The organism is Streptomyces sp. NPDC050528, assembly GCF_044457795.1.
In the GTDB taxonomy this organism is placed as follows: domain Bacteria; phylum Actinomycetota; class Actinomycetes; order Streptomycetales; family Streptomycetaceae; genus Streptomyces.
This window is the reverse complement of record NZ_JBITHH010000001.1, coordinates 1,272,794-1,328,601: the sequence shown is the minus strand read 5'-3', so window position 1 is coordinate 1,328,601 and position 55,808 is coordinate 1,272,794. Positions and strand designations below refer to the sequence as shown.

At 70.9% G+C, this 55,808-nt stretch carries 55 protein-coding genes, 2 pseudogenes and 1 riboswitch (2 of these 58 running past the window's edge); of the genes and pseudogenes, 31 read left to right on the top strand and 26 right to left on the bottom strand.

Annotation, left to right across the window (positions count from 1 at the left end; translation table 11 throughout):
* The 6 genes from ACIBK4_RS06175 to sucD all read left to right on the top strand — a co-directional run.
* Positions 1-1,042, top strand: the end of a protein-coding gene (locus ACIBK4_RS06175) for a DUF5682 family protein (protein WP_398992553.1). It extends 1,364 nt beyond the left edge of the window; the window shows 1,042 of its 2,406 coding nt (coding positions 1,365-2,406); its start codon lies beyond the left edge, outside the window; it ends in the stop codon at positions 1,040-1,042.
* A gap of 139 nt (positions 1,043-1,181) precedes the next feature.
* A complete protein-coding gene (locus ACIBK4_RS06170) occupies positions 1,182-2,399 on the top strand; it encodes a vWA domain-containing protein (protein ID WP_398992552.1) in 1,218 nt (405 codons plus the stop codon).
* Between the two features lie 65 nt (positions 2,400-2,464).
* Positions 2,465-3,310, top strand: coding sequence for a hypothetical protein (locus tag ACIBK4_RS06165; protein WP_398992550.1), 846 nt, complete (start codon positions 2,465-2,467; stop codon positions 3,308-3,310).
* A gap of 89 nt (positions 3,311-3,399) precedes the next feature.
* Positions 3,400-3,573, top strand: a complete 174-nt coding sequence (locus tag ACIBK4_RS06160; protein WP_398992548.1) for a hypothetical protein — start codon at positions 3,400-3,402, stop codon at positions 3,571-3,573.
* A gap of 451 nt (positions 3,574-4,024) precedes the next feature.
* Entirely contained in the window at positions 4,025-5,203 is a 1,179-nt protein-coding gene (gene sucC, locus ACIBK4_RS06155; protein WP_398992546.1) for an ADP-forming succinate--CoA ligase subunit beta, read from the top strand.
* A gap of 21 nt (positions 5,204-5,224) precedes the next feature.
* Positions 5,225-6,109 (top strand): succinate--CoA ligase subunit alpha, encoded by an 885-nt coding sequence (gene sucD / locus ACIBK4_RS06150; RefSeq protein ID WP_019066811.1) that lies wholly within the window; start codon positions 5,225-5,227, stop codon positions 6,107-6,109.
* Positions 6,110-6,381: 272 nt separating this feature from the next.
* Here the strand turns inward: sucD and ACIBK4_RS06145 are convergent, their stop codons facing one another.
* The gene (locus tag ACIBK4_RS06145) at positions 6,382-7,599 is read right to left on the bottom strand and encodes a sigma factor-like helix-turn-helix DNA-binding protein (protein ID WP_398992543.1); all 1,218 of its coding nucleotides are present in this window, start codon (positions 7,597-7,599) and stop codon (positions 6,382-6,384) included.
* A 96-nt stretch (positions 7,600-7,695) separates the two neighbouring features.
* Here ACIBK4_RS06145 and ACIBK4_RS06140 point away from each other — a divergent pair, with 96 nt between their 5' ends.
* Positions 7,696-9,600, top strand: a complete 1,905-nt coding sequence (locus tag ACIBK4_RS06140; protein ID WP_398992541.1) for a DUF6350 family protein — start codon at positions 7,696-7,698, stop codon at positions 9,598-9,600.
* A gap of 22 nt (positions 9,601-9,622) precedes the next feature.
* On the opposite strand, the gene ACIBK4_RS06135 is transcribed toward ACIBK4_RS06140, so the two are convergent.
* Positions 9,623-10,411: a hypothetical protein gene (locus tag ACIBK4_RS06135; RefSeq protein ID WP_398992539.1), complete on the bottom strand. Its 789-nt coding sequence runs from the start codon at positions 10,409-10,411 to the stop codon at positions 9,623-9,625.
* A 332-nt stretch (positions 10,412-10,743) separates the two neighbouring features.
* On the opposite strand from ACIBK4_RS06135, the gene purN reads away from it, so the two are divergent.
* On the top strand, positions 10,744-11,373 hold the full coding sequence (gene purN / locus ACIBK4_RS06130; protein ID WP_398992537.1) for a phosphoribosylglycinamide formyltransferase: 630 nt from the start codon (positions 10,744-10,746) through the stop codon (positions 11,371-11,373).
* A complete protein-coding gene (gene purH / locus ACIBK4_RS06125) occupies positions 11,370-12,944 on the top strand; it encodes a bifunctional phosphoribosylaminoimidazolecarboxamide formyltransferase/IMP cyclohydrolase (RefSeq protein ID WP_398992535.1) in 1,575 nt (524 codons plus the stop codon). Before purN ends, purH begins: the two co-directional genes overlap by 4 nt.
* A 78-nt stretch (positions 12,945-13,022) precedes the next feature.
* On the opposite strand, the gene ACIBK4_RS06120 is transcribed toward purH, so the two are convergent.
* From ACIBK4_RS06120 to ACIBK4_RS06095, 6 genes are all read right to left on the bottom strand, one after another.
* Positions 13,023-13,493, bottom strand: coding sequence for a hypothetical protein (locus tag ACIBK4_RS06120; RefSeq protein WP_318018310.1), 471 nt, complete (start codon positions 13,491-13,493; stop codon positions 13,023-13,025).
* A 46-nt stretch (positions 13,494-13,539) separates the two neighbouring features.
* Entirely contained in the window at positions 13,540-14,484 is a 945-nt protein-coding gene (locus ACIBK4_RS06115; RefSeq protein ID WP_398992533.1) for a hypothetical protein, read from the bottom strand.
* A gap of 95 nt (positions 14,485-14,579) precedes the next feature.
* The gene (locus ACIBK4_RS06110; RefSeq protein ID WP_398992531.1) at positions 14,580-16,133 is read right to left on the bottom strand and encodes a protein kinase; all 1,554 of its coding nucleotides are present in this window, start codon (positions 16,131-16,133) and stop codon (positions 14,580-14,582) included.
* On the bottom strand, positions 16,130-16,897 hold the full coding sequence (locus ACIBK4_RS06105) for an FHA domain-containing protein (RefSeq protein ID WP_398992529.1): 768 nt from the start codon (positions 16,895-16,897) through the stop codon (positions 16,130-16,132). The genes ACIBK4_RS06110 and ACIBK4_RS06105 overlap by 4 nt, the downstream gene beginning before the upstream one ends.
* 97 nt (positions 16,898-16,994) lie before the next feature.
* Positions 16,995-17,438, bottom strand: coding sequence for an ATP-binding protein (locus ACIBK4_RS06100; RefSeq protein ID WP_398992527.1), 444 nt, complete (start codon positions 17,436-17,438; stop codon positions 16,995-16,997).
* Positions 17,435-17,644 carry a hypothetical protein gene (locus tag ACIBK4_RS06095; RefSeq protein WP_398992525.1) on the bottom strand — a complete coding sequence of 70 codons (210 nt, stop codon included), beginning with the start codon at positions 17,642-17,644 and terminating at the stop codon, positions 17,435-17,437. The genes ACIBK4_RS06100 and ACIBK4_RS06095 overlap by 4 nt, the downstream gene beginning before the upstream one ends.
* Before the next feature lie 109 nt (positions 17,645-17,753).
* On the opposite strand from ACIBK4_RS06095, the gene ACIBK4_RS06090 reads away from it, so the two are divergent.
* Both ACIBK4_RS06090 and ACIBK4_RS06085 read left to right on the top strand, forming a co-directional pair.
* A complete protein-coding gene (locus ACIBK4_RS06090) occupies positions 17,754-18,605 on the top strand; it encodes a helix-turn-helix domain-containing protein (RefSeq protein ID WP_398992523.1) in 852 nt (283 codons plus the stop codon).
* Complete coding sequence (locus ACIBK4_RS06085; protein WP_398992521.1) at positions 18,586-18,789, top strand: DUF397 domain-containing protein; 204 nt, start codon at positions 18,586-18,588, stop codon at positions 18,787-18,789. The genes ACIBK4_RS06090 and ACIBK4_RS06085 overlap by 20 nt, the downstream gene beginning before the upstream one ends.
* Before the next feature lie 231 nt (positions 18,790-19,020).
* Here ACIBK4_RS06085 and ACIBK4_RS06080 read toward each other — a convergent pair.
* Positions 19,021-19,110 (bottom strand): annotated as a pseudogene (locus ACIBK4_RS06080) (ALF repeat-containing protein); the annotation flags it as partial.
* Between ACIBK4_RS06080 and ACIBK4_RS06075 the strand changes: the two are divergent.
* Positions 19,109-19,543, top strand: a pseudogene (locus tag ACIBK4_RS06075) (transposase); the annotation flags it as partial. The pseudogenes ACIBK4_RS06080 and ACIBK4_RS06075 overlap by 2 nt on opposite strands.
* Here the strand turns inward: ACIBK4_RS06075 and ACIBK4_RS06070 are convergent.
* The 3 genes from ACIBK4_RS06070 to ACIBK4_RS06060 form a co-directional block, all read right to left on the bottom strand.
* The gene (locus ACIBK4_RS06070) at positions 19,540-21,096 is read right to left on the bottom strand and encodes an oxidoreductase (protein ID WP_398992983.1); all 1,557 of its coding nucleotides are present in this window, start codon (positions 21,094-21,096) and stop codon (positions 19,540-19,542) included. The pseudogene ACIBK4_RS06075 and the gene ACIBK4_RS06070 overlap by 4 nt on opposite strands.
* A gap of 340 nt (positions 21,097-21,436) precedes the next feature.
* The gene (locus ACIBK4_RS06065) at positions 21,437-21,901 is read right to left on the bottom strand and encodes an ALF repeat-containing protein (RefSeq protein ID WP_398992519.1); all 465 of its coding nucleotides are present in this window, start codon (positions 21,899-21,901) and stop codon (positions 21,437-21,439) included.
* A gap of 242 nt (positions 21,902-22,143) precedes the next feature.
* Complete coding sequence (locus ACIBK4_RS06060) at positions 22,144-22,758, bottom strand: RDD family protein (protein WP_366431156.1); 615 nt, start codon at positions 22,756-22,758, stop codon at positions 22,144-22,146.
* 244 nt (positions 22,759-23,002) lie between these two features.
* Here ACIBK4_RS06060 and ACIBK4_RS06055 point away from each other — a divergent pair, with 244 nt between their 5' ends.
* The 6 genes from ACIBK4_RS06055 to ACIBK4_RS06030 all read left to right on the top strand — a co-directional run bounded on the left by ACIBK4_RS06055 (position 23,003) and on the right by ACIBK4_RS06030 (position 28,635).
* Positions 23,003-23,857 (top strand): bifunctional methylenetetrahydrofolate dehydrogenase/methenyltetrahydrofolate cyclohydrolase, encoded by an 855-nt coding sequence (locus tag ACIBK4_RS06055; RefSeq protein ID WP_398992517.1) that lies wholly within the window; start codon positions 23,003-23,005, stop codon positions 23,855-23,857.
* A 34-nt stretch (positions 23,858-23,891) separates the two neighbouring features.
* A complete protein-coding gene (locus tag ACIBK4_RS06050; protein ID WP_398992981.1) occupies positions 23,892-24,380 on the top strand; it encodes a DUF3017 domain-containing protein in 489 nt (162 codons plus the stop codon).
* A 291-nt stretch (positions 24,381-24,671) separates the two neighbouring features.
* Positions 24,672-25,133, top strand: a complete 462-nt coding sequence (locus tag ACIBK4_RS06045; protein ID WP_398992516.1) for a helix-turn-helix domain-containing protein — start codon at positions 24,672-24,674, stop codon at positions 25,131-25,133.
* Between the two features lie 76 nt (positions 25,134-25,209).
* Entirely contained in the window at positions 25,210-26,403 is a 1,194-nt protein-coding gene (locus ACIBK4_RS06040) for a helix-turn-helix domain-containing protein (protein WP_398992514.1), read from the top strand.
* A gap of 319 nt (positions 26,404-26,722) precedes the next feature.
* Positions 26,723-27,712, top strand: a complete 990-nt coding sequence (locus ACIBK4_RS06035; RefSeq protein ID WP_398992512.1) for a malate dehydrogenase — start codon at positions 26,723-26,725, stop codon at positions 27,710-27,712.
* 143 nt (positions 27,713-27,855) lie between these two features.
* On the top strand, positions 27,856-28,635 hold the full coding sequence (locus tag ACIBK4_RS06030) for a hypothetical protein (RefSeq protein ID WP_398992510.1): 780 nt from the start codon (positions 27,856-27,858) through the stop codon (positions 28,633-28,635).
* Positions 28,636-28,664: 29 nt separating this feature from the next.
* Here ACIBK4_RS06030 and ACIBK4_RS06025 read toward each other — a convergent pair whose 3' ends face one another.
* Positions 28,665-29,354: a siderophore-interacting protein gene (locus ACIBK4_RS06025; protein WP_398992508.1), complete on the bottom strand. Its 690-nt coding sequence runs from the start codon at positions 29,352-29,354 to the stop codon at positions 28,665-28,667.
* Between the two features lie 41 nt (positions 29,355-29,395).
* The gene (locus ACIBK4_RS06020; protein ID WP_398992506.1) at positions 29,396-30,841 is read right to left on the bottom strand and encodes an MFS transporter; all 1,446 of its coding nucleotides are present in this window, start codon (positions 30,839-30,841) and stop codon (positions 29,396-29,398) included.
* A gap of 106 nt (positions 30,842-30,947) precedes the next feature.
* On the opposite strand from ACIBK4_RS06020, the gene ACIBK4_RS06015 reads away from it, so the two are divergent.
* The gene (locus ACIBK4_RS06015) at positions 30,948-31,886 is read left to right on the top strand and encodes a LysR family transcriptional regulator (protein WP_398992504.1); all 939 of its coding nucleotides are present in this window, start codon (positions 30,948-30,950) and stop codon (positions 31,884-31,886) included.
* A 56-nt stretch (positions 31,887-31,942) separates the two neighbouring features.
* Here ACIBK4_RS06015 and ACIBK4_RS06010 read toward each other — a convergent pair whose 3' ends face one another.
* The gene (locus ACIBK4_RS06010; RefSeq protein WP_398992502.1) at positions 31,943-32,860 is read right to left on the bottom strand and encodes a GNAT family N-acetyltransferase; all 918 of its coding nucleotides are present in this window, start codon (positions 32,858-32,860) and stop codon (positions 31,943-31,945) included.
* A gap of 12 nt (positions 32,861-32,872) precedes the next feature.
* A complete protein-coding gene (locus ACIBK4_RS06005) occupies positions 32,873-33,019 on the bottom strand; it encodes a hypothetical protein (RefSeq protein WP_398992500.1) in 147 nt (48 codons plus the stop codon).
* A gap of 333 nt (positions 33,020-33,352) precedes the next feature.
* Here ACIBK4_RS06005 and ACIBK4_RS06000 point away from each other — a divergent pair, with 333 nt between their 5' ends.
* From ACIBK4_RS06000 to ACIBK4_RS05980, 5 genes are all read left to right on the top strand, one after another.
* Positions 33,353-34,879, top strand: coding sequence for an aldehyde dehydrogenase family protein (locus tag ACIBK4_RS06000; protein ID WP_398992498.1), 1,527 nt, complete (start codon positions 33,353-33,355; stop codon positions 34,877-34,879).
* A 129-nt stretch (positions 34,880-35,008) separates the two neighbouring features.
* Positions 35,009-36,541 (top strand): GMC family oxidoreductase, encoded by a 1,533-nt coding sequence (locus ACIBK4_RS05995; protein ID WP_398992495.1) that lies wholly within the window; start codon positions 35,009-35,011, stop codon positions 36,539-36,541.
* Positions 36,542-36,597: 56 nt separating this feature from the next.
* Positions 36,598-37,683 (top strand): glycine betaine/L-proline ABC transporter ATP-binding protein, encoded by a 1,086-nt coding sequence (locus ACIBK4_RS05990; RefSeq protein WP_398992979.1) that lies wholly within the window; start codon positions 36,598-36,600, stop codon positions 37,681-37,683.
* Positions 37,683-39,638, top strand: coding sequence for an ABC transporter permease (locus tag ACIBK4_RS05985; RefSeq protein WP_398992493.1), 1,956 nt, complete (start codon positions 37,683-37,685; stop codon positions 39,636-39,638). The genes ACIBK4_RS05990 and ACIBK4_RS05985 overlap by 1 nt, the downstream gene beginning before the upstream one ends.
* Before the next feature lies 1 nt (position 39,639).
* Positions 39,640-40,596, top strand: coding sequence for an ABC transporter substrate-binding protein (locus ACIBK4_RS05980; protein ID WP_398992491.1), 957 nt, complete (start codon positions 39,640-39,642; stop codon positions 40,594-40,596).
* Between the two features lie 6 nt (positions 40,597-40,602).
* Here the strand turns inward: ACIBK4_RS05980 and ACIBK4_RS05975 are convergent, their stop codons facing one another.
* Complete coding sequence (locus tag ACIBK4_RS05975) at positions 40,603-41,325, bottom strand: isocitrate lyase/phosphoenolpyruvate mutase family protein (RefSeq protein WP_398992489.1); 723 nt, start codon at positions 41,323-41,325, stop codon at positions 40,603-40,605.
* Positions 41,326-41,371: 46 nt separating this feature from the next.
* Positions 41,372-41,869 (bottom strand): carboxymuconolactone decarboxylase family protein, encoded by a 498-nt coding sequence (locus ACIBK4_RS05970; protein ID WP_398992487.1) that lies wholly within the window; start codon positions 41,867-41,869, stop codon positions 41,372-41,374.
* A 47-nt stretch (positions 41,870-41,916) separates the two neighbouring features.
* Here ACIBK4_RS05970 and ACIBK4_RS05965 point away from each other — a divergent pair, with 47 nt between their 5' ends.
* Positions 41,917-43,308: a PLP-dependent aminotransferase family protein gene (locus ACIBK4_RS05965; protein ID WP_398992485.1), complete on the top strand. Its 1,392-nt coding sequence runs from the start codon at positions 41,917-41,919 to the stop codon at positions 43,306-43,308.
* Positions 43,309-43,508: 200 nt separating this feature from the next.
* Here ACIBK4_RS05965 and ACIBK4_RS05960 read toward each other — a convergent pair whose 3' ends face one another.
* The gene (locus tag ACIBK4_RS05960) at positions 43,509-44,360 is read right to left on the bottom strand and encodes a hypothetical protein (RefSeq protein WP_398992977.1); all 852 of its coding nucleotides are present in this window, start codon (positions 44,358-44,360) and stop codon (positions 43,509-43,511) included.
* Positions 44,361-44,513: 153 nt separating this feature from the next.
* Complete coding sequence (locus tag ACIBK4_RS05955; RefSeq protein WP_398992998.1) at positions 44,514-44,651, bottom strand: hypothetical protein; 138 nt, start codon at positions 44,649-44,651, stop codon at positions 44,514-44,516.
* Positions 44,652-44,742: 91 nt separating this feature from the next.
* A riboswitch (ZMP/ZTP riboswitch) is annotated at positions 44,743-44,832 on the top strand.
* A gap of 31 nt (positions 44,833-44,863) precedes the next feature.
* Between ACIBK4_RS05955 and ACIBK4_RS05950 the strand changes: the two genes are divergently transcribed.
* Positions 44,864-46,327: a glycine hydroxymethyltransferase gene (locus ACIBK4_RS05950; protein ID WP_366095417.1), complete on the top strand. Its 1,464-nt coding sequence runs from the start codon at positions 44,864-44,866 to the stop codon at positions 46,325-46,327.
* Between the two features lie 45 nt (positions 46,328-46,372).
* Here the strand turns inward: ACIBK4_RS05950 and ACIBK4_RS05945 are convergent, their stop codons facing one another.
* The 4 genes from ACIBK4_RS05945 to ACIBK4_RS05930 form a co-directional block, all read right to left on the bottom strand.
* Positions 46,373-47,062: a hypothetical protein gene (locus ACIBK4_RS05945; protein ID WP_398992483.1), complete on the bottom strand. Its 690-nt coding sequence runs from the start codon at positions 47,060-47,062 to the stop codon at positions 46,373-46,375.
* Positions 47,063-47,111: 49 nt separating this feature from the next.
* Complete coding sequence (locus ACIBK4_RS05940) at positions 47,112-47,816, bottom strand: hypothetical protein (RefSeq protein ID WP_398992481.1); 705 nt, start codon at positions 47,814-47,816, stop codon at positions 47,112-47,114.
* 279 nt (positions 47,817-48,095) lie between these two features.
* Entirely contained in the window at positions 48,096-49,052 is a 957-nt protein-coding gene (locus ACIBK4_RS05935; protein ID WP_398992479.1) for a hypothetical protein, read from the bottom strand.
* Complete coding sequence (locus ACIBK4_RS05930) at positions 49,045-49,605, bottom strand: RNA polymerase sigma factor (RefSeq protein ID WP_398992477.1); 561 nt, start codon at positions 49,603-49,605, stop codon at positions 49,045-49,047. Before ACIBK4_RS05930 ends, ACIBK4_RS05935 begins: the two co-directional genes overlap by 8 nt.
* A gap of 153 nt (positions 49,606-49,758) precedes the next feature.
* Here ACIBK4_RS05930 and trpS point away from each other — a divergent pair, with 153 nt between their 5' ends.
* Positions 49,759-50,772, top strand: coding sequence for a tryptophan--tRNA ligase (gene trpS / locus ACIBK4_RS05925; RefSeq protein ID WP_398992475.1), 1,014 nt, complete (start codon positions 49,759-49,761; stop codon positions 50,770-50,772).
* A gap of 174 nt (positions 50,773-50,946) precedes the next feature.
* On the top strand, positions 50,947-51,528 hold the full coding sequence (locus tag ACIBK4_RS05920) for a 2'-5' RNA ligase family protein (protein WP_398992473.1): 582 nt from the start codon (positions 50,947-50,949) through the stop codon (positions 51,526-51,528).
* A gap of 32 nt (positions 51,529-51,560) precedes the next feature.
* Here the strand turns inward: ACIBK4_RS05920 and ACIBK4_RS05915 are convergent, their stop codons facing one another.
* Positions 51,561-52,304 (bottom strand): decaprenylphospho-beta-D-erythro-pentofuranosid-2-ulose 2-reductase, encoded by a 744-nt coding sequence (locus tag ACIBK4_RS05915; RefSeq protein WP_398992471.1) that lies wholly within the window; start codon positions 52,302-52,304, stop codon positions 51,561-51,563.
* Between the two features lie 160 nt (positions 52,305-52,464).
* Between ACIBK4_RS05915 and ACIBK4_RS05910 the strand changes: the two genes are divergently transcribed.
* Positions 52,465-53,418 (top strand): YihY/virulence factor BrkB family protein, encoded by a 954-nt coding sequence (locus ACIBK4_RS05910; RefSeq protein ID WP_398992469.1) that lies wholly within the window; start codon positions 52,465-52,467, stop codon positions 53,416-53,418.
* Here ACIBK4_RS05910 and ACIBK4_RS05905 read toward each other — a convergent pair.
* Entirely contained in the window at positions 53,366-54,712 is a 1,347-nt protein-coding gene (locus tag ACIBK4_RS05905; protein WP_398992467.1) for a D-alanyl-D-alanine carboxypeptidase family protein, read from the bottom strand. The genes ACIBK4_RS05910 and ACIBK4_RS05905 overlap by 53 nt on opposite strands.
* Before the next feature lie 91 nt (positions 54,713-54,803).
* Between ACIBK4_RS05905 and ACIBK4_RS05900 the strand changes: the two genes are divergently transcribed.
* Positions 54,804-55,043 carry an SCO4848 family membrane protein gene (locus tag ACIBK4_RS05900; RefSeq protein WP_398992465.1) on the top strand — a complete coding sequence of 80 codons (240 nt, stop codon included), beginning with the start codon at positions 54,804-54,806 and terminating at the stop codon, positions 55,041-55,043.
* A gap of 4 nt (positions 55,044-55,047) precedes the next feature.
* Positions 55,048-55,808 carry the 5' portion of a metallophosphoesterase gene (locus ACIBK4_RS05895; RefSeq protein ID WP_398992463.1) on the top strand. It continues 475 nt past the right edge of the window, so the window shows 761 of its 1,236 coding nt (coding positions 1-761); it begins with the start codon at positions 55,048-55,050; its stop codon lies off the right edge, out of view.

The window sequence follows — 55,808 nt, the reverse complement described above, 5'->3', positions numbered from 1 at the left end:
GCGGGGGAGCACGGGGACGTTCCGGGAGACCTGGCGGCTGCGCTGGGAACCGGAGTTGGCGGTACGGGTCGCCGAGGCGGGGGTCTGGGGCACCGCCGTGCTCGCGGCGACGACCGCCAAGGCGGAGGCGGACGCCGTCGGGGCGCAGAGCCTCGCCGACGTCACCGCACTCGCCGAGCAGTGCCTGCTGGCCGAACTGCCGGACGCGCTCCCGGTGGTGATGAAGGTCCTCGCCGACCGTGCCGCCCTCGACACGGACGTCGGCCATCTCGCCCAGGCGCTGCCCGCGTTGGTCCGTTCACTGCGCTACGGCGACGTACGCGGCACGGACACCCGCGCGCTGACGGAGGTCGCGGCGGGCCTCGCCGAGCGGGTCTTCGTCGGCCTGCCCCCGGCCTGCGCGGCCCTCGACACGGATGCCGCCGAGGAGATGCGGCGGCATGTGGACGCGGTGCACGGGGCGGTGGCGCTGTTGGGCGACGCCTCGGGACCCGGGTCGGGATCCGGGCACGGTGACCTGCGCGGCCGTTGGCGTGCGGTCCTTCGCACGCTCTCCGCGCGGGACACCGTTCCCGGCATCATCCGGGGGCGTGCCGTACGACTCCTGCTGGACGAAGGGGAGTTGGGGCCGGACGAGGCGGCCCGGCTGATGGGGCTGGTGCTCTCGCCGGGGACACCGCCGGCGGACGCGGCCGCGTGGATCGAGGGGTTCGTCGGTGGTGGGGGCGGGCTGCTGCTCGTGCACGACGAACGCTTGCTCGGGCTGGTGGACGCGTGGCTGACCGGGGTGCCGGCGGAGGCGTTCACGGACGTACTGCCGTTGCTGAGGCGAACGTTCTCGTCGTACGAGCCCGGAGTGCGCCGGACGCTCGGGGAGTTGGTGCGGCGCGGGCCGGGGAAGCAGGTGGGTACGGCGGCGACGGCGGCCGGGATACCCGGATTCGGGGCGGAGTTGGACGCGGGGCGCGCGGACGCGGTCGTGCCGGTGCTGCGGCTGCTGTTGGGGCTGGACGACAACGAGCTTGTGGGGGTGGCGGGATGACGAACGGCAACGGCAGGCAGAGCACGAGAAGGCCGGGCGAGAGGGTTCAACTGGCGCGTGCCGGTGGGGGCGTTGACCGGCCGGTGACCGCCGTGCGGGTCGTACCGCTGTGGGAAGGGCTGCGTACGGGGGTGCGCGGATGAGTACGGGGACCACCGGGGAGACCGAGACGGTCGCGGACAGCGGCGTCGCGGATGCCGGCCGGCTCGGCCGGCCCGGTCAGGAGCGGTTGCGGCGGTGGCGGCTGGTGCTCGGGGGTGATGCCGCCGACGGCACCGGGTGTGAGCTGTCCGGGCAGGACGCCGCGATGGACGGGGCGCTCGCCGCGCTGTACGGCAGGCAGGACAAGGGGCGGGCGGCGAAGGACCGTTCGGCGGGGCTCGGGGCGTCGGCGCCGTCGGTCGCGCGCTGGCTCGGGGACATCCGGACGTACTTCCCGTCCTCCGTCGTCCAGGTCATGCAGCGTGACGCCATCGACCGGCTCGGGCTGTCCGCGCTGCTTCTCGAACCGGAGATGCTGGAGGCGGTCGAGGCCGACGTGCATCTCGTCGGCACGCTGCTCTCCCTCAACAAGGCGATGCCGGAGACCACGAAGGAGACGGCGCGGGCGGTCGTCCGCAAGGTCGTCCAGGACCTGGAGAAGCGGCTCGCCACCCGCACCCGGGCCACCCTCACCGGCGCGCTCGACCGCAGCGCCCGTATCAACCGGCCGCGCCACCAGGACATCGACTGGAACCGCACGATCGCGGCCAACCTCAAGCACTACCTGCCCGAGTACCGGACGATCGTGCCGGAGCGGCTGATCGGGTACGGGCACGCGTCCCAGTCCGTGAAGAAGGAGGTCATCCTCTGCATCGACCAGTCCGGTTCGATGGCGGCCTCCGTCGTCTACGCCTCCGTGTTCGGCGCGGTGCTGGCGTCGATGCGGTCGATCAACACCCGGCTCGTCGTCTTCGACACGGCGGTCGTCGACCTCACCGACCAGCTCGACGACCCGGTGGACGTGCTCTTCGGGACCCAGCTCGGCGGCGGCACGGACATCAACAGGGCGCTCGCGTACTGCCAGTCGCAGATCACCCGGCCCGCCGAGACGGTCGTCGTGCTGATCAGTGACCTCTACGAAGGGGGCATACGGAACGAGATGCTCAAGCGGGTCGCGGCGATGAAGGCGTCGGGGGTGCAGTTCGTGACGCTGCTCGCGCTGTCCGACGAGGGCGCGCCCGCCTACGACCGCGAACACGCCTCCGCGCTGGCCGCGTTGGGGGCGCCGGCCTTCGCCTGTACGCCCGATCTGTTCCCGGAGGTGATGGCGGCGGCGATCGAGAAACGGCCGTTGCCGATACCGGACACCGCGTGACGAACTGGCGTGTGCAGTAGGGGGGTTGTGCGTCCACAGGACACCCGTGCGAGGATCGTCGCCTCATGAACTGGCCCGCCGCACTGCCCGGTGCCGCCCTGCGCGTGATGCGTACGGCGGTTGGGCGGCGTGTGCGTGAACGTGTGCTTCAAGTCGCCCTGCTGGTCGGCGGGTTGTTCGTGCTCGGCGTTGTCTTCGGGGGACAGGCGCAGGCGGCGGACGGGGTTCCGGGCAAGCCGCAGATTCCGGTGGTGGCCTCGGTGGTCAAGCCGGTTCCGGTTCCGGCCCCGGTTCGGGTTCGGCTTCCTGTTCTCGCTCCGGTGTTGACCCCGGTCTCGGACACGGTGGAGCGGGTCGTGCGGCCCGTGAGCGACGTGGTGACGAAGACGGTGACCGAGGTGTTGACCGAGGCACCTTCGTTGCCCGCCTTGCCTACGTTGCCCTCGGTTCCCGCAGTGCCGAGTCAGCCGGTGGTTCCGGTGCCGGTGCCTCCGGCGCACACCGTGCCGGTGCCGACGCCCGTCCGGTCCGCCCCGCGGCCTTCGAGCGGTGGGCATCGTTCGGATGTCTCGGCTGCGAGGCCTGCCGAGGTGACGGTAGGCGCAGGCGTCACGTACGGGCCGCGCTTCGTCGCGGACACCGCCGATGCGTTCGGCGCCGTAGGACATGCGGTCGTACGGCATGACGCGTCTGCGGGGTCCGCCCCCACGCACCAGGCGCCCACCGATGACCCCGACGGCGCGCAGCGCAATCAGCCGGGTGTGGACAACGGCGGCTCGCGGCACTGTGACGCGTGCGCCGTGACCCTGGACTTCCGGGTGCCCGTGCGGTTCGTGCCTGGTGTCGCCGCGCGTGCGGAGGTCGCGGAGGCCCGGGACAGGTACCGGGACGTTCCCGTTTTCCCAGGCTAGGCAGGCCCTTTCCGGCAGTTGAGCTGAGTTCAGCTGCCCGGAATGTCGCCATGTCTCCCTTTCGGAACGCCTGAGGAACCGACGTACGCATGAGCAGCGACACGAGCACGAACATCGACATCACCCCGGCCGAACTCCGACGACGCCTCGTCGACGCCGTGGTCTCCGTCCCGAGCGGGTCCCGGGTCAGGGCCGCCGCGGCCATCCAGGGTGCACGGGCCGCACGCAATGTCTGCGCCCGGACCGTTCGGCACTGGGAGTAACCGACTCCGTGAGGCAGTGACCCCGGACGGCCGAATGCCGTCGGTCTGTCCGGAGCGCGTCTCGCGGTATGGGGCCTCGCCGGGCCAACCCCAACCCGGTGAGGCCCCGCCCGAACCACCCACCCGAGTCACCCGCCCGAACGACCCACCCGAGTCACCCACCCGAACCACCCACCCGAGCCGACCTCGCGAACCACCCACCGGAACGACCTGCCCGTACGTCCCGTCCGCGGCACTCCGTGTCACGGAATCCGGCATCATGTGACAGGTATCACCGCTCAGGTGTGACCCTCGATTTAGGGGCCCCCTGCAAGCAGCGATAACCTGCGAGACGGACATGCCGCGCGCTCGGTCACCGTGTGCGCCTCCCTTGTGACAGCGGACGTCACGTTGCCCTTCGCGGCACGCCCACGCATCCAACGAACCGCGATATCACTGAGGACGGAAGCGCGTGGACCTGTTCGAGTATCAGGCGAGGGACCTCTTCGCCAAGCACGATGTACCGGTGCTGGCCGGTGAAGTCATCGACACGCCTGAGGCGGCCCGCGCAGCCACCGAGCGTCTTGGTGGCAAGTCCGTCGTCAAGGCCCAGGTGAAGGTCGGCGGCCGCGGCAAGGCCGGTGGCGTGAAGCTCGCCGCCACCCCGGACGAGGCAGTCGCCCGGGCGACGGACATCCTCGGCATGGACATCAAGGGCCACACGGTCCACAAGGTGATGATCGCCGAGACCGCGCCCGAGATCGTCGAGGAGTACTACGTCTCGTACCTCCTCGACCGCACCAACCGCACCTTCCTCGCCATGGCGTCCGTCCAGGGCGGCGTGGAGATCGAGGTCGTCGCGGAGGAGAACCCCGAGGCCCTCGCGAAGGTCCCGGTCAACGCCAACGAGGGCGTGAGCATCGAGAAGGCCCGCGAGATCGTGGCGCAGGCCAAGTTCCCGGCCGACGTCGCGGAGCAGGTCGCCGAGATCCTGGTGACCCTGTGGGACACCTTCGTCAAGGAGGACGCCCTCCTGGTCGAGGTCAACCCGCTCGCGAAGGTTGCCGACGGCCGCGTCATCGCGCTCGACGGCAAGGTCTCGCTGGACGAGAACGCCGAGTTCCGCCAGCCGGAGCACGAGGCGCTGATCGACCACGACTCCGCCAACCCGCTCGAGGCCGCCGCCAAGGCCAAGAACCTCAACTACGTCAAGCTCGACGGCGAGGTCGGCATCATCGGCAACGGCGCGGGTCTCGTCATGAGCACCCTGGACGTCGTCGCGTACGCCGGTGAGAACCACGGTGGCGTGAAGCCGGCCAACTTCCTCGACATCGGCGGCGGCGCGTCCGCGGCCGTGATGGCGAACGGCCTGGAGATCATCCTGGGCGACCCCGACGTCAAGTCGGTCTTCGTCAACGTCTTCGGCGGCATCACCGCGTGCGACGAGGTCGCCAACGGCATCGTCCAGGCGCTGCAGCTGCTCGCGGACAAGGGCGAGGACGTCACCAAGCCCCTCGTCGTCCGTCTCGACGGCAACAACGCCGAGCTGGGTCGCAAGATCCTCTCCGACGCCAACCACCCGCTGGTCCAGCGCGTGGACACCATGGACGGCGCGGCCGACAAGGCCGCCGAGCTCGCGGCTGCGAAGTAAGGGACGAGGGACAAAACAGCCATGGCTATCTTCCTCACCAAGGACAGCAAGGTCATCGTCCAGGGCATGACCGGCTCCACGGGCATGAAGCACACCAAGCTCATGCTGGCGGACGGCACCAACATCGTCGGTGGCGTCAACCCCCGTAAGGCCGGCACGTCCGTCGACGTCGACGGCACCGAGATCCCGGTCTTCGGCACGGTCGCCGAGGCGATCGAGAAGACGGGCGCGAACGTATCCGTCCTCTTCGTACCGCCGGCCTTCTCCAAGGCCGCGGTCGTCGAGGCGATCGACGCCGAGATCCCGCTCGCGGTCGTCATCACCGAGGGCATCGCCGTCCACGACTCGGCCGCGTTCTACGCGTACGCGGTCGCGAAGGGCAACAAGACCCGGATCATCGGCCCGAACTGCCCCGGTCTCATCACCCCGGGTCAGTCGAACGCCGGCATCATCCCGGGCGACATCACCAAGCCGGGCCGTATCGGCCTGGTCTCGAAGTCCGGCACGCTGACGTACCAGATGATGTACGAGCTGCGTGACATCGGCTTCTCGTCCGCCGTCGGTATCGGTGGCGACCCGGTCATCGGTACCACGCACATCGACGCGCTGGCGGCCTTCGAGGCCGACCCCGACACCGACCTGATCGTGATGATCGGTGAGATCGGTGGCGACGCGGAGGAGCGGGCGGCGGACTTCATCGCGAAGAACGTCACGAAGCCGGTCGTCGGTTACGTCGCGGGCTTCACCGCGCCCGAGGGCAAGACGATGGGCCACGCCGGTGCCATCGTCTCCGGTTCCTCGGGTACGGCTGCCGCGAAGAAGGAGGCCCTTGAGGCCGCCGGCGTCAAGGTCGGCAAGACCCCGACCGAGACGGCGAAGCTGGCCCGGGAGATCCTGGCCGGCTGATTCACCTGGCTTCACGTTGATGGGCCCGTTCCCGTGGGTGGGGGCGGGCCCATCGCGCGTTCTGGGGTGCCTGGTTCGGTTGTCTGGCGGCTGCGGGTGCGTCGTGGCTGGTCGCGCAGTTCCCCGCGCCCCTAAAAGCCTCGGCTGACCTGCGTTTTCAAGTGGCCCAGTTCCGCGAGCCCCTTAAAAACGCAGGTCGGCTAAAGCGGGGCCGTCTTTTAGGGGCGCGGGGAACTGCGCGACCAGCCCCCACCGGGCCCGCGGCCGACGAACTACCGACCGATCGGTGCCAGCCTCTCCGGGCCGCTCGTCATCCCGCTCCGCAACCGGTCCCGTAGAGCAACCTGTTCCTCGGACAACGCACCCTGCACAACCCGCGCCGGCACCCCCTCCACCCGTTCCCCCAAGGGAACCGGCGCCTCATACCGCGTGGGTGCGACCCGCAGGGTGAACGTCGTCGCCCCGATGATCGCGACGGTGAACGCGATCGCCGCCCGGGTCCAGAACACGGTCCGGCGTTCGCCCACGAAACGAACCGTCGGCGGCTTGGCCGCGTGCAGCCGCCCGGTGGAGGCGAGTTCGGTCATCCGCCGGTGCAGTTCGGTCGGGTCGGACAGGTCCGGGAGCTGCGCCGCAAGCGCCTCGCGCGCGTGCAGTAGCCGGTTGGCCGCCGCCGGCGTACTCGCCTCCGTCTCCGCCGCCGTCTCCGCGAGCCCGAGCCCGACCCCGTCGTAGAGAAGCAGCGTGCGGCGGTACGACGGCGGGAGTTTGAGGAGGGCGGTCAGCAGGGCGCGGTCGGACGCGTCCGGCGGCGGGGGTTCCGGGTGGCGGTATCTGGGGCGGAACCGGTGCCAGGGGGAGAGGGCGTACTCGTACGCCACCGACCGCACCCAGCCGGCCGGGTCGCGGTCGACCGCCACCTCGGGCCACCGCTGCCAGGCGACCTGGAAGGCCCGCTCGACGGACTCGCGCGCCAACTCCCGCCGCCCGGTGAGTAGATACGCCTGCCGTACGAGGGCGGGCGCGCAGAACGCGTAGAGCGCGTCGAAGGCCTGAGCGGGCGTCAGGGGCGCGCGGGACGGTTCATCGACCGGTACGGGGACGGGGACGGGGACGGGAGCGGGGACGAGGACGGGTTCGAGTACGGCGGTGTCGTCCACCACCTCGACCTCGACCACCTTGACCTCGGCCACCTCGGCTACTTCGGCCACCTCGACCCCCTGGACCCCCTGGACCCCCTGGACCACCTCGGCCGTCTGCACAGCCGTCCGCTTCATCACGGTCTCTTCTTCACCCAGGCTGGTGAGCAATTTCGCGTACGCCTCCCGTTTCCGGCCGCGCGGTGTCGTACGGCCGGTCTCCCACGAGCGCACCGTCTCGCGGCTGACGCCCACCCGCTCGGCGACCTGAGCCTGTGTCAGCGAGCCCGCCTCGCGCAGGCGTCGGCGTTCCTTGGGCGGAGGGAGCGGGGTTGCAGGGCTCTGCGTCACCGGACGCCCCTTCGTACGAAAAAGTACATAAACGTATATTGAGCGACACTTCCGAGGTTCGCCTGTTACGACGAGAAAGCGCGTGTCGTTGGGAGCATGGCGGGCGTGATGCCGATGACCCACCGCCGAGCGCTGTTGTCGCCCCTGCTCACCCGGATGCGCGACCGATCCCCCGGACTGGCCGCCAGCCTGTTGGGTGGCGCGGTCGCGGCGGGGCTCGGGCTCGGTTCGTTCGCGGTGCTCGTGATGGTGCTGTGGATCAGCTCGCCGTACCCCGACAGCGGACCCGGCGGCGCCCTGCACATGGCCGCCGCCCTGTGGCTCCTCGCGCACGGCGTCGAACTCGTCCGCGCCGACACGCTCTCCGGAGTCCCCGCCCCCGTGGGCGTCACCCCGCTGCTCCTCCTCGCCCTGCCCCTTTGGCTGCTGCACCGGGCGGCCCGGCACGCGGTACTGGGTGGGGGCGACGGTGACGACGACCCCGAGGGCCCGCCCCTCATCGCCGCCCGCACCGCCTGGACCGGCGTCGCCCTCGGCTACCTCGCCGTAGGCACCGCCGCCGCCCTCTACGCGTCCGGCGGCGAACTCTCCCCCTCCTGGAGCTGGACCGCCGTCTGCCTCCCGCTGCTCGCCGCGGGCGCGGCCGGGTCGGGCGTGTGGACGGCGTACGGGCGCCCCCGCGAACCCGTGTTGAGCGTGCTGATCCTGCTGCCGGCGGGGCTGCGACGGCTCGTTCTCGGCCCCGAGGCCCGTGAGTCCCGGGCCCGTATCGGCACCGCCGCCCGCGCCGCGGGACTCGGTACGGCGGTGCTCGTCGGGGGCGGTGCGCTGCTGCTCGGGTCGTCCCTGATCTGGCACGGCGGTGCCGCCCGGACGTCCTTCCTCCAGCTGACGGAGGGCATGTCGGGCCGGTTCGCCGTCCTGCTGCTCTGCCTCGCGCTGATCCCGAACGCGGCGGTGTGGTCCGCGTCCTACGGCCTGGGCCCCGGCTTCGCCCTCGGCGTCCACCACACGGTCGCCCCCCTCTCCTCGGCCCCGGCCCCGCTCCTCCCGCCGTTCCCCCTCCTCGCGGCGGTCCCGGACGCGGGCACCGGAACCCCGCTGAACTGGCTCGCGGGACTGGTGCCGGTGGCCGCCGGGGTGATGGTCGGGTGGTTCGTGGCCCGGGTCGCGGTAGGCGGCTCCGCACGTCAACAGGCCGACGGCGCGGGCGAGTTGACGGAGGAGCAGCAGCGGAAGGCGGCCGGCGCCGGGCTGCGTCAACAGCCGCCGCACGCCCCTTCGTCCAAGTCCCCCTCGTCCAAGTCCCCGTCGTCCAAGTCCTCCTCACCGCAGGCCCCTTGGGCGCAGGGCCGCACCGCCGCCACCGCCCTGCTCGCCGCCGCGCTCTGTGCCGTAGCGCTGGGTCTGCTCGCGGAGTTGTCCGGGGGGCCGCTCGGGGGTGCCGCGCTCGCGCGGTTCGGGCCGGTGTGGTGGCAGACCGGGGGAGCGGCGCTGGGGTGGATCGCGGGGGTGGGGGTGCCTACGGCGATCGGGCTGCGGGCGTGGCGGCTGCGGGAACGCCGGGTGCCTGCGCCGACGACAGAGCAGTCGACGATCGGGAAGCCGCGGGACGGAGAGGTCGCCCCCACGCCCAACCCGACCCCCACCTCTACGCCCACCCCCGTCGCGGGCGACCCGGTGCCCTGGTTCCGGAGGCCGCTCGCGGTCGGCCGGGGTTGGTTCGCGCGCAGGCCGAAGAAGGCGGAGCAGCCGGTCCCCGTACCGGTTCCGGCGCAGGCTCCCGTCGACCAGCCGTACATCGCCTACGACCACGACCCCACGTTCGACCCGTACGACTTCCTGCCCGTCGACGTGCCGTCGGAGCCGGCGCCCACCCCCTGGTACGACGACGCCTCCCGCGAGGCCCGCTGGGCGGCCTTGAGGGAGGCGTCCACGTCGTCGACGCCGGCGGAACCTGCGGAACCCACCGACGAGCCGGAACCGCCGGTCACGAACTGACCGGCGCCGCCCATGAGTTGGGTCAGTTGGCGGTGCCCAGGAATCCCCGCAGCTCCTTCGGCAGGAGCTGGTTGCAGGACTGCTTGGCCTCGTTCGTGAGGGCGTCGTTGGCGCAGGTGTAGTAGTCCTTGTAGACCAGCTGCGCGACGAACATCGCGGCGACCAGGGCGATCGCCAGGGACGCGGTGACCAGGCCGCTGATCGCCGCCGTCGTCTGCGGGCGGGCCTGCGTGTCGGGCACCGCCGGGGTGTCCGGGTCGGCGGTGGGGGACTTGGCGCGCAGGGCGCTGCCGCCCCAGTAGAGGGCGAGCGCGCCGAGCAGCAGGGCCACGTACGGCCAGCCGAAGAGGGAGAAGAAGAAGGCCCACATACCGCTCAGCAGGGCGTAACGGGCGCGGCGCTGGGCCGGGTCCGTCGGGTCCCAGCGCATGCCGCCCTGTCCGGGGCCGGTGTTGTTCGGACCCTCGGGGCCGCCCTGTCCAGTGGGGCCGCCGGGCCGGTCGCCGAAGTTGCCCGGGGAACGCCCCGGCTGCCGGTCGCTCCACTGACTGCCCCACGGCGAGTGACCGCCGTCACCCTGCGGGGCGTCGCCGTCCTCGCCGCTCTCCGGGCGCCGCGGCTGCCACGGCCGGTCCGGGGTGCCCTCGGGCGGCGGCGCGAAGGGATTGTCGTCCTGCCCCGCACCGCTCTTCCCGTCCGAGGGCGCGTCGGGCGGCGACGAGGGCCGCTCCCGGAGCAGCACGGTGCCGCGCTCCCCTCCCTGCGCCGACAGCGGGGGGAACGTGAGGAGTCGCAGACTGCGGTCCGGCATCAAATGAGCGTCTTCCCCTTGGTGGTTACGTCTCCGACATGAACTGTCACGTCCTGAGCTGTCTCCTCATGAACGGACACTTCACGAGCTGTCACTCCGTGAACGCCTCGCACGACAAGCGCGTTCCCGGACCCGCTCTCCCCAGACGCTACCTTCCGGCCACGCCCCCGTCCCGTGGGGGCTGTCCGGTGTGCCGGTATCGTTGCTGACGGTCGGCCGCTTCGTAGACTTCCCCGTATCCCGGGGCGCGAAGCATTCGTATGAACGCACGAGACATACGGATGCGTGAGCCGGCCGTACAAGACGACGCTCCCCCGAGAAAGGGCCCCGCCGTGGCCGCCAAGCCCGTGGCCAAGCGCCTCGTCGTGCTGGTCTCCGGATCCGGTACGAATCTGCAGGCGCTCCTCGACGCCATCGAGACCGTCGGCACCGAGGCGTACGGAGCCGAGATCGTGGCCGTCGGCGCGGACCGTGAGGGCATCGAGGGGCTCGCCCGTGCCGAGCGCGCCGGGCTGCCCACGTTCGTGTGCAAGGTGAGGGACTTCGGGACCCGCGAGGAGTGGGACGCGGCGCTCGCCGAGGACACCGCCGCGTACGAGCCGGACCTGATCGTGTCGGCGGGGTTCATGAAGATCGTGGGCAAGGAGTTCCTGGCCCGCTTCGGCGGCCGGGTCGTGAACACGCACCCCGCCCTGCTGCCCAGTTTTCCGGGAGCCCACGGCGTACGCGACGCGCTCGCGTACGGCGCCCGGGTCACCGGCTGCACCGTCCACTTCGTCGACGACGGCGTCGACACCGGGCCGATCATCGCTCAGGGCGTGGTCGAGATCCGGGACGAGGACGACGAGAGCGCTCTGCACGAGCGCATCAAGGAAGTCGAGCGCACGCTGCTCGTCGATGTCGTGGGGCGGCTCGCCCGCAACGGCTATCGCATTGAGGGACGAAAGGTAGTTATCCAGTGACCGCCGAGAACATCGACAGCGGCAAGCGGGCCATCCGTCGCGCGCTCGTCAGCGTCTACGACAAGACCGGCCTGGAGGAGCTGGCCCGCGGCCTGCACGAGGCGGGCGTGGAGCTCGTCTCCACGGGTTCCACCGCCGCGAAGATCGCCGCCGCCGGTGTCCCCGTCACCAAGGTCGAGGAGCTGACCGGCTTCCCCGAGTGCCTGGACGGCCGGGTCAAGACCCTGCACCCCAAGGTGCACGCCGGCATCCTCGCCGATCTGCGTCTGGAGAGCCACCGCCGGCAGCTCGACGAGCTGGGCGTGGCCCCCTTCGACCTGGTGGTCGTCAACCTGTACCCGTTCCGGGAGACGGTCGCCTCCGGCGCGTCCGCCGACGAGTGCGTCGAGCAGATCGACATCGGCGGCCCGTCGATGGTCCGCGCCGCCGCCAAGAACCACCCGTCGGTCGCGGTCGTCACCAGCCCCGCGCGCTACGCCGACGTCCTGAGCGCCGTACAGAACGGCGGTTTCGACCTCACCACCCGCAAGCGGCTCGCGGCGGAGGCCTTCCAGCACACGGCGTCGTACGACATGGCGGTCGCGAGCTGGTTCGCGAGTGCCTACGCGCCCGTGGACGACTCGCTGTTCCCGGACTTCCTGGGCGCCACCCTGGAGCGCAAGAGCACGCTGCGCTACGGCGAGAACCCGCACCAGCCCGCCGCGCTCTACGTCGACGGCACGGGCACCGGACTCGCCGAGGCCGAGCAGCTGCACGGCAAGGAGATGTCCTACAACAACTACACGGACACGGACGCCGCCCGCCGGGCCGCCTACGACCACGACGAGCCCTGTGTCGCGATCATCAAGCACGCCAACCCGTGCGGTATCGCGATCGCCGCGGACGTCGCCGAGGCGCACCGCAAGGCGCACGCGTGCGACCCGCTGTCGGCGTTCGGCGGTGTGATCGCGGTCAACCGGCCGGTGTCGAAGGAGATGGCGGAGCAGGTCGCCGAGATCTTCACCGAGGTCATCGTCGCGCCGGACTACGAGGACGGCGCCCTCGAAGCCCTCGCCAAGAAGAAGAACATCCGGGTGCTGAAGGCCCCGGCCGCGCCCTCGCACCCCGCCGAGGTCAAGCCCATCGACGGCGGCGCCCTGCTCCAGGTCACCGACCGCCTCCAGGCCGACGGCGACGACCCGGCCAACTGGACGCTGGCGACGGGCGACGCGCTCTCCGAGGACGACCTCGCCGACCTCGCCTTCGCCTGGACGGCCTGCCGCGCGGTGAAGTCCAACGCGATCCTGCTGGCCAAGGACGGTGCCTCGGTCGGCGTCGGCATGGGCCAGGTCAACCGGGTCGACTCCGCGAAGCTCGCCGTCGAGCGGGCGGGGGAGGAGCGGGCGCGGGGTTCGTTCGCGGCCTCGGACGCGTTCTTCCCGTTCCCGGACGGGCTGGAGATCCTGACCGCGGCCGGCGTCAAGGCCGTTGTCCAGCCGGGCGGTTCGGTCCGCGACGAGCTGGTGGTCGAGGCCGCGAAGAAGGCCGGCGTCACGATGTATTTCACGGGGACGCGGCACTTCTTCCACTGATGAGTCGCCCACACACGTGAGTGACGGGGCTCCCGCACAGGTCGACCTGTGCGGGAGCCCCGTCTGTCGCCCGTCGGCTCAGGTGAGCCAGACCGAGCAGGAGGCGGACGTCACCCACTTGTGGGAGCGGATGTTGTTGTCCACGACGAAGCCGTTGCTGAAGTAGTTGTCGGTCAGGTTGTCCGCGAAGTACTCGTTCGGGGACAGGCAGGTGTAACCGCCGCCGTAGCCGGCCAGGTACCAGAACTGGACGACGTCGTTGCCGCCGGTGTACCCGGCGTTCATGACGGACGAGGCCCGGTCCCAGACACCGGTGAAGCCGCCGCCGGCCGCGTTCCAGTCGCTGTCGTTGCCGGCCGTGACTCCCAGGAGCGTGCCCTGGCAGTCCAGGCCGTCCCAGGCGTAGACGTTGCCGTTGCGGCCCGGCCACTTGTTGTTGCAGCCGGTGGCCTGGGCGCCGGTGTCGGACGCCTGGGCCGCCGTGGCGGGCACGCCGAGCCCCAGCACGGTCAGGCCGATGACGGCCGCCGCGATGCCGAGTTTGCGCATGGTGGATCCCCCTTGTTTTCGTGTGGGTAGGTGGTGCGGGTCCGCGTCAGGCGCGTGGCGGCACGATCCGTACCGCCCGGTCGTACGCCTGCCGCTCAAGGCGCCGGTAGGTGTTCAGCGCCTCGCCGTAGCGGCCGGGCAGCCGGTCGACGTAGTACGTCTCCCGGGATGCGGCCACGGTCTTCAGGGAGGTCGCGCGGGCGCAGGTGGCGTCGGCGGCCGCGGTCCTCCGTTCGGTCGCGAACGCCTTGTCCGCGCCGGTGGTGCCCAGGCGGGCGGTGTTCTCCCGCACCGCGTCCCGGGCGGCCTGGGGGTCGGGATAGGAGAGCCCGGCCCGCTTCATGCACCGCGACCAGGCGCTCACGGCGGTGGTCAACTGCCGGTCGCGCAGCAGCTGTTGGCCGTACAGGGTGGGCAGTCCGGTCGCGGTCTTCGAGGCGCGGAACCAGTCCCCGGGGTCGCCGTACAGCGCCTCCTCGGCCACCTTCGTGCAGCCGCCGAGCCGGGTGCGAACCTCCTGACCGCCGCCGGGGAGTTGAGCAGAGAGAACCTGTACGTCGCTGCCGCCGCCGTCGAGCGCTCTGTCGAAGGCGGCCCGGCGCGCGGCGGACAGGCTCTGGCGATAGGCGGCGATGGGGTTGTGCAGGCGCAGCTGGTCCTGCCGCGCCTCGATGCGCCCGCCGTAGCCGTTCTCCTCGGCCCACGCCACGTCGTCCTGGACGTACCGCACCGGCATGCTCTCGCGCAGGGTCAGCGTGCGGTCCTCCCAGTACGCGAACCCGTGACTGTTCATGCACCGCCTGGTCAGGCGCTGTTGGGCGTCGCCGATCCGGAGTTCCTGCTGCCAGGTCAGCGGCTGCGGACCACTCCGGCCGGCCGCCGCGGTGGCCGCCCCCGGGCTGCCGGAGTCCGAGCCGTGACCGCATCCGGTCACGACGGCTCCCGTCACCGCCAGGGCCGCACACAGTGCAGCAGCGAACGCACGCTTCATGACCTGCCCCCGTGTTTCCCAGTGCCACCCCGTCCTGAGCGGCACTCACACCGTGGGGCACGCGGGCCGCGCGGGGTACCTCGGAACTCTCAGGGTCACGTACTGCCGGGAGGCGTGTACTCCTTGAGGTAGTGCGCGACGCGGGCGGCGTAGGCACGGTTCTTCGGGGGAACGCCGCCCGTGTCGTTCACCTTCTTGTACGACGTCCGGTAGGCGGCGGCGATCAGCACGCGGCGGTCACCGGGCAGCGAGGACTTCAACCCGCTGTCGATGAAGCACAGGTAGCGGCCCATGGCCGGGATCGACTGGGCCGGGGTCAGGGGAGGGGCCGGGGTCGCCGAGGCCGGGATGCCGTCGGCGCGGATCCACCAGCGCAGGACGGCCGGGGTCCAGCGGGCGATGCCGTACTCGCCGCCGCCGGGCACGGACGGGTCGGAGAGGTCGGGATCGAAGTTGCTCTCGGTCTTCAGCATCGCCGCGACGAGGGCCGGGGTGACCTCCGGCAGGGCGCACGTGTGGGCGGCGTCGACGATCAGCCGGCGGTACTGGACCGGGACGCCTTTGTCCGTGCGGAGTTCGGAGGCGCCGTAGACGGAGGCCGAGCTCTTCGCGGCCGGGGTCGTGCCGGTGCCGGCCCAGTGGCTGATGCCGTACCCGGCGGCGGCGACGGCCACGGTGGCGACCACCGAGGCGACGGTGACGGCGGTCCGGCGGCGCCGCGGCAGCAGGCCGCGCGGCAGCCGGGGCGAGGTCTCCGTCCCGGCCGCCGATTCGACGCGGCGCAGCAGGGCGGCCGTGTCGATGCGGTCGGCGTGGGTGCGGGTGAGGCAGGCGCGGACGATCTCCCGCCAGGCGTCGGGGAGTTGGGGGGAGAGGCGTAACTCGTCGGTGCCGGAGGCGTAGGCGGCGGCCGCGTCCCGGCGGGCGGCCGGGGTGGTGCCGGGGAGGGGAAAGGAGTCGGCGAGGACGAGATGGGCCAGGACCCCGAGCGCCCAGACATCGGCGGAGGGACGGATACGGCGCCCGCGTTCGTCGATCTCCGACCAGAGGACTTCGGGGGGTGTGTAGTCCGGGGTGGAGAACGCCGGGGTGTAAGCGTGCGTGCCTTCCAGTTCGGCCGCCATATTGAAGTCGGCCAGCCGGGCCGAACCGTCCTTCATCAGCAGGACGTTGGCCGGTTTCAGGTCACCGTGCACCCAGCCCGCGCGGTGCAGTTGGTCCAGCCCCGCGCAGATCTGCGCGAGGAGGAGGGGCCCGGCGTCGGGTCGCGGAGTGGCGGCCAACAGGGATGCCAGTGACCGTTCGGCCTTCTCCAGTACGAGCACGGTGGCGCCGTCGAGGGCGGGGCGGGACGGGTCGTCGACGGTGAGGGTGTCGTACATCCGGATGAGCCGGGGTCTCTTCAGGCGCCGGTGCAACTCGACCTCGCGCTCGACGAGTTCGCGCAGATGGGCGAGTTGGCGCGGGGTGCCGGTGCCGGTGGGCAGGAACTTCAGGGCGGCGATACGGGGGAGATCCTCGCCGACGACATCGCCGGTGCGCCGGGCCTCGTAGACGCTGCCGAACGCGCCCGTGGCGATCGGTGCCCGCACCTCCCACACGCCGACGCGGTAGCCCCGGGGGACATCGACGGCGTACGGCTCGCTCACCGCGCCAACCGGCCCAACCGGTCCGCCGGTGCGACGGCGAGGACGAGCAGGTCGTCCTCCCGGACGAGGTCGAAGCGGAGCGCCAGCGACACCAGGGACTCCTTCTTGCCGTTGAGGCGCGGGCCCTGGTCGGCCTCGTCCGGGCCGGGCTTCAGGCGCAGCTTCACGGCCAGGTAGTCGATGTTCCACTGGACCGAAGTACGCGACGCGGCGGGCCAGTTGGGGCGCAGCCGGTCGACGACCTGGTCGACCGTCGGCAGCGGGGCGTGTGGTTCGCCGCGCAGCCGGGGTTCGCAGAGGGCGGCCAGGACCGCGAAGTAGCGCTTGGTGCGGTCGACGGAGAAGGCGGGCGCGGTGGTCCCGCCGACAGCGTTGTCGTCGCCGGCCCCCGCATGCAGGTAGTCGTGGCGGGGCGCCCACACCTCGATGGGCAGCAGATCACCGGCGGCGGGCAGCACGATCCGCGAGAACTCGAAGGGAACGGGGGCATCCAGCCGCCCCGCCCCCACCTTGATGTGCTCGCCGGCCCCTTCCGGGTTCTCGACGACGTACGTCTGCTCCCGGCTGAGATTGCTGAGCGTCCAGAACGCGCCCTGGGCGCCGATCTCCCCCGCCCTGCGCGAAACGCCCTCGTGCGCGATCGGCAGGTCGGCCCCACACCCGGCACGTCCGAAGGTGATCCGCTCACCGGGGGCGAGCCGGTGCTGGGTGCGGTTTCGCTCGTCCTCCGAGGTCGGCGGAGGTACCACGACGATGCTGTACAAGGTGCGTCTCCCCGTGCCCGACAGCTACCGGTGTCAGGGTAGGGCGACGCACGGGACCGGTGTCCCCCTTCTGCGGGCGCGACACGGGGTGTGGCGGTTATTGGCGCGAACTGTTCAGTGGGGCGGGGTGGGGCTGGGGGCTTGAGCCTTCGCCTGAGCCGGAGCTCAAGTCGGCGTCGGGCGGGGGCAGTTCACACCACACCGTCTTGCCTTCCGCCCCCTGCTCCACGCCCCACCGCACGGCGACGGCGTCGAGCAGGACCAGCCCGCGCCCGTTCTCGTCCTCCGGCCCGGCCTCCCGTACGACGAGCCAGGCGTACGGCTCCGGGTCCGTGACGGCGACTCGGGTACGGCCGTCGGTGTGGGTCACCGTCAGGGTCACCGGGGTGCCCTCGCCCAGGTGTTTGATCACGTTGGTCAGTAACTCGCTGACACAGAGCTGGACTTCGGGACACGGGACGCCGAGATGTGCGCGTACGGCTCGGCGGGCCTCCGGTACCACCTTGGGGGCGGCGAGGAGTTCGAGGACGAACGGACTCACCGGCCGGCCGCCTTGCGGAGGGCGGCGGTGAGGGCCCTGGCGGTGTCGAGGTTGCAGTTGCCAAGGTCGACGAGGGGGGTGCCGTAGGTCATGACGACGGAGGGCAGATCGAGGCCGAGGGACGGAAGGGTGATCCCGTGTTCCTTCAACGCGGCCTGGAGTTCGGCTACTTCGGCGGTGGCTTTGTGGGAGTAGGGGCTGGTCATGGACGTACACCTCTCTCTGTGACGAATTGCTCACAGAGTGGCGTGGAATCTCGTACCGTGACAGAGGTTTGGGTTGCACCCGGGAACTGGCAAAAGGCGGTGGTGAGTTGTGCCCCCACGCAAGGACACCGACGCGTCGGAGAGCGTCCCCTCTTTCTACGGCGCGGAGTTGCGCTTCAGGAGGGAGGCGGCGGGCCTGACGCTCGAACAGTTGGCGGAGGGAAGCTATCGGGGCATCCCGTTTCTGAGCCTGATCGAGCGGGGTGAGCGGCGAATGCCGTTGGATCTCGCCCAGCATGTCGACAAGCGGCTCGGTACGGATGGCTTTTTCGAGCGGCGTTGTGAAGACGCGCGGAAAGCGAAGCAAGCGGGGCATGCGGAGTACTTCGCGGATGTCGCTGAGATGGAGAAGTACGCAGAGTCGATCGAAGACTGGGCGCCGGCGTTGCTTCCAGGGTTGTTGCAGACGGAGGCGTATGCCCTGAAGGTTGTTCGGACCGGTAGTCCGTGGCTCCCGCCCGAGACCGTCGACATTCAGGTAACGGCTCGCATGGAGCGTGCGAAGCTCTGGCAGCGGGAGGAACGTCCGGCGTTCTGGGCGATTGTGCGCGAGGAGTTGATCCGCAAGCCGCTTCTGCCGAGCGAGGAGATGGCAGCCCAACTGGAGCACATCGCGGACGTGATCCGTTCCAATCAGGGCGTTTTGCAGATCCTGCCGGAAACGACGGTGGCCTACCCGCTGATGATGGGGATGATCCGGGTCATGACCTTCCCGGACGCGCCACCGATGGTGTACACGGAGGGTCTGCACAGTGGCCAAGTGATCGACTATCCGGCCCTCGTGAAGGACTACCGCAGGTCGTACGATCTGCTCAGGGCCGCGGCACTACCGCCGGAGACATCCCTGGACATGATCGAGCAAGCTGCGGAGGATCACAGAAATGGCAAGCACAGGGCCTGACTTGAGCTCCGCTGTCTGGCGTAGGTCCAGCTACAGCAACAGCAGCGGCGGCGAATGCGTCGAGGTCCGCGACGACCTTCCCGGTGTCGTCCCCGTCCGTGACTCCAAGGTCCCGGACGGTTCGGCGCTGCTCATCCCCGCCTCCGCCTGGGCGTCCTTCGTCGGCTGGGCCGGTGCTGTCTAAGACCTGTCCTGAAACAGGCCGGGATGGCCCGCGTACCCGCCCCCACGCGCCCGCAGCCGCCGACGAACCGGGAGCGGGTCGTGGCGGTACGGCGCAGCCCGCCGCTCAGCCGGCACCAACCCGTTCAACCATGGTGAGAAACCAAAGGGCCCGACCGGCGGCGGGCTCGCCGTACCGCCACGACCCCGACCCACCCACACACCCGCTGCGGACCCGCCTAAGGGACGACGCTCAGCCGTCCACCTCGTACTGGCCCACCGCGATGAAGTACCGCAACTCCTCCGGCGTCCCGTCGACCGCCGCTTCCGCCGCCGCGCGCAGGACGGACAGCAAGCACCACCTGATCACCGACCCGACCGGCATACCTCTTGCTGCCACTTCGACCGGCGGCAACCGCAACGACGTCACCCAGCTGATCCCGCTCCTCCAAGCCGTGCCACCGGTGCGGGGCAAGCGCGGCCGACCCCGACGCCGTCCGGGTGTCGTGCTGGCCGACCGCGGCTACGCCCACGACAAGTACCGCCGGCTGGTCTGGGACCTTGGTGTGAAGTCGCTGATCGCCCGCCGAGGAACCGAACACGGCTCCGGGCTCGGTGCCCAACGCTGAGTCGTGGAGCGCGCGTTCGCCCATCTGCACTGGTTCCGCCGCCTGCGGATCCGCTGGGAGGTACGCGACGACATCCACGAAGCATTCCTCACCCTGGGATGCGCCCTGCTCTGCTGGCGACGGCTGAACTCAGCTGTCGCCCACTAGTTTTTCTGCAGTGCGCGGGTGACCCCCGCGATGATGGCGGTCGTCAGCACCCAGCCGAAGGCGATCAGTAGATAGGCCAGCCACTGGAGGCTGTCGTTCGTCCAGTACCAGGCAGTGCGCTGGCCCAGGCCGCCGATGGGGATCAACAGGTCGAGTGTGTAGACCAGGGGCTGGAACGGGGCGCCTTCGCCTCGTTGGACCGGAGCGGGGGCGTGAGTGCTGAAGGACAGCGTGCCCAGCAAGGTCAACGCGAGGAGCCAGACGCCAGCCAGCCAGGGGCGGTAGCCGTAGCCAACCGTCACGTCGAGCAGGTGCCCCCACGCGCGCGCGGCCCAGGGCAGAGTCTGACGCCGATGGCGCTGTCTGGCCAGGAGTACGCGGCGGGCCTCGTCGTCATGACCGGCCTTCCGGTACCAGCCCGCCAACTGCTCATAGGGCTGGGGACTGTAGCCGGGGCAGCGTCGTATCCACGCCACGCGGTGGGCCACGGAACCCCGGAGTCCCACCGCCTCCCGCCGCTCGCCCGCCTCATCCACCTTGATGGAGCCGTAGACGAAGCCGTCCAACTCCACCACCGCCGGCCAGCTGTGCTCGTTGTCGTGGAGGTAGGACACCCGTGCGGCGCGCAGGTCCACCGTGCCGGACGGCGGTTGGGCGAGGGTGAGGTCGAAGTCGACGGCCTGCATCAGCATGCCGAGCAGCGCCGGGCCGTCACCATCGGGAGGTCCGTTCAGGACGGCTCCTTCGAAGGTTGCCAGGTCCGAGACCTGGGTGCCGCGCAGCCTCACGGTCCCGTCGGCCGTGAACCCGTCGGAGAAGTTGAGTGTCGAGGCCACGGCATGGTCCAGGGAGAGGGCCACTCCACGCGGGCCGGGACATTCCAACCGCGCGCCCCGCATGTGCAGCCCGCGCGGCAACTGTGCCTCCATCAGCCGGACTTGCCCTCGCGCAACGAAACCGCCCTGACAGAAGACACCCCCTTCCATAACCAGGCCACCGGCGGCCATCGCCCATCCTCCGGGCGCATTGATGCGGGCTCCGTTCAGGAGCATGCCACCGCTCACGTGGGCGTCACTGAGTGAGAGGGCGGTGCTCACGTGGTTGAAAGGCGAGGAAGCGAGGCTTTCCACAACGGAGCGCCGCAGGTCGAGGTTTCCCTCGATGCGGGCTGAATCGGCTTCGATGCCGGGCACTCGGCTGTCCGTGATCGCGAGCGTCTGCGTTGTTGCTCCGAGAAGGTCGACCGACTCCTCGAACCAGCAATCCTCGATCCACAGGGCGTATTCGATCAGCGCGCCGGCCAGGTTGAGTTGCCCGGATATCCGCGCTCCGGCAAGCCTCAGGCACGCGACGGCGCCCGGTTGCGTGGTGTTCCCACCCAAGAGGAGTGCCACGATCACGGCGGACCGAACCGTCCGCCCAGGACCCCACTGCCCACCCTCGGCAACACGGTCGTCCTCCGGCACGCCCGTGCGCAGATCCACGCGGCGCCCATGGGGAAAGGCGTCCCACAGCTCACGCTCCGGTGAAGTCAACTCGTCATATGAGAGCACCCAAGCAGAGTAGTGATCTTCCTCCGCGCTCACCCTGCCCCACGCACACTGATCGGAGGGCCGTCCATTCTGTTAGGAGTTCTAAGACCTGTCCTGGAACAGGCCGGGATGGCCCGCGCACCCGCCCCCACGCGCCCGCAGCCGCCGACGAGACGGGAGCGGGTCGTGGCGGTACGGCGCAGCCCGCCGCTCAGCCGGCACCAACCCGTTCAACCGTGCTGAGAAACCAAAGGGCCCGACCGGCGGCGGGCTCGCCGTACCGCCACGACCCCGACCCACCCACACACCCGCTGCGGACCCGCCCTGCACGTCTCCGGCGGACGCGCCTACGGGACGACGCTCAGCCGTCCACCTCGTACTGGCCCACCGCGATGAAGTACCGCAACTCCTCCGGCGTCCCGTCGACCACCGCTTCCGCCGCCGCGCGCAGGGCGGGGCTGATGGTCGGGTCGGCCAGGATGCGGAAGACGGCGACGCGGTCGTCCTCGGCCTGGGCCAGGCGGTACCCGGTCTTCAGGAAGGTGCGCAGGTCGTCGACCGTGCCGTTGAGCGCCTTGTTGGCCTCGCGGACGACGCCCTTGCCGGAGTCGGGGTCCGCCAGGATGCGCAGGACCGCGATGCGCAGGTCGTCGTCCGACATGGTGTCCACCGTCGCCGGGTCGACCGGGGAGTACGCGGCGACGACCGTGGACGTGGATGTCGCGTCGGCCGCGTGTGCCGGGGCCGCGAGGAAGAGGGCCGGGGCCACGGCGGTGGCCGCGACGAGCAGGGCGGTGTGGCGGACGGTTCGACGGATGGGTCTCACGGGTGAACCTGCCTCACTGGAAAGGGAGTTGGGCAAGCCGTGATCTTCGCACCGCACCGTCCGGGACGTCATTGCCGGGTACAGGCAGTCTTTGCGGCGCCGTTCCTGCCGTAGAACCGAAGGGGGACCGGAGGAGAACCGGAGAGGGACCGGAGTAGGACCGGAGTAGGGGCGGAGAAACGCCCCGGGGCGATACCACCACCTGGTGATACCGCCCCGGGGCGAACACGCGAACCGGTGAATTACTGGGTGCGGATCACGATCGAACCGCAGATCTTGTCCGCGAACGTCTGGCGCTTCGCGTCCCACGCCGGCCACAGGAAGCCGATGTAGCAGGCGATGCCGTCCAGGAAGTGGGCGAGGCGGCGGACGAACGCCATGCCGACACCCAGCGGCTGGCCGTCGCTCTCGCGGACCAGGCGGATGCCCAGCGCCTGCTTGCCCACGGTCTGGCCGGTGCGGCCCTCGCGGATCAGCTGCCATATGCCGAGGCCGAGGAGGAGGAGCGCGCCGATGCCAAGCAGCGCGCCGTTCTTGCTGGTCATGCCGACGATGTACAGCACGTACGGGATGGCGAAGACGAGCATGTCGACCAGGGTGCCGAGGAAACGCTGACCCCAGTTCGCGTACGGCGGGGTCGCGCCGTAACCGGGCTGCTGGTAGCCGGGGTACGCCGGCTGCTGCGGGTAGCCGTAACCCTGCTGCGGCGGGACACCCTGAGGCGCGCCCTGCGGGTAGCCGTAGCCCGGCTGGCCGCCCTGGGGCTGGCCGTACCCGGGCTGGCCCTGCGGCTGGCCGTAGCCCGGCTGGGGGTTCTGCTGCGGTTGCCCGTAGGGGTTGTTCGGGTCGTAACTCATGGCGGGTTTTCCTCCGTTGGCAATGCGGGGACGATGCGGATTGCGCGGAGGTATGTCACAAGATGAGCGGCTTGCCCCCCAACACCTACCGCAGTACTGCGGCGTTCATCGTTCTAGTCGGGGCTGGATTTTGTCCAGCGGCATTCCATAGGTGTTGTGTAAGTGCAACATCAGTGATCATGGCGATACACCCGGGGTGTACCCGGATTGGAACCCGGAGGGCGTCATCCGCGAGGATGGGTCCATGACCGCCCAAATTCTCGATGGCAAGGCCACCGCAGCCGCGATCAAGTCCGATCTGACCGCCCGCGTGGCGGCGCTGAAGGAGAAGGGCGTCACGCCCGGCCTCGGCACGATCCTGGTCGGGGACGACCCCGGCAGCCAGAAGTACGTCGCCGGCAAGCACCGGGACTGCGCCCAGGTGGGCATCGCGTCCATCCAGCGCGAACTGCCCGCCACCGCCTCGCAGGAGGAGATCGAGGCGGTCGTACGCGAGCTGAACGAGGACCCCTCCTGCACCGGGTACATCGTCCAACTCCCGCTCCCCAAGGGCATCGACGAGAACCGCATCCTCGAACTCATGGACCCGGACAAGGACGCCGACGGCCTCCACCCGATGAACCTCGGCCGCCTCGTCCTCAACGAGCCCGCCCCCCTGCCCTGCACCCCGAACGGCGTCCTCACCCTCCTCCGTCGCTACGGCGTGGAGATCAAGGGCGCGGAGGTCGTGGTCGTCGGACGCGGGGTCACCATCGGCCGCCCGATGCCCCTGCTCCTCACCCGGCGCAGCGAGAACGCCACCGTGACCCAGTGCCACACCGGCACCCGCGATCTCTCCTCGCACCTCAAGCGCGCCGACATCATCGTCGCCGCCGCCGGTTCCGCCCACCTGATCCGCCCCGAGGACGTCAAGCCGGGCGCCGCCGTCCTCGACGTCGGCGTCTCCCGCAACGCCGACGGCAAGATCGTGGGCGACGTCCACCCGGACGTCGCCGAGGTCGCCGCCTGGATCTCCCCGAACCCCGGCGGAGTCGGCCCGATGACCCGCGCCCAGCTGCTCGTCAACGTGGTCGAGGCGGCGGAGCGCAGTGTCGCCTGACAACAACCCCGGCAAGACCGAGGGCACCCAAGACATCCAGGACGTCCAAGACGCTCAGGACACCGGGAGCGCGGACGACATCGAGGTCACGGACCCGGTCAGCGCGCCCGGCGCCGACGGGAAACCGCGCCGCACCACCCGCCGCTTCCCCCTCTTCACCCGCGACACCGCCCGCCCCGAGGGCGGCGGCCGGGCAGCCGCGGGCGACGCCCCGGCCCCGGCCCGCCAGTGGCCGATCCTCGCCGTCCTCGGCACGGTCGGCCTCGGCCTCCTGCTGACCGCCTTCGACGTCTTCCGCTACGGCACCCTGCTCATCGGCGCCGCACTCCTGGCCGGCGCCGTCCTGCGCTGGGTCATGCCGGACGTCGGCATGCTCGCCGTCCGCTCCCGCTTCACCGACATCGTCACCTACGGCGTGCTCGGCCTCGCGATCGTCCTGCTGGCGATGATGGCCCAGCCGAAGCCGTGGCTGACGATCCCGTACCTCAAGGACACCCTGCACTACACGGTGAGCTCCAACTAGCCTGCCGCGCCCGGCAGTTCACGACACACGACGGCGGCCCGTCCTCTCCCCCGAGCAAGGACGCGCCGCCGTCTGCATTCACCGTGCCGCGCTGTGCGGGACCTGTTCAATGCCTGTCGGCGCGCTGTGGCAGGGGGGTGACTGTTTCGCTACGAGCCGCGCACCGCCCCGCGACGAGGGAACCGTTCCCCTTCCGGTGTCGTCATTTCGCTCGGAGCGGGCAAATGAGGACAGCGACGACGGCTACGACGACAGTGCCGGGGACGGTTACGAGGACGCCGGGGAGGTGCGATGGGCGGCTGGCAGCCGCTGCCGGACGAACTGCCGGCGGAGGTGCGGCACTTCGTGGAACAGTTGCGCCTCCTCAAGGACCGCACAGGCCTCAGCCTGGTGGCGCTCGGCGCGCGCACCGCGTACAGCAAGTCCTCCTGGCACCGCTATCTCAACGCCACCCAGCCCCCGCCCCGCCAGGCCGTGCTCGCCCTGTGCCGGGTGGCCGGCGCCGACCCCGAACGCATCGGCGTGCGCTGGGAGTTGGCGGTCCAGGCCTGGCCCCGGCAGGTGCCGGTCCCCGAGCGTGCCGAGGCCGGGGACGAGTACCGGGACGATCCGACCCTGCCGTGGTGGGACACCCCGCCCGGGGAACCGGAGCCCGGGCCGGGCGGACGGTTGCTCCGGTACACGTTGGTGCTGTTGCTTCTCCTGCTCCTCACTGCTGTCGTGGGAGTCGTGGTCCTTGTGTCGATGTATTGACAAGTTTGCGGATATGCAACGAAGCCGACCAACAACCGCGTTAGCGTGGGCAATTCAGGGCAGAGGGGGGAAAGCAATGCCTCGTTGGAGGGCTTTGCCGGATGAACTCGATCCGCAGGTCAGAGAGTTCGCGAGCCAGTTGCGCCGGCTCGTGGACCGCAGCGGCCTGAGCATCGCGGCGGTGGCCGACCGCACGGGCTACAGCAAGACATCCTGGGACCGCTATCTGAACGGCCGGCTCCTTGCACCGAAGGGCGCGATCGTCGCCCTGGCCGAGGTCACCGGCACGAGTCCCGTTCATCTGACCACGATGTGGGAACTCGCCGAGCGTGCGTGGAGCCGCTCCGAGATGCGGCACGACATGACCATGGAGGCGATGCGGGTCGCCCAGGCGCGAGCGGCGCTGGGGGAGTTCGGGGCGGCCCCGGCACCGGCGGCACCCGCGAAGGGCGGCAAGACGGCCCGCAAGGGTGGCGGCAGTGTCACCGCGACCCCGGGGATCGCGGGCCCGGCGGGAGTGTCCCCGACGGTGCCGCCACAGCCGGCGGCGCCCGACAGCGACGTACGGGAAGGTCCTTCGAAGGACGTACGGGAAGGTCCTTCGAAGGTCGCCAACTCGTGGGGGATCGCGGGGTATTCGGGACCGAAGCAGTCTGGTGGGTCCGGTGGGTCCGGTGGCTCCGGTGTCGGGGCGGCCGCCGCGAAGCCCCAGCCCGAGACGCCGGTCCCGGCCGGCGAACCGCCTCGCCCCACACCGGGTGTGGGCGGTGCCAAGCGGCGGGCACTGATGTTCGGGGCCGGGGTTCTCGGCGTCCTGGTCGTGATCGCGGCGGTGTTCCTGGTCACGAACAACGGCGGCGGAGGCAAGAAGGCCGCCGCCAAACACACCTCCGCCGCGCCGTCCGTCAGCACGAACCCCGATCTGCCGGCCGGAGTGAAGTGCGTGGGCGCGGGCTGCACCGGCAAGGACGCCGAGGCGATGGGCTGCACGACGGAGGCGGGCGCGGTGACCACCGCCAAGACCGCGACCGTCGGGACGACCGTCGTCGAGGTCCGCTACAGCAAGACCTGCGGTGCCGCCTGGGGCCGTATCACCACCGGTGTGGCGGGGGACTCCGTGCAGGTCAGCGCGGGGACCGCGAAGGAGACCGACAGCATCACGGCGTCCGGTGACGCCATCGCGTACACCCCGATGGTCGCCGTGAAGGACGCCGGTGAGGCGAAGGCGTGTGTGACGCTCGCGTCGGGGCAGAAGGGCTGCACGACCTAGGCCGCGAAATGTGGGGATTCGGTGTACGTGGGGAATGCCCGCTCCGGTTTCGGGCAGGCGGAAAGTACCCCCACGGGATTCCGGATCCTCGGTTCCCCCCACGGCGGTCGTCCGGTGTTCCTCTCCCGAGCCGGACGGCCGCCTTTTGCGTGCCCCGACCCGGCGCTGTGGGCTGGGCCACACGGACCCGGGAGTCCGGGATCGCGGATGCGCGATAGCCTGACCGGTGGATCTCTTGATGCCAAGAGATCGATCATTTGTACGTCCCGCACCCCGGGGCAGTGCCGCCCCACCGCCAGCTGTCATAACGGAGAACGCCATGACCCGCACTCCCGTGAACGTCACCGTCACCGGCGCGGCCGGCCAGATCGGTTACGCCCTGCTCTTCCGCATCGCCTCCGGCCAGCTGCTCGGCGCGGACGTGCCGGTCAAGCTGCGTCTCCTGGAGATCACCCCGGCGCTCAAGGCCGCCGAGGGCACGGCGATGGAGCTCGACGACTGCGCCTTCCCGCTCCTCCAGGGCATCGACATCACGGACGACCCGAACGTCGCCTTCGCCGGCACGAACGTCGCCCTCCTCGTCGGCGCCCGCCCCCGCACCAAGGGCATGGAGCGCGGCGACCTGCTCTCCGCGAACGGCGGCATCTTCAAGCCGCAGGGCAAGGCCATCAACGACAACGCCGCGGACGACATCAAGGTCCTCGTCGTCGGCAACCCGGCCAACACGAACGCGCTCATCGCGCAGGCCGCCGCCCCGGACGTACCGGCCGACCGCTTCACCGCGATGACCCGCCTCGACCACAACCGCGCGCTGACCCAGCTCGCGAAGAAGACGGGCACCACGGTCGCCGACATCAAGCGGCTGACCATCTGGGGCAACCACTCCGCCACCCAGTACCCCGACATCTTCCACGCCACGGTCGCCGGCAAGAACGCCGCCGAGATCGTGAACGACGAGAAGTGGCTGGCCGAGGACTTCATCCCGACCGTCGCCAAGCGCGGCGCCGCGATCATCGAGGCCCGCGGCGCCTCGTCGGCCGCCTCCGCCGCCAACGCCGCCATCGACCACGTCCACACCTGGGTCAACGGCACGGCGGACGGCGACTGGACCTCCATGGGCATCCCGTCGGACGGTTCCTACGGCGTCCCCGAGGGCCTCATCTCCTCCTTCCCGGTCACCACGAAGGACGGCGTCTACGAGATCGTCCAGGGCCTGGACGTCAACGAGTTCTCCCGCGCCCGCATCGACGCGTCGGTGAAGGAGCTGGAGGAGGAGCGCGAGGCGGTCCGCTCCCTCGGCCTGATCTAGTAGGTACTTGCGGGGCCGTTCTCGACGGCTCTGTCACGGGCTTGCGCGGGCCCTGTTCCGGTTACGGCCGGAGCGGGGCCCGTTTCCTGTTTCCGCCGCTAACTTCGGAAGAGGTACGTGGTGGGTGATTCGGGGGGTTCGTGATGAGTGACTGGGATCGTTTCGCGGCGGAACGCGGGCCGAGTGAGGAGCGGGGGCAGGCGCCCTGGGCGGTGTGGTCCACGGCGGAGACGCAGACTTCGCTGACCGCGCCGGCGTGGGTGTCGCCACCGGCTCCAACTCCGGCCCCAACTCCGGCTCCCGCTCCGGTAGTTGCGCCCGCTTCCGGCCGTCGTGCCTGGCGGCTGGTCCTCGCGGTGGCGCTCGCGGTGGTGCTGGGCGCGGGTGCCGGGGGAGGGGTCTGGTACGTCACGCACGGCCGCGGCGCGCACGATCGCACGGCTGCGACGGGCACCGGATCGGTCGCCGCCCGGTCGTACCGCGGTACTCAGGACCCGGCCGGCTTCACCGTCGACATCCCCCGGGGCTGGACCCGCACCCAACGGCAGGGCGCTCAGGCCCCGGTGGTCACCTACGACTCCCCGGACGGCACCCGCCGCCTCCAGATCTTCCGCGTCTCCGAGAACTCCCCGGCCGAGTCCCTCGACCTCGCCGAGAACGACCCGGGTTATGGCTTCGCGCGGCAGCCCGGGTATCAGGTCATCGACCGTACCTCCGGCCCGAGTTGGGCCGAACTCACCTATCGCTACGACGACTCGTACAAGGGTGCGCGCCGGGTGATCGACCGTCGTTTCGAGGCGGCGGGCGGCTCGCTCTACGCGATCCGGTCCAGTGGCCCCGAGTCCCTCGATCCCGGGGTGGTCCGCGCACCGCTCACTGCGGCGCTCGGCTCCTTCTGCCCGACGGACGCGAACTGCGGATAGGCCGTGGCCCGGGGTCAGGCGGCGGAGCCCTACTCCAACCCCCGCTTCCCCGGCGCCCAGAACGGCTTCGTGAGCACGGACCGTCGGTCCCAGCCCAACTCCCGTACGAGCACCTGCCGGACGTGCTGCACGGTACGAGCCTCCCCGGCGACGTACGCGATGCCGCCGGGCTCGGGGGCGAGGTCCTGCACCGCGTCCGGGAGTGAAGTCCCGCCCCTGACAAGCCAGTTGAGCCGCTCGGAGTGGGTCAACGGCAACCGGTCATCCTCCGCCCCCGTCTCCACGCAACCGGAGACCCGCACCCCCTCGGGCAGCGCGGCCAGCATCGCGCCGAAGGCGACCGAGGCCGTCTCCTCGCCCACGAAGACATGGTGGGAGGCGTCGGGCCGGAGCGTGAAGGTGCCCTCGGGCTTCCGCAGCCGCACCTGGTCGCCGATGCCGACGCTCGTCCCCCAACGCGCCCCGGGCCCACCCTCGGAGTGGTCCAGCACGCACAACTCGACGGCGCCGGACGGGTCGTAGCGCCAAATCGAGTACGTACGCAGGGTCAGGCCGGTGACCAGGACGCGGACCTGTTGGCCGGGGTGGACGTCGAGGCCGGTGAGGGTGTCGCTCTCGATGCGCAGGTGGCGCATGCGGGCGGTGATCGGTTCGGCGGCGGTGACGGTGGCTCGGAGGGTGACCAGGTCGAGGACGGGGTTCAGGAGGGCGGACGGCACAGGGGCTCCTCAACTCGGTTGTGCGCGTGGGGAGTTGGCGATCAGGAGTGACCGGATGGACGCGATAGTACGCGTTTCTCGTCGGACGCGATAGTGCGTGTGGTGATCGTGCGGTCGCGGTGGCCGACGATCACGAGTGCGGTGGCCGCGAGGACGATCAGGGCGACCGTGCGCAGCGCTGGGCCCATGCCGTGGGCGAGGTCGGGGTGGGCGGCCAGGATGGTGCCGGTGACCGCCACGCCCAGGGCCGCGCCGAGTTCGCGGGCCGAGGTGCCGAGACCGGAGCCGAGGCCCGTCTGGTGCGGCGGCAGCGAGGTGACGACGCCGACCGTGAGCGCGGGCATGGAGAGCCCGGTGCCCGCCGAGATCACCAGCAGCCAGCAGGCGTACGTCCCGTACGGGGTGCCCGCGTCGGCGGTGGACGCGCCCAGCAGGCCCAGGCCGATGAGGGCGAGACCGGTGCCGATGACCGCGCGGGGGCGGTGCGACCAGCGGACGGCGAGTCTCGGGACGAGCGCCATGCCGATCGTCAGCGGCACGATCGCGACACCGGTGACGGCGGCGCCGTAGCCCTTGATTCCTTGCAGGTACTGGGAGTTGACGTAGAAGAGGGAGAACAGGCCGAAGAAGCCGGTGGCCGTGCCGAGGGTGGCCGCGCGGAGGGTGGGGGAGGCGAAGACGCGCGGGTCGAGGAGCGGAGTGCGGGAGCGGAGCGCGTGGGCGGTGAAGGCGGCGATCAGTACGGCGGCTGCCGCGAAGGCCGTGATGATGCGCGGGGAGGTCCAGCCGTAGGCCGGGCCCTCGATGATGCCGAAGAGGACCGCGACCAGGCCGGTGGTGAGGAGGGCGGTGCCGGTGGGGTCGAGGTTGCTGTGCGCGGAGCGTTCCGTGCGGGGGGTGGTGAGGGTGACCGCGAGGGCGAGCAGTGCGGCCAGCGGGACCATCGCCCCGAACAGGGCACGCCAGGACAGGAATTGGCCGACCAGGCCGCCGCCGAGGTTGCCTGCGAGTCCGCCGAGGCCGATGGCGAGGGTCCAGGACGCCATCGCGCGGGCGCGGTGTTCCGGGGCGGAGAGGTGGACCAGGATCGACATCGTCGCCGGCGTGATCAGCGCCGCGCCCGCGCCGGACAGGCCCCGGCCCGCGATCAGCGTCGCCGGGTTCTGCGCGAGCGCGCTGGTGGCGGCACCCGCCGCGAACAGGGCCAGCCCGGCGAGCAGCGCACCCTTGCGGCCGTGCCGGTCGCCCAACGCGCCGGCCGGGATGAGGAGTCCGGCGAACACGATGACGTACGCGTCGACCATCCACAGCAGTTCGGTGTGGGACGGGTGCAGGGAGGACGAACTCAACTGCGGGATGAGGAGGTTGATGGCGGCGACCATGCTCTGCGCGACGAGAACGCAGGCGCAGAGGGTGAGGAGGGTGGAGCGCTTGAGGGTGCGGTCGGGGGCGGGCTCGGGGGTCGGCTTCTGGGCGCGCGAGGGCACGGCTCCTCCAGGGAGTCCGGTGTGGTGGTGGGTGTGTGGTGGTGGGTGCCCTGTCACCGTAGGCTCGGGGTGACCTGCTTTCCAGTGCAACCTTTGCAAGGGGCGAATGCGTGTGACGCAATCCGGAAATGGCGGAGGGCTGGACCTGAATCTGCTGGTCGCCCTCGACGTGCTGCTGGAGGAGCAGAGCGTGCAGGGCGCCGCGCACCGGCTGCATCTCTCCGAACCGGCGATGAGCCGCACGCTCGGCCGGATCCGCAAGGCGCTCGGTGACCCCGTGCTGGTGCGCGCCGGGCGGAAGATGGTGCCCACACCGCGTGCGCTGGCCGTGCGCGCCGAGGTGAGCGCGGTGGTGGAACGGGCGCGGGCCCTGTTCGCGCCGGGCCGGGACGCCGACCTCGGGACCGTCAGCCGTACGCTCACGATCATCGGCCACGACTACTTCCCGGCTCTCTACGGCGCCCAGCTGCTCGCCCGCGCCGCCGCCGAGGCGCCCGGTATCCGCGTCCGCTTCCTCGCCGAGAGCCATGTGGACACGCCGCATCTGCGGCAGGGCACCGCCGACCTGGAGATCGGTGTCGTCGACACGACGGCGCCCGAGGTGCATGTCGAGAAGCTGCACGAGGACCGGATGGTCGGCGTGGTGAGGGCCGGACACCCGCTGCTGGAGGGGGAGTTGACGCCCGAACGCTTCGCAGCCGACGCCGACCACCTGATCGTCTCGCGCCGCGGCAAGATGCACGGCCCCGCCGACGCACGCCTCGCCGAACTGGGCCTGAAACGCCGGGTGGTGGCCACCGTGGGCACCTTCCCGGCCTCGCTCTTCGTCGTCCGCGACACGGACCTGGTCGGCATGATCAGCCTCTGGAGCGTGCCCATCGCCCACACCCTGGGCCTGGTCACCTTCGACATCCCCCTCCAACTCCCCGACCTGGAGGTCGGGTTGGCCTGGCACCCACGCCACGACGCCGACCCGGCCCACGCCTGGCTGCGCGCCACGATGAGGGAGCTGCTGACGGAGGGGAGGCCGGTGGCCCGCAGCTAGCCGCTTCTCGAACCAGCCGGCCGCTCCTCGAACCAGCTAGCCGTTTCTCGAACCAGCTAGCCGTTTCTCGAACCAGTGATCCGCTTCTCGAACCAATGGTCCGCGTAGACGTGATCGACGTAGGCGGGAATCTCCGCGTACCCGCACGCCCGGTACATCGCCTGAGCCTCCGTGAGCGCGGCATGCGTGTCCAGCCGTACGACACTGAAGTCGTGTTCTACGGCGGCCAGTTCGAGGTGCGTGAGGATGCGGCGGGCGAGGCCGAGGCGGCGGGCGTCGGGGTGCACCCAGACGTGCCGGATCTCGCCGACGCCGGGCTCCAGGGTCCGTAGCGCCCCGCAGGCCACCGGCCGCCCCTCCTCGTACGCGACGAAGAACGCCCCCGCGTCCCCGGTGACCTCATCCGGCCGTACGAGATCCGCCTTGTCGAAGCCCTCCGGGAAGCGGGCGTCGATGTCGGCGGCGTAGGCGTCGAGGCAGGCGCGGGCGTCCTCGGCGGCTCCGTCGACGAGGGCGACGGTGATGCCGGCGAGGCGGAGGAGGCGTTGGGTGGTCGCCAACGCGTGGGTGAGTTCGGTGCGTTGGGGTGCGGTGAGGGTGGTGAGGAGACCGGCGGCGAGGGCGTTGGCCCGACGGTGCTGCTCCTTGACCTCGACGCGACCGGCGTCGGTCAGCTCGATCAGCCGCAGCCGGGTGTCGTGCGGCGGCACGGTCAGCCGGACCAGGCCCTGCGCCTCCAGCGACTTCGCCATCCGGCTCAAGTAGCCCGCGTCCAGGGCGAGTCGGCCGCGCAGTTCGCGCAGCGAGACCCCGTCCCCGATCTCGAACAACAGCCGGGCCTCGCCGAGGGGGCGGTCCTGGCCCAGGTAGTGGTCGTCGAGCGCGCCGATACGGCGGGTGAAGTACCGGTTGAACTGACGGAAGGCGGCGACGTCCTTGCCGTCGGGCGGCACCGGGTTCGTGACTGGCTCCATATTTCTTTGACTCTAGTCAAAGGTGTCGGTGGCGTCCAGGGGGAGGACGGCAAGTGGGGGAGAAGGGGTGCGGGCTTTGAGGGTGGCGGGTTGTTCGGCGTACCGGTCAGGTTCGGCGTTGGTGACCAGGAGGGGCCCGGCGTGCGGGGGTGCGGTCACGGATGCTGCCCTTGCGAACTGGGTCGGCGGGGTGCGCGACGGGCTCCGGCCGGGCGCCGACCTCATTCGGGAGTCGGCCGACGGACGGGCGGTCGACGGGGGCGGGGGAGGGCCCGCCACGGTGACTGTGACCGTGTCGTTGCGGAGTGGCTGTTGAGGGTGACGGGTCGGTCCTGTGTTTCGCCCCTTATGTCCGCATGTTCAGTGACGCGGCCCACTTTCGGCCATGGATTGTGCATGCATACGGACGTCCCGGGCAGGCGCCCGCAGTCCCCGAGAGTGACAGTTAGGTGACGCTGGGGCGCTGAACAGGAACGGAAGGCAATACCGATCATGGCCGACAACACGGAACAGCAGGCGGGGAAGACCATTCACGCGGGCGGAGACTGGCTCGAAGCGGTCTCCGGTGCCACGCGCGAGATCATCGACCCCGCGGACGCGTTGCCGTTCGCCGTGGTCGCGGAGGGCGACGAGAAGGACACGGACATAGCCGTCGCCGCCGCCCGCGCCGCCTTCGACGGCGGTCAGGGCGCCTGGCCGCTCACCCCCGTCACCGAGCGCGCCGCCCTGCTGCGCCGCGTCGCCGACCTCCTCGTGCGCGACCGCGAGGAGCTCGGCCTGCTGGAGAGCCGGGACGCGGGCAAGACCGTGGAAGAGGGCCGGGTCGACATCGACTGTGTCGCCGACGCCTTCCGCTACTTCGCCGACCTCGTCGCCGGCGAGGCCCCCGGCCGGGTCGTCGACGCGGGCACGCCCGAGGTGCACAGCGTGGTCGTGCACGAGCCCGTCGGCGTCTGCGCGCTGATCACCCCCTGGAACTACCCGCTGCTCCAGGCGAGTTGGAAGATCGCGCCCGCCCTCGCGGCAGGCAACACCTTCGTCGTGAAGCCCAGCGAGATCACCCCGCTGACGACGATCGCCCTGATCGAGCTGCTCGTCGAGGCCGGGCTGCCCGCCGGTGTCGCCAACATCGTCACCGGGCCCGGTCACTCGGTCGGCGCCCGGCTCGCCGAACACCCCGACGTCGACCTCGTCTCCTTCACCGGCGGCCTGATCAGCGGCACGAAGGTGGCCCAGGCCGCCGCCGTGACCGTGAAGAAGGTCGCCCTCGAACTCGGCGGCAAGAACCCCAACGTCGTCTTCGCCGACGCCTGCGCCACCGAGGGGGGCTTCGACACCGCCGTCGACCAGGCCCTCAACGCGGCCTTCATCCACAGCGGCCAGGTCTGCTCGGCCGGTTCCCGCCTCATCGTCGAGGAGACGATCCGCGAGCGCTTCGTCGCCGAACTCGCCCGCCGCGCCGAGAAGATCCGCCTCGGCCGCGGCACCGAGGACGGCGTCGAGTGCGGCCCCCTCGTCTCCGAACAGCAGCGCGCCAAGACCGAGTCGTACGTCGCCGCCGCCCTCGCCGAGGGCGCGGTGCTGCGCTCCGGCGGCAAGCGCCCCGAACCGACCGCGACCCGGCCCGCCACCGGCTACTTCTACGAGCCGACCATCCTCGACCAGTGCCACCGCGAGATGACCGTCGTACGCGAGGAGGTCTTCGGACCGGTCCTCACCGTCGAGACCTTCCGCACCGAGGACGAGGCGGTCGCGCTCGCCAACGACACCGAGTACGGCCTCGCGGGCGCCGTCTGGACCGCCGACGCGGGCCGCGCGCGCCGGGTCGCCGGCCGGCTGCGGCACGGCACCGTCTGGATCAACGACTTCCACCCCTACCTCCCGCAGGCGGAGTGGGGCGGCTTCGGAAAGAGCGGTGTGGGCCGGGAGTTGGGCCCCGCCGGACTCGCCGAGTACCGCGAGGCCAAGCACGTGTACCAGAACCTGGCGCCGAGGCCGGTGCGCTGGTTCGCGGGCTGACGCCTGTCCGGTTCGCGGGCCGGTCCTCGGTTCGCGAGCCTCGGTTCGCAGGCCGGTCCGCGTCCGGTTCGCGGGCCGACGACCCCACGTCCCCTTCAACCCCCAGCCCCCACTGGAGTGAGTACCCCCATGCCCGACAACGAGTACGACTATGACTACGTCGTCATCGGCGGCGGCACCGCAGGATCCGTCATCGCCTCCCGCCTCACCGAGAACCCCGACGTCACCGTCGCCGTCATCGAAGGCGGCCCCAGCGACGTCGGCCGCGAGGACGTACTGACCCTGCGCCGCTGGATGGGCCTCCTCGGCGGCGAGCTGGACTACGACTACCCGACCACCGAGCAGCCGCGCGGCAACTCCCACATCCGGCACAGCCGCGCCCGCGTGCTCGGCGGCTGCTCCTCGCACAACACCCTGATCGCCTTCAAGCCGCTGCCGTCCGACTGGGACGAGTGGGAGGCGGCCGGCGCGAAGGGCTGGGGCGCGATCTCGATGGAGGCGTACTACGCCCGCCTCCTCAACAACATCGTCCCCGTCGACGAGAAGGACCGGAACGCCATCGCCCGCGACTTCGTCGACGCGGCCCAGGAGGCGCTCGGCGTCCCCCGGGTCGAGGGCTTCAACAAGGCACCCTTCACGGACGGCGTCGGCTTCTTCGACCTCGCGTACCACCCGGAGAACAACAAGCGGTCGTCGGCGTCCGTCGCGTACCTCCACCCGGTGATGGACGAGCGCCCCAACCTCCGTATCTTCCTTGAGACTTGGGCATACCGCCTGGAGCTGAACGGCACCCGAGCCGAGGGCGTCCACGTCCGCACCAAGGACGGTGAGGAACTCCTCGTCCGCGCCCGCCGCGAGGTCGTCCTCTGCGCCGGCGCCGTCGACTCCCCGCGCCTGCTCCTCCACTCGGGCATCGGCCCCCGCAAGGACCTCGAAGCGCTGGGCATCCCCGTCGCCGTCGACCTCCCGGGCGTCGGCGAGAACCTCCTCGACCACCCCGAGTCGGTCATCGTCTGGGAGACCAACGGGCCGATCCCGGAGAACTCCGCGATGGACTCCGACGCGGGCCTGTTCGTGCGCCGCGACCCGGGGCATCAGGGCCCGGACCTGATGTTCCACTTCTACCAGGTCCCCTTCACCGACAACCCCGAGCGCCTCGGCTACGAACGCCCCGAGTTCGGCGTCTCCATGACCCCGAACATCCCCAAGCCGAAGAGCCGCGGCCGTCTGTACCTGGAGAGCGCCGACCCGGCGGTCAAACCCGCCCTGGACTTCCGGTACTTCACCGACGAGGACGACTACGACGGCCGCACCCTCGTCGACGGCATCCGCATCGCCCGCGAGATCGCGAAGACCGAACCCCTCGCCGGCTGGCTCAAGCGCGAGGTGTGCCCCGGCCCGGAGATCCTCGGCGACGCGGAACTGAGCGAGTACGCCCGCAAGGTCGCCCACACCGTCTACCACCCGGCCGGCACCTGCCGCATGGGCGCCGACACCGACGAACTGGCCGTAGTCGACCCCGAGTTGCGCGTCCGCGGCCTGGACGGCATCCGCATCGCCGACGCCTCCGTCTTCCCGACCATGCCCGCCGTGAACCCGATGATCGGGGTGCTCATGGTCGGCGAAAGGGCCGTCGACCTGATCGGAGGTGGTGCGCGATGAGTACCCTCAGCACACCCAACGGCCTTGACGAGAACGGCAGTTCCGCGACCACGAGCATGAGCACGGGTGCGGGTACAGGTACAGGTACGGCCGGCGACCCCGTGTTCTCGGTGGACGGCCTCTGGAAGGTCTTCGGCCCGAAGGCCGACGAGATCCCCGCCGACCCCGAACTCACCGCCCTCGACGCCGCCGAGCTGCGCGCCCGCACCGGCTGCACCGCCGCCGTCCGCGACGTCTCCTTCGACGTCCGCAAGGGCGAGGTCTTCGTGGTGATGGGCCTGTCCGGCTCCGGCAAGTCCACCCTGGTCCGCTGCCTCACCCGCCTCATCGAACCCACCGCCGGCACCATCGCCATCGACGGCGAGGACGTCCGCGCCATGGACAAGTCCCGGCTGCGCGAACTCCGCCGCCACCGCGCCGCGATGGTCTTCCAGCACTTCGGCCTCCTCCCGCACCGCACGGTCCTCGACAACGTCGCCTACGGCCTGGAGATCCAGGGCGTCGGCAAGGCCGAGCGCCGTCGCCGGGCCGCCGAGGTCGTCACCAAGGTCGGCCTGGAGGGCATGGAACAGCGCCGCCCCGGCCAGCTCTCCGGCGGTCAGCGCCAACGCGTGGGCCTGGCAAGGGCGTTGGCGGTGGACCCCCAAGTCCTCCTGTTCGACGAGCCGTTCAGCGCGCTCGACCCGCTGATCCGGCGTGACATGCAGGAGGAGGTCGTCCGGCTGCACCAGGAAGAGGGCCGCACGATGGTCTTCATCACCCACGACCTGAACGAGGCGCTGAAACTCGGCGACCGCATCGCCCTGATGCGCGACGGCCGCATCGTCCAGCTCGGCACCCCCGAGGAGATCGTCGGCTCACCCGCCGACGACTACGTCCGCGAGTTCGTACGGGACGTACCGCGCGCCGATGTCATGACCGTCCGTACGGCTATGCGCCCGGGGGACTGCGGAGGTTCGGAGCACCCCGGTGCTCTCGCGGCCGACGCGGTCGTCGCCGAGGCGATCAAGGTCGTGTCCCGCAGCGGAAAGCCCGCCTGCGTCGTCGAGGACGGCCGCTGTCTGGGCGTCGTCGACCACGCTCGGCTGCTGGACGTCGTGGCCGGGGCGGAGCTCGTCGACACCGGCAAGGAGGCGGTCTGATGGCCACGGTCACCGCACCCGCCCCGCGCCTCGCCCTCCCCGGAATCCTCCGGCACCGGGCCGCGCACAAGCTCCTGCTGCTCGCGCTCGCCGCCGCGATCCTCGTACCGCTCGCCAACGCGCAGTGGGCCAGCGGCAGTTGGCCGCACGCCCTCACCGTCGACCTGTCCGGTCCGCTGGGTCGGGCCAACGACTGGATCATCGACAACCGCGACAGCTCCCCGCTGTTCCTCTACTTCTTCGGCTACATCAGCAACGCCGTCGTCCTCTCCGTACGCGCCGTCTACCTGGTGCTGCTCGCCGCGGGCTGGGCGGGCGTCACCGCGTTCGGCGCCCTCGTCGCCTGGCGGGTTGCGGGCGTACGGCTCGCGATCGGCACCGGCGTCGCCTTCCTCGCCTGCGGGCTGCTCGGCATGTGGGTGCCGACCATGCAGACCCTCGCCCTGATGGTGGTCGCGGTGCTCACCTCGGTCGTCGTGGGCGCGCTCCTCGGCCTGGCCGGCGGCCTCTCCGAACGCACGGACCGCGCACTGCGCCCGGTGTTGGACACCATGCAGGTGCTCCCCGCCTTCGCCTACCTCCTCCCCGTCGTCCTCGTCTTCGGCATCGGCGTCCCCGCCGCCGTCCTCGCCACGGTCGTCTACGCCGCCCCGCCCATGGCCCGCCTCACCGCGCTCGGCCTGCGCAACGCCGACCCGGAGGTCCTCGAAGCCGTCGAGTCCCTCGGCGCCACCGGACGCCAACGCCTGTTGACCGCACGGCTCCCGCTGGCCCGCAAGCAGCTCCTCCTCGGCCTCAACCAGACGATCATGATGGCCCTCTCCATGGCCGTCATCGCCTCCGTCATCGGCGCCGGAGGCCTCGGCGACCGCGTCTACCAGGCCCTCGCCTCCGTCGACGTGGGCGCCGCCCTGGCCGCCGGCATCCCGATCGTGCTCCTGGCCGTCGTACTGGACCGCGTCACCGCGGCGGCCGGCGAACAGTCCGACGAGTCCGCGGGTGAGCCGGGTTCGAACCTCCGCCCATGGCTGTACGCCCTCGGCGCCACCGTGGTCGTAGCGGTCGCCGTCCGCCTCGCCGGCGCCCTGGACTGGCCCTCCGGCTGGACCCTGGACATCGCCGAACCGGTGAACCGCGTCGTCGACTGGATGACCGCCCACCTCTACTCCGGCGTCCCCTACCTCGGCGGCACGGCCGACTGGGCCGGCCACTTCACCACCTGGGTCCTGGACCCCGTACGCGACGGTCTGCAGTGGCTGCCGTGGTGGTCGGTGCTGCTGATCGTCGCCGCCCTCGCCTGGGTGATCGGCACCTGGCGCACCGCGCTCACCGCCGTCCTCGCCATGGCCGCGATCGGCGTGCTCGGCGTGTGGAAGCCGTCGCTGGACACCCTGTCGCAGGTGCTGGCCGCCGTGGCCGTCACCCTCGTCCTCGGCTTCGCGACCGGCATCGCCGCCGCCCGCAGCGACCGCTTCGAACGCGCCCTGCGCCCCGTCCTCGACGTCTGCCAGACGATGCCGCAGTTCGTGTACCTGATCCCGGTCGTCGCCCTCTTCGGCGTCGGCCGCGCCCCCGCCGTCGCGGCGGCCGTCGTCTACGCCCTCCCCGCCGTCGTCCGCATCACCACCCAGGGCCTGCGCCAGGTCGACCCGGCCGCCCTGGAGTCGGCCCGCTCGCTGGGCGCGACCAGTGCCCAGCAGCTGCGGCAGATCCAACTCCCGCTCGCGCGCCCGGCGTTGCTCCTCGCCGTCAACCAGGGCGTGGTCCTGGTCCTCGCCGTCGTCATCATCGGCGGCCTGGTCGGCGGCGGCGCCCTCGGTTACGACGCCGTGTTCGGCCTGGCCCAGGGCGACTTGGCGACCGGCCTGGTCGCCGGCGCCGCGATCGTCTGCCTCGGCCTGATGCTCGACCGGGTGACCCAACCCACGGAACGCCGCACCAAGAAGGGAGCGTGACATGCGCGTTCGTACGGCTTACTCAGTGGCCGCGGTGACGTCCCTCGCCCTGCTCTCGGGCTGTGGCGCCGCCGACATGACCAAGCAGGCCTCGCCCTTCGCCAACGCGCAGGGCGCCAAGACCGTGACCCTCTCCGTCCAGTCCTGGGTGGGCGCACAGGCCAACGTGGCTGTCGCGCAGTACCTGTTGGAGCACAAGCTCGGCTACCGCGTCGACACCGTCCAGGTCGACGAGGTCCCCGCATGGGACGCGCTCAGCCAGGGCCGGGTCGACGCGATCCTGGAGGACTGGGGCCACCCCGACCAGGAGAAGCGCTACGTCGACGACAAGAAGACGATCACACGCGCGGGCGGCCTCGGCGTCACTGGGCACATCGGCTGGTACGTCCCGACCTACCTGGTCAAGCAGCACCCCGACATCACCAATTGGAAGAACCTCAACAAGTACTCCTCGCTGTTCCGCACCGCCGAGAGCGGCAGCAAGGGCCAGTTGATGGACGGCTCGCCCTCCTACGTCACCAACGACAAGGCCCTGGTGACGAACCTGAAGCTCAACTACCAGGTGGTGTTCGCCGGTTCGGAGGCCGCGCAGATCACCCAGATGAAGCAGTTCGCCAAGGAGAAGAAGCCCTTCCTCACCTACTGGTACGCCCCCCAGTGGCTGTTCAAGAAGGTTCCGATGACGGAGGTCGAACTCCCCGCCTACAAGGAGGGTTGCGACGCCGACGCCACCAAGGTCGCCTGCGCCTACCCCCACACCCCGCTGGAGAAGTACCTCAACACGGACTTCGCCCAGCGCGGCGGCAAGGCGGCGGCCTTCCTGAAGAAGTTCAAGTGGACGACCGAGGACCAGAACGAGGTCTCCCTGATGATCGCCGACCAGAAACTCTCCCCGGCCGACGCCGCGAAGAAGTGGGTGGACAACCACCCCTCCACCTGGAAGACCTGGCTGTCCTGACCCTGCTCACCGCTTCAGCTCTACGGCCCTCTCCTTGAGCGCGAGTGCCGCCCAGCGCTGGAGCCCCGGCCCGAACGTGACGCGCGTGGCCCCGAGTTCACCCAGTTCGGTGGGCGAGGGGCCCTCGCCGTCCAGCCGCGCGAGCGCGTTGACCGGCCCCTGGATACCGGACCGCAGCAACGGCAGCACCTTCGCCGGAGCCATGATCGGATAGACGCAGTCGGCACCCGCCGCGACATACAACGCGGCCCGCTCGATGGCCCGTTCGGGGTTCCCGTCACCGTGCAGGAAGGTGTCGACCCGCGCGTTGACGAACAACCGCTCCGCCGCCACCGCCCGCACCTCGGCCAGCCAATCGGCGTGCCGCCGCGGGTCCTTGAGCACCCCGCCCTCGGAGTCCTCCAGGTTGCACCCGACCGCCCCCGCCTCCAGCAGCCGCTCCACCAGCTCCTTCGGCGCGAGCCCGTACCCGCCCTCGACATCCGCCGACACCGGCACGTCCACGGCCCGTACGATCCGCGCGACCGCCGCGAACATCTCGTCCGCCGGCACGGCCCCGTCCTCGTACCCGAGCGAGGCGGCGACCCCGGCACTGGGCGTGGCGAGCGCCGTGAACCCGGCCTCCACGAACACCCGCGCACTCACCGCGTCCCACGGCCCGGGCAACACCAGCGGATCACCGGCCGACCGCCGCCGATGCAGACTCCGGAACAGCTCCACCTTGCTCACGGCCGACACCCCCACACCTCGCGGTCCAACCCCCGTGCGGGCGACGTCACTTGAACTGTCCCGCCTTGTAGTGCCCCGGCACCATCCGCGTGCTCACCCCGAACCGGTTCCACGCGTTGATCACCGTGATCGCCGCGATCAACTGCGCCAGCTCGGCCTCCTCGAACTGCTCGGCCGCCCGCGCGTACACCTCGTCCGGCACAAAGCCGTCCGTGATCACGGTGACCGCCTCGGTCAGCTCGATCGCCGCCAGCTCCTTCTCGGTGTAGAAGTGCCGCGACTCCTCCCACGCGCCGAGCTGGATGATCCGCTCGACACTCTCGCCCGCCGCGAGCGCGTCCTTGGTGTGCATGTCGAGGCAGAACGCGCAGTGGTTGAGCTGCGAGGCGCGGATCTTCACCAGTTCCAGCAGCTTCGGGTCGAGGCCCCGGCGGGCGGCGGCGTCGAGACGGACCATCGTCTTGTAGACCTCGGGCGCGTGCTGGGCCCAGTCCATGCGGGGGCTGTGCTCGTGGGCGTAAGGAGTTTCCTGTGCTGTGGTCATGTACTCGACTCTAGAAGTCAGGCAGCCCAGGAGTATGGTCCATTTCCATGGCGAAATCTTGGGCCACTTTTGGCGTCGACCTGCATCTGGATCCGACCGCCACCAGCACCGGCGTCCGCCGCGGCCTCACGGACGCCCTGCGCGACGCCGTCCGCACCGGCCGCCTCGCCCCCGGCACCCGGCTGCCCTCCTCCCGCTCCCTTGCCGCCGACCTGGGCATCGCCCGCAACACGGTCGCCGACTCCTACGCCGACCTCGTCGCCGAGGGCTGGCTCACCGCCCGCCAGGGCTCCGGCACCCGCGTCGCCGAACGCGCCGTCGTCCCGCCCACCGACACCGCCCCGCCCCGCCGCCTCCGCACCCGCCCCACCTACGACCTCGTCCCCGGCACCCCCGACCTCGCCGCCTTCCCCCGCACCGAGTGGCTCAAGGCCGCCCGCCGCGCCTTCACCCACGCCCCCTACCAGGCCCTCGGCTACGGCGACCCCCGCGGCCGCGTCGAACTCCGCACCGCCCTCGCCACCTACCTCTCCCGCGCCCGCGGCGTCCGCGCCGACCCCGAGCACATCGTGATCAGCGCGGGCATCTCCAGCGGCCTGCGCCTCCTCGGCGCCGTCCTGCGGGCCCGCGGCGCCCACACGATCGCGGTGGAGTCCTACGGCCTCGCCGTCCACTGGCAGATCCTGGCCGAGGCCGGCCTGCGCACCCGCCCGCTCCCCTTCGACCAACTGGGCACAAATCCCGGCCAGTTGACGGACGAACCGGCGGTCCTCCTCACCCCCGCGCACCAGTTCCCCATGGGCCTCCCCCTCCGCCACGACCGCCGCTCCGCCGCCGTCGACTGGGCCCGCCGCACCGGCGGCCTGGTCCTGGAGGACGACTACGACGGCGAGTTCCGCTACGACCGCCAGCCCATCGGCGCCCTCCAGGGCCTCGACCCGAACCACGTCGTCTACCTCGGCACCGCCAGCAAATCCCTCGCCCCCGGCCTCCGCCTGGCCTGGATGGTCCTTCCCCCCTCCCTGATGGAGGAGGTCACGCAGGCGAAGGGCGGCATCGACACCTGCGGCGTCCTGGACCAGCTGACCCTCGCCGAGTTCATCACCTCCGGCGCCTACGACCGCCACGTCCGCGCCGCCCGCCTGCGCTACCGCCGCCGCAGGGACACCCTCGTCGACGCCCTCGCCCAGCACGCCCCCGACGTCCACGTCACGGGCATCGCGGCCGGCTTCCACGCCGTCCTCAGCCTCCCACCCGGCACCGAACAGTCCGTGGTCCAAGCCGCCGCCTGGCAGGGCCTCGCCCTCCACTCCCTGTCCTTCTACCGCCACGAACACGCCCTGGCCGACCCGTTGGACGCGCTGGTGGTGGGCTATGGGACACCGCCGGACCATGCGTGGGCGGGGGCGGTGGAGGCGTTGTGCCGGGTGTTGCCGTGAGGGGGGCAGGGTTCAACGCGGGCCCGTATATCCAGCCTGCTGGGTGGGTGAGGCAGGCGGCATTTTTTCAACGCGGGCGGACAAAATCAGCCCGTCTGCCGTTTCAACGCGGGCCCGCATAATCCAGCCCGTCCGGCGTTTGAGGACGAGGCCCCTTCAGGGCCGAAGCAGGGGTCTGGGGGCGCAGCCCCCAGGGACGCTCACCCCAACTCACCCGCACCCTCCACCGCTCCACCGCCGGAGGCAGGCGCTTCACCGAACCGCGCCAAGGCCAGCGCTCCCACCACCGCCACCACAAACCCCAACACCGCGAGCCACTCCAGCCCCTCCCGCGTCCGGTCCCCGAGCCACACCACCCCCACCGCCGCCGGCCCGATCGTCTCCCCGATCACCAGCCCGGCAGTGGCCGTCGTCACCGACCCCCGCTGCAACGCCGTCGTCAGCAACAAAAACGCCGCGCCCCCACCGACGAGCAGCGCGTACGTCGCCGGATTGCCGACCAGCGTCGAGGGCTTCAGCGAGTCGATCAACCGGACCGCCACCTCGACGACCCCGAACCCGAACCCGGCGCCAAGACCGAGCGTCAACGCCCGCCCCCGCTCCGGCAGTCGCCCCCCGACCAGCCCGAGCAGCAGCACTACGACCGCTGTCCCGAGCATCGCCCACTTCAACGCCATGGACCCGTCCCGGTGCCCCTCCGCCCCGGACGCCAGCCCCAACATCGCGAGGCCCGCGCACACCACGCCGACGGCTCCCCACTCCACGCCGCTGAGCCGTACCTTCAGCAGCCGCGCGGCCACCACCGCCGTCACCGCGAGGCTCGACGCCAGGGCAGCCCCGACCGCGTAGATGGGAAGCGACCGCAGCGCCGCGATCTGGAACACGAACCCCAGCCCGTCCAGCCCCAACCCCGCCAGATACCGCCACTGCCGCAACGCCCGCAGCAACAGCGCCGCGTCCCCGCCTCCACCCGCCGAGGCCGCCCGCGCGGCGACCGCCTGCAACACCGTCGCCGTACCGAAGCAGACCGCCGCGCCGAGCGCGCACACCATTCCAAAGAGCACAAAGGGACTCTAGGGGAGGGGAGATCGCCACGGGCCGCCCCTGTGGGCCCTCTCACCGACCTCTGGAGATTCCCCGGACAGGCCACGGCCCTAGACCCCCCAACGCGGCACGCAGTTAGGCCAGTCCCCAGTCCAGGTCCTCTAGGCCAGTCCCCAGTCCAGGTCCTCCTCGCTGATCATCAGCGGCGGCGCGATCCAGATCGTCGACCCGTGGGTGTCCTCGGCGGCGGCGATGAGGGCTTCCGTACTGGCTTTCGTACTTGCTTCTGCACTGGTCACGGCGTCTCCCGGAGGTGAGGGTGCCCCTTTCCTGTCCTCGCCCGCATGGTGGACGCAGGAGCCGCACCGTCCGGCCCGCCCGGTAGGCTGACCGGCGGGCCGTGACTGGCGCGCTGGGATGGGACCGACCATCGGGGAGCGGCCCGAGCTGGAATGTGTGCCGTGCGCCTGGGCCGTACCGAGAACGCCGAACGCCACGTCCGGAGGTCCCCATGCCCGACAATTCCGTGCCTCTCTCTGCCCTCTCCAACGAGTCCACCGCCTTCCGCGCCGCCCTCGATGTGATCCGTGCCGTCGAGCCGCGCGTCGCCGACGCCATCGGCCAGGAAGTCGCCGACCAGCGCGAGATGCTCAAGCTGATCGCCTCGGAGAACTACGCCTCCCCGGCCACCCTCCTGGCCATGGGCAACTGGTTCAGCGACAAGTACGCCGAGGGCACCATCGGCCGCCGCTTCTACGCCGGCTGTCGCAACGTCGACACCGTCGAGTCCCTCGCCGCCGAGCACGCGCGCGAACTCTTCGGCGCCCGCCACGCCTACGTCCAGCCGCACTCCGGCATCGACGCCAACCTCGTCGCCTTCTGGTCGATCCTCGCCGACCGCGTCGAGGTCCCCGCCCTCGCGAAGGCGGGCGTCCGCCAGGTCAACGACCTCTCCGACGCCGACTGGGCCGAACTCCGCCAGGCCTTCGGCAACCAGCGCATGCTCGGCATGTCCCTGGACGCCGGCGGCCACCTCACCCACGGCTTCCGCCCGAACATCTCCGGCAAGATGTTCGACCAGCGCTCCTACGGCACCGACCCCGTCACCGGCCTCATCGACTACGAGGCCCTGCGCGCCTCCGCCCGTGAGTTCAAGCCGCTGATCATCGTCGGCGGCTACTCCGCCTACCCGCGCCTCGTGAACTTCCGCATCATGCGCGAGATCGCCGACGAGGTCGGGGCGACCCTGATGGTCGACATGGCGCACTTCGCCGGCCTGGTCGCGGGCAAGGTGCTGACCGGCGACTTCGACCCGGTCCCGCACGCCCAGATCGTCACCACCACCACCCACAAGTCGCTGCGCGGCCCGCGCGGCGGCATGGTCCTGTGCGACGACTCCCTCAAGGACCAGGTCGACCGCGGCTGCCCGATGGTCCTCGGCGGCCCGCTCCCGCACGTCATGGCCGCCAAGGCCGTCGCCCTCGCCGAGGCCAGGCAGCCCTCCTTCCAGGACTACGCCCAGCGCATCGTCGACAACTCCCGCGCGCTGGCCGACGGCCTGATGCGCCGGGGCGCCACCCTCGTCACCGGCGGCACCGACAACCACCTCAACCTGATCGACGTCGCCTCCTCCTACGGCCTCACCGGTCGCCAGGCCGAGGCCGCCCTGCTCGACTCGGGCATCGTCACCAACCGCAACGCCATCCCGGCCGACCCCAACGGCGCCTGGTACACCTCCGGCATCCGCATCGGCACGCCCGCCCTGACCACCCGCGGCCTGGGCACCGCCGAGATGGACGAGGTCGCCGGTCTCATCGACCGCGTCCTCACCACCACGGAGCCCGGCACCACCAGCAAGGGCGCGCCGTCCAAGGCGCAGCACATCCTCGACCCGAAGATCGCGGACGAGATCTCCCACCGCGCCACCGACCTCGTCGCCGGCTTCCCGCTGTACCCGGAGATCGACCTCGGCTGACAGCTGACCCACGCTCTCTCTTGAGTTGTCAAAGACCGGCGACTCTCACAGATCGATGAGTTCCTGTCGTGGTTCCTCGCGCGGCGGTCCGGCCTCACGCCGGGCCGCCGCGCGGCGTATCAGCAGCGTGCCGCCCACACCGACGGCCACACCCGCCGCCGCCCACCAGACAGAGCCGCTAAGCCCCGCAGATGCGGTCCCACCCCCAACTGCCTTGCTGTCAGCGCCGGTTCCGCCGAGCATCCCCGCCCGCTCCCACTGAGCGAAGACCGCACGCGGTGCCCGATGCCAGCGGATGTCGTCGTCCGCCACCTCCGGAGCCGGATCAGTCCGCACCCACGGTGTGCCGTCCGGGGCCACGAACAACTGGTCCTCCCGCTCCACCGCCACATCACCACCCGGAGCCCGACTCGTCCGGGGCCAGCCCCCGACCCCGGTCAGCCCCCAGACCACGGTGAACCGCACCGCCGGATACCGGCCCGCCTCCCACTCCTGCGACACCCGCTCCGTCCCCGCGTACGTCGGCTGCAACAACGTCCACAGGCGGGCGAATGACGACTCCCCGGAGCGCCAGCTCTCCGTCCGGCCGGTGTCGCCCGCGACGACCAGCGCCAGATCCGGGATGTCCCGGAGCGGAGCCGCTTGGACCGGGTGCATCCCGACGAGGGCCATCAGTACCGGCCCGGCCACGAGACACAGGCCCCGCAACCTCGCCCGTCCTCTCCCGCGTTCCATCCCGTCCCCCCTTCTCCAACTCTCCTCGTCCCCTCCTGTCCTCCGCCCCTCACACGTCCCGCAACTCCTGCCGAGGCCCCGACTCCCGTCCCTTCCGCCACCGGTCCAGCGGCAGCCGCGCGACGAACGGCCGTAGAACCAGGGCCAGTACCGCTCCGGCCGCCGCACCCGGTATCGCCCACCACCACTCGGTGCCATGACCCTTGTCCGGCGAGGAGACCCGCACCGTGGTGGTCCCCACCCCCGCGTCGGCGTCAGGCGCGACGGTCGCCGGATCCGGCTCGGTCGACGGCGACGGCGACTGCCACGGCGCCGGGAAGATGCCCGAGTAGCTGTTGCCGGTGCCCTTGCCCAGCACGCCCAACTTCTTGAGGAGGGCGCGGAGTTGGGCGGGTTGCCCGGCCCGGTGCCAATAGCCGTTCAGGTTCGTGTTCTCCGACACGTCGGCCGCCGTGTGGATCCATACCGCCTGCGGTCGGGACTCGACCGGAAAGACCCGGTCGATCCGCCAGGGCGATATGTCGTGCGCCAGCCAGGTCACGTTGATCTGCCGGGCGTGGGCCAGATCGGCCTCGGGCGGCTTGTCGCGGGTGCCCCTGCCCTCGGCCCCGAGTAACTGCTGGAGCTTTCCGTACTGTTCGTCCGAGTAGTACAAGGCCGTGGCCCGCCCGCTCGCCGGCGAGGTAACGAGCACGCTCGTCGGCCCGCCCGCGGCCGCGTCCGACGCACCCCACACCATCAGGGCCAGCGTCATCGCCAACGCCCCGCTCAGGGTCGTCAGTTCACGAACTCCGCTCGCACTCCCACCTGTCCTCGCCGCGCTCCTCCTCGTCCCGCCCGTAACTCCGCCTGCCCCGCCCGTACTTCCGCCTCCGAACACCCGAACCCCCAGCCAGTCGATCCCCGTACGGCCCGCCCGCGAGCCGCCTGTCACTTCTGGTACACCGCTCGAACCGTCGAGGTTCCCATCCCACCCGAGCCGTCTGAACTACCCGCACTGCTCGCACAGTTCGCGCCACTTGCACAGGTGGCCCTACCGCGGCCGATCGAGCGACCGCGCGATCTCCAAGGCCCGCTGCTTCGACTCCACACCCTCCAGACGGAACGTCAGATCACCGCCCGGAATCCCACCGACCGCATGCGTCCACAGCAACGTCGGCCCCGCCGTCCGCTCCTCCCGCGTATAACGGCCCCCGTCCGCATCCACCAGCCAGAAACTCAGCTGATGCGGCCGCGCGAACCACAGCGCCGGATCCTGCACGCCGTCCGGCGAGGCGCTCGCCCCCAACGACAGCCACTCCGGCGGCTCACGCACCGTCTTGGCGAAACCGACGTCCAGCCGCGCCGGATACTCGTCGACCCGGACCGTGTGCCCGCCGTCCCGCCAGCACAGGCTCACCAGAAAGCGCCCCTGCGGTTCACCGGTCACCGTCACCGCGTCCGGCACACCCAACGCGTCCGGCACCACCGGCTCGAACCCCGCACGCCGACCGGCCTGCGCCAGCGTCACCGACCGCCCGCACCCCGGCACCTCAGCCCCGGCCGAGGGCACCGCCGACGGGTCGTACCGCACCTCGACCCCGCCGAAGCCGAACCAGTCGAAGACCGCCGCCCGCACCGGAGGCGTGAGCACGAGCACCGTCAGCAGACCGCATACGGCCGCCGTCAGCGCCCGCCACCGCATCCGCGTCCAGCGTCGGACAGCGCGCAGCCGCGCCCGGACCCCGGTCGGCCCTGCCTCCTGGACAGGCACCGGGATCTGCTCGGCCAATATCTGCGCCAGCACCCGCTCGACCATCGACTCGGACCCGGCGGCCCCGCCACCGCGACCACCCCGCGCGTCCAGCGAACGCCCCAACGCCCGCAGCTCCTCGGGCAGCCGAGAGGCATCCGTGCGCCCCGCGTGCCCGTCGCGGCCGACTCGCCGATGCCCGGCGCCTTCATGCTCGCCGGCGCCGTCACCGCCGTAGGACTTCCGCTCGTCACTCATCCTCGTCACCCCCTTCCCGAGGTCGGAAATCCGGCAGCAACCGCCCCAGTTTCTTCAGCGCGCGGTTCAGTCGGGACTTCACCGTGCCGCGTGGCCAGCCCAGGGCCTGGGCCGTTTCCGGTTCGTCCATCTCCAGGAGATAGCGGTAGGTGACGACCAGGCGGTGGTCCTCGCTGAGCTGGTCCAGGGCGGAGAGGAGGGCCGCGCGGCGCTCCGTCTCCAGCGTGGCGACCGCGGGGTCCGCCGATTCCGGTATCAGCGGCTCGGCCTCCGCGAACGCCGCCTCCCGGCCGGCGAGCGTGCGCTGACGCGCCGCCGTACGCACTGTGTTCCTCGTCTCATTGGCGACGATCGACAGCAGCCACGGCTTGAACGCCGAGCCGTCCCGGAACCTGCCCAGCGCGCAGTACGCCTTGACGAAGGCCTGCTGCACCACGTCCTCCGCGTCCGCTCCCGCCCCGAGTGCCGCGGCCGCCCTGAGTGCGATGCCCGTGTGGGCCAGCACCAGCTCCGCGTACGCCTCCGGCTCTCCGGCGCGTACACGTGCGATCACCGCGGCCTCATCGACGATGCGGCCCCCCTCCCGCGTCTTCACACATTTGGTACACCGCCCGAGCCGGATCGGTTCCCACCCGTGTCGCATCTCGTCCGAACCAGTTCGGAACCAGTTCCGGACCGGCCCCCAAGACCTGAGAGAATGGTGAACATGGCTTCTGACCGACCCCGCGTGCTCTCCGGAATCCAGCCCACAGCAGGCTCGTTCCACCTCGGCAACTACCTCGGCGCCGTGCGCCAGTGGGTGGCCCTCCAGGAGTCCCACGACGCGTTCTACATGGTCGTGGACCTGCACGCGATCACGGTCCCGCAGGACCCGGCGGACCTGCGCGCCAACACCCGGCTCGCCACCGCTCAGCTGCTGGCCGCCGGGCTCGACCCGGAACGCTGCACGCTCTTCGTCCAGAGCCATGTCCCCGAGCACGCCCAGCTCGCCTGGGTCATGAACTGCCTGACCGGCTTCGGTGAGGCGTCCCGCATGACCCAGTTCAAGGACAAGTCCGCCAAGCAGGGCGCCGACCGCGCCAGCGTCGGCCTGTTCACGTACCCGATCCTCCAGGTCGCCGACATCCTGCTGTACCAGGCGCACGAGGTGCCGGTCGGCGAGGACCAGCGCCAGCACATCGAGCTGACCCGCGACCTCGCCGAGCGCTTCAACGGCCGCTACGGAGAGACCTTCACGATCCCGAAGCCGTACATCCTCAAGGAGACGGCGAAGATCTACGACCTTCAGGACCCGTCGATCAAGATGAGCAAGTCGGCGTCGACTCCGAAGGGCCTCATCAACCTCCTCGACGACCCGAAGGCGACCGCCAAGAAGGTCAAGAGCGCGGTCACCGACACGGACACCGTGATCCGCTACGACGCCGTGGACAAGCCGGGCGTCAGCAACCTGCTCACGATCTACTCGACCCTCACCGGCACGTCGGTCGCGGAGCTGGAGCGGGACTACGAGGGCAAGATGTACGGCGCGCTGAAGACGGACCTCGCCGAGATCATGGTCGAGTTCGTGACGCCCTTCAAGGAGCGCACCCAGCAGTATCTGGACGACCCGGAGACGCTCGACTCGATCCTGGCCAAGGGCGCGGAGAAGGCGCGAGTCGTCGCGGCCGAGACCCTCGCCCAGGCGTACGACCGGGTCGGCTTCCTGCCCGCCAAGCACTGAGGCGTACGACCGCACCGAAGTACCACTGGACAGAGCGCTGCACATCACTACGGTTGCGCCTGCCCACAACTCGGTCGTGGCCGTACAGTCGATAGCCGGGTGGCCGCGCGCGTGGCCGCCCCGCTCGCCATGAAGAGCACGATCAGGACCACCGACAGGACGACAGGAGACGACGTGGGGACCGTAACGATCGGTGTGTCGATCGCGGTCCCGGAGCCTCACGGCAGCCTGCTCCAGGAGCGGCGCGCGGGCTTCGGCGACGCCGCGGCTCACGGCATCCCCACGCACGTCACGCTGTTGCCGCCGACCGAGGTGGACGCCTCGCAACTCCCCGCGATCGAGGCCCACCTGGTCGACGTCGCCGCCGCCGGACGCCCCTTCCCGATGCGGCTGTCCGGCACCGGGACCTTCCGGCCGCTGTCCCCGGTCGTCTACGTCCAGGTCGTCGAGGGCGCCGCCGCCTGCACCTGGCTCCAGAAGCAGGTCCGCGACGCCTCCGGGCCGGTGGCACGCGACCTGCACTTCCCGTACCACCCGCACGTCACCGTGGCGCACGGCATCGACGAGGAGTCGATGGACCGCGCCTTCGAAGCGCTCGACGACTACCGCGCGGAGTGGTCGTGCACCGGGTTCGCGCTCTACGAACAGGGCGCCGACGGAGTCTGGCGCAAGATGCGCGAGTTCGCCTTCGGCGGAGCCGTCGTGCCACCCCAGGCGGCGCACACCGAGCGCGGCACGATCCCCAGCCACCAGTAGGCGGCCAACAGGGTCGGCTCAGCCGCCCGTGCTCACACCGGCAGGCGCCGGTACACCGCCCGCGGCAGGTGTCGCAGCGCCGACATCACCACCCGCAGCGTCCCGGGCACCCAGACCGCCTCCGAGCGTCGCCGCAGGCCCAGTTCGATGGCCGTGGCGACGGCTTCCGGAGTCGTCGTGAGCGGGCCCGTCTCCCGACCGGCCGTCGTCTTCGACCGTACGAACCCCGGGCGTACGACCATGACGTGCACGCCCGTGCCGTGCAGCGCGTCGCCCAGCCCCTGGGTGAAGGTGTCCAGGCCGGCCTTGCTGGAGCCGTAGATGAAGTCCGCGCGGCGGGCCCGCTCGCCGGCGACGGAGGAGAGCACCACCAGGGAGCCGTGCCCCTGGGTCTGCAGCGCCCGCGCGCCGACAAGGCCGGCCGACACGGCGCCGATGTAGTTGGTCCGCGCGACGTGCACCGCGGCGGCCGGTTCGCGCTCGTCCCGCGCCTGGTCGCCGAGGACCCCGAAGGCGAGCAGCATCATGTCGACGTCGCCCTCCGCGAAGACCTTGCCGAGCACGGTCTCGTGGGAGTCGGTGTCGAGCGCGTCGAAGGCGACGGTGTGCACCTCGGCCCCCAGGGCACGCAGTTCCGAAGCCGCCGTCTCCAGGGCGGGCGACGGACGGCCCGCCAGCCACACCGTGCGGGTGCGCCGCGCGATCATCCGGCGGGCGGTGGCCAACGCGATCTCTGAGGTACCGCCGAGGACAAGGAGGGACTGTGGAGGACGCATGCAGGTGACCGTATCGTCCCTTTATGGGCGTTCAGTTGTGCGGCATCGACCCCCTCCCTGAAATGGGCGATTAATCGGATGCCGCCGACGATGACGGCACACGCGCGTGTTTGCGGGGTACTCGCACATCGGTCTCCCCGGAGGAGGGCAGAATCGGATCATGGACTGGCTGACGAAGCTCCCCCTCATCGGGCCGCTCGTGGCGCGCCTGATGCGCACGCACGCGTGGCGGTCGTACGAGCGGCTGGACCGGGTGAAGTGGTCGCAGCTGGCCGCCGCCATGACGTTCATCAGCTTCATCGCGCTGTTCCCGCTGCTGACAGTGGCCGCCGCGATCGCCGCCGCCACCCTGAGCACCGATCAGCAGCACCAGCTGCAGGACAAGATCGCCGAGCAGGTCCCCGGCATCTCCGACCAGCTCAACATCGGTTCCCTGGTGGACAACGCGGGCACCATCGGTCTCATCGCCGGTGCCGTCCTGCTGTTCACCGGCATCGGCTGGGTCGGCTCGATGCGGGAGTGTCTGCGCGCGGTGTGGGAGCTGCCCGACCGCGACGAGAACCCCCTCCTGCGCAAACTCATCGACACCGGGGTGCTGATCGGCCTGGGCGGCGCCGTCCTCGCGACGATCGCCATCTCCACCGTCGCCTCCGCCCTGGTCGACTGGATCAGCCGCGAACTGGGCCTGGTGCAGGGCGGCTGGGGCGGGGTCCTGCTGCGCATCGCGGCGTTCGCCGTCGCCGTGTTCGTCGACTTCCTGCTTCTGCTGTACGTCCTGACCCTGCTGCCCGGTGTCGAACCCCCGCGCCGCCGGCTCTCCGTGGCCGCGCTGATCGGCGCGGTCGGCTTCGAACTCCTGAAGCTGCTGCTCAGCGGCTACATCCAGGGCGTGGCCGCGAAGAGCATGTACGGCGCGTTCGGCGTCCCCGTAGCACTCCTGCTGTGGATGAACTTCACGTCGAAGCTGGTCCTGTTCTGCGCCGCCTGGACGGCGACGCCGAGCAAGGACGACCCCGAGGACGACGACTACGACCCGGCCGACGAGACCGAGAACCCGAAGGTCAGGGACGAGGGCGACGCCGGACCAGATCCGGCAGCGGCCAGCGCCGGTTGACCAGGAAGACACCGGCCGCGAGCAGCACCAGCAGCCCGCCGGTGATGGCGAGCGCGATCCCGACCCCGCTCGAACCGTCGTCCTCGGAGGCCGTTGTCGAGGCCGACCCACTGGCGCTCGGCTTCGTGGCGGTATCGCCGCCCGCCTCCCCGGTGGCCGTCGCACCCGGCTGTGCGCTCGCCTGCGGGACGTTCTTGGGCGCGACCAGCTCTCCCACCGGCTGCACCTTCCCGTCCGCCTGGAAGCCCCAGTCGAGGATCTTCGCGGCCTCCTTGTAGACCTCGTTGTGCTCGTTCTTCTCCGGGTTCATGACCGTCACCAGCAGCACCTTGCCGTTGCGCTCGGCGACGCCGGTGAAGGTCGCGCCCGCGTTGGTGGTGTTGCCGTTCTTGACGCCCGCGATGCCCGGGTACACCGAGACGTCCGAGTCGCCGCTCAGCAGCCGGTTGGTGTTGCGGATCTCGAAGGTCCCGCGGACCGACTTGCCCTTCTTCTTCGTCGTCTCGCCCGGGAACTTCGTGCTCACCGTCGAGCAGTACTCCCGGAAGTCCTTCTTCTGCAGCCCGGAGCGCGCGAACAGCGTCAGGTCGTACGCCGACGAGACCTGCCCCGGCTCGTCGTAGCCGTCCGGCGTCACCACGTGCGTGTCGAGGGCCTGGAGGTCCTGGGCGTGCGCGTTCATGTCGGCGACGGTCTTGTCGACGCCCCCGTTCATGTGGGACAGGACGTGCACCGCGTCGTTGCCGGAGCGCAGGAAGACACCGAGCCACAGGTCGTGGACCGTGTAGCTCTCGCCCTCCTTTATCGGGACCACACTGGAACCGGCGCCCATGCCGGCCAGGTCGGCCGCGACCACCTTGTGCTCGGTCGTCTTCGGGAACTTCGGCAGCACGGTGTCCGCGAACAGCATCTTCAGGGTGCTCGCCGGAGGCAGCCGCCAGTGCGCGTTGTGCGAGGCGAGCACCGCGCCCGACTCGGCGTCGCTCACGATCCACGACCGCGCGGTGAGGTCCTTCGGCAGCACCGGGACGCCGGCCGTCAGATCGACCTGCGTCCCCGCCATGCCGAGGCGGCTGCCGCCCACCGACGACATGTTCGCCGGGGGAGTGGCCGTAGGAGTCACCGAAGAACTCGCCGACGGACTCGCCGACGAACTAGGAGTCGCGGTCGGGGCGGTCGGCGTCGGCGTAGGACTCGGGGCCGCGAGGGCGCCGGGCGCGGTGAGCGCGAGGGACGACAGGGCGGCGGAAAGCACCAACAGGGATCGCCTGATGGTCTGCAGTGGAGCGGGCACGGACGAGAACGTACATGCCGGGGAACCCGAAGTCCCGTCACCGGCCCCACCCCGGACACGGGCCCCCGGGGACGACGGCGATACTGGACTCATGAAGCTCAGCCGCCCCGTCTCCTGGTTCCTGCTCGCCTTCGGGGTGTGGAGCCTCGTCATCTGGGTCACTTTCATTAAGAACTTGATCAAGGACACAAGCGGGCTGGCTTTCGACGACGGCCATCCCACGGCGTACTTCTGGGTCCATCTGACCCTCGCCATCGTCTCCTTCGTATTGGGGACGGTCATCGGGGGCCTCGGGTTGCGTGGTCTGCGCGCACTGCGCGAGACGTCATAAAGAAGTGGCCATCGTCGTCATCGCTCTCGTGGCCCTGGTCGCCGTCGCGGTCCTCGGCGGGCTCCACTGGTACGTCTGGCGCCGCCTCGTCCGCGACACCACGCGCGCGTGGGGCCCCGCCCGCATCACCGGCACGGTCGTACTGGTCGCCGGCCCGGTCCTGATGATCGCGGCCGTGGCCACCGAGCGCGGCGGCGCGCCCTTCTGGCTCCAACAGGTCCTGGGCTGGCCCGGCTTCCTGTGGATGGCCCTGGCGATCTACCTGCTCCTGGCCGTCCTCGCTGGTGAGGTCCTACGGCCGCTGCTGCGCCGGCTCCTCGAACGGCGTGAGCGGGCCGAGACGGCCGTAGAAGAGCGCGAGGCGCCTGACTCCGCGACGGCCCCCGCGGAAGCCCCTGAAGCGCCGCTGAGCGCTCCCTCGCGCCGTCTCTTCGTCTCGCGGGTCGTCGGGGGTGCCGCCGCCGCTGCGGCGGTCGGGACCGTCGGGTACGGGACCTACGGTGTGCTGCGTGGGCCGGGCGTGAAGCGGGTGACCGTGCCGTTGGCGAAACTGCCGCGGTCCGCGCACGGGTTCAGGATCGCGGTCGTCAGTGACATTCACCTGGGGCCGCTCCTGGGACGGGGTTTCGCGCAGAAGGTCGTCGACACGATCAACGCGACCCAGCCCGATCTCATCGCCGTTGTCGGTGACTTGGTGGACGGCAGTGTCAAGAACCTTGGGCCCGCCGCTGCACCCCTGGCGGGGTTGAAGGCGCGGCACGGCAG

Bases quoted from the DNA above. Each gene is read 5' to 3' on its own strand.
- ACIBK4_RS06170 (WP_398992552.1), top strand. From the start codon at position 1,182: ATGAGTACGGGGACCACCGGGGAGACCGAGACGGTCGCGGACAGCGGC.
- ACIBK4_RS06165 (WP_398992550.1), top strand. From the start codon at position 2,465: ATGAACTGGCCCGCCGCACTGCCCGGTGCCGCCCTGCGCGTGATGCGT.
- ACIBK4_RS06160 (WP_398992548.1), top strand. From the start codon at position 3,400: ATGAGCAGCGACACGAGCACGAACATCGACATCACCCCGGCCGAACTC.
- sucD (WP_019066811.1), top strand. From the start codon at position 5,225: ATGGCTATCTTCCTCACCAAGGACAGCAAGGTCATCGTCCAGGGCATG.
- ACIBK4_RS06140 (WP_398992541.1), top strand. From the start codon at position 7,696: ATGGCGGGCGTGATGCCGATGACCCACCGCCGAGCGCTGTTGTCGCCC.
- ACIBK4_RS06135 (WP_398992539.1), bottom strand. From the start codon at position 10,411: ATGCCGGACCGCAGTCTGCGACTCCTCACGTTCCCCCCGCTGTCGGCG.
- ACIBK4_RS06120 (WP_318018310.1), bottom strand. From the start codon at position 13,493: ATGCGCAAACTCGGCATCGCGGCGGCCGTCATCGGCCTGACCGTGCTG.
- ACIBK4_RS06115 (WP_398992533.1), bottom strand. From the start codon at position 14,484: ATGAAGCGTGCGTTCGCTGCTGCACTGTGTGCGGCCCTGGCGGTGACG.
- ACIBK4_RS06095 (WP_398992525.1), bottom strand. From the start codon at position 17,644: ATGACCAGCCCCTACTCCCACAAAGCCACCGCCGAAGTAGCCGAACTC.
- ACIBK4_RS06085 (WP_398992521.1), top strand. From the start codon at position 18,586: ATGGCAAGCACAGGGCCTGACTTGAGCTCCGCTGTCTGGCGTAGGTCC.
- ACIBK4_RS06060 (WP_366431156.1), bottom strand. From the start codon at position 22,758: ATGAGTTACGACCCGAACAACCCCTACGGGCAACCGCAGCAGAACCCC.
- ACIBK4_RS06055 (WP_398992517.1), top strand. From the start codon at position 23,003: ATGACCGCCCAAATTCTCGATGGCAAGGCCACCGCAGCCGCGATCAAG.
- ACIBK4_RS06045 (WP_398992516.1), top strand. From the start codon at position 24,672: ATGGGCGGCTGGCAGCCGCTGCCGGACGAACTGCCGGCGGAGGTGCGG.
- ACIBK4_RS06040 (WP_398992514.1), top strand. From the start codon at position 25,210: ATGCCTCGTTGGAGGGCTTTGCCGGATGAACTCGATCCGCAGGTCAGA.
- ACIBK4_RS06035 (WP_398992512.1), top strand. From the start codon at position 26,723: ATGACCCGCACTCCCGTGAACGTCACCGTCACCGGCGCGGCCGGCCAG.
- ACIBK4_RS06030 (WP_398992510.1), top strand. From the start codon at position 27,856: ATGAGTGACTGGGATCGTTTCGCGGCGGAACGCGGGCCGAGTGAGGAG.
- ACIBK4_RS06015 (WP_398992504.1), top strand. From the start codon at position 30,948: ATGCGTGTGACGCAATCCGGAAATGGCGGAGGGCTGGACCTGAATCTG.
- ACIBK4_RS06010 (WP_398992502.1), bottom strand. From the start codon at position 32,860: ATGGAGCCAGTCACGAACCCGGTGCCGCCCGACGGCAAGGACGTCGCC.
- ACIBK4_RS06000 (WP_398992498.1), top strand. From the start codon at position 33,353: ATGGCCGACAACACGGAACAGCAGGCGGGGAAGACCATTCACGCGGGC.
- ACIBK4_RS05995 (WP_398992495.1), top strand. From the start codon at position 35,009: ATGCCCGACAACGAGTACGACTATGACTACGTCGTCATCGGCGGCGGC.
- ACIBK4_RS05990 (WP_398992979.1), top strand. From the start codon at position 36,598: ATGAGCACGGGTGCGGGTACAGGTACAGGTACGGCCGGCGACCCCGTG.
- ACIBK4_RS05985 (WP_398992493.1), top strand. From the start codon at position 37,683: ATGGCCACGGTCACCGCACCCGCCCCGCGCCTCGCCCTCCCCGGAATC.
- ACIBK4_RS05980 (WP_398992491.1), top strand. From the start codon at position 39,640: ATGCGCGTTCGTACGGCTTACTCAGTGGCCGCGGTGACGTCCCTCGCC.
- ACIBK4_RS05970 (WP_398992487.1), bottom strand. From the start codon at position 41,869: ATGACCACAGCACAGGAAACTCCTTACGCCCACGAGCACAGCCCCCGC.
- ACIBK4_RS05965 (WP_398992485.1), top strand. From the start codon at position 41,917: ATGGCGAAATCTTGGGCCACTTTTGGCGTCGACCTGCATCTGGATCCG.
- ACIBK4_RS05960 (WP_398992977.1), bottom strand. From the start codon at position 44,360: ATGGTGTGCGCGCTCGGCGCGGCGGTCTGCTTCGGTACGGCGACGGTG.
- ACIBK4_RS05950 (WP_366095417.1), top strand. From the start codon at position 44,864: ATGCCCGACAATTCCGTGCCTCTCTCTGCCCTCTCCAACGAGTCCACC.
- ACIBK4_RS05945 (WP_398992483.1), bottom strand. From the start codon at position 47,062: ATGGAACGCGGGAGAGGACGGGCGAGGTTGCGGGGCCTGTGTCTCGTG.
- ACIBK4_RS05940 (WP_398992481.1), bottom strand. From the start codon at position 47,816: ATGACGCTGGCCCTGATGGTGTGGGGTGCGTCGGACGCGGCCGCGGGC.
- ACIBK4_RS05935 (WP_398992479.1), bottom strand. From the start codon at position 49,052: ATGAGTGACGAGCGGAAGTCCTACGGCGGTGACGGCGCCGGCGAGCAT.
- trpS (WP_398992475.1), top strand. From the start codon at position 49,759: ATGGCTTCTGACCGACCCCGCGTGCTCTCCGGAATCCAGCCCACAGCA.
- ACIBK4_RS05915 (WP_398992471.1), bottom strand. From the start codon at position 52,304: ATGCGTCCTCCACAGTCCCTCCTTGTCCTCGGCGGTACCTCAGAGATC.
- ACIBK4_RS05910 (WP_398992469.1), top strand. From the start codon at position 52,465: ATGGACTGGCTGACGAAGCTCCCCCTCATCGGGCCGCTCGTGGCGCGC.
- ACIBK4_RS05900 (WP_398992465.1), top strand. From the start codon at position 54,804: ATGAAGCTCAGCCGCCCCGTCTCCTGGTTCCTGCTCGCCTTCGGGGTG.